Annotated in this window: 47 protein-coding genes, 1 pseudogene and 1 riboswitch; of the genes and pseudogenes, 33 read left to right on the top strand and 15 right to left on the bottom strand. The window is 59.4% G+C overall.

Annotated elements, in window-relative coordinates; genetic code table 11:
- Positions 1-462 precede the first annotated feature (462 nt).
- Together HUU60_10175 and HUU60_10170 are read left to right on the top strand one after the other, a co-directional pair.
- Positions 463-2106, top strand: a complete 1644-nt coding sequence (locus HUU60_10175; GenBank protein ID NUL83075.1) for a formate--tetrahydrofolate ligase — start codon at positions 463-465, stop codon at positions 2104-2106.
- 39 nt (positions 2107-2145) lie between these two features.
- Positions 2146-2892: a CAP domain-containing protein gene (locus HUU60_10170; GenBank protein NUL83074.1), complete on the top strand. Its 747-nt coding sequence runs from the start codon at positions 2146-2148 to the stop codon at positions 2890-2892.
- Between the two features lie 9 nt (positions 2893-2901).
- On the opposite strand, the gene HUU60_10165 is transcribed toward HUU60_10170, so the two are convergent.
- The gene (locus tag HUU60_10165; protein ID NUL83073.1) at positions 2902-3366 is read right to left on the bottom strand and encodes a PaaI family thioesterase; all 465 of its coding nucleotides are present in this window, start codon (positions 3364-3366) and stop codon (positions 2902-2904) included.
- A gap of 34 nt (positions 3367-3400) precedes the next feature.
- Between HUU60_10165 and HUU60_10160 the strand changes: the two genes are divergently transcribed.
- Genes HUU60_10160 through HUU60_10130 form a run of 7 tightly spaced genes read left to right on the top strand, consistent with a single transcriptional unit; the run spans position 3401 to position 10614 of the window.
- A complete protein-coding gene (locus tag HUU60_10160) occupies positions 3401-4207 on the top strand; it encodes a helix-turn-helix transcriptional regulator (protein ID NUL83072.1) in 807 nt (268 codons plus the stop codon).
- Between the two features lie 24 nt (positions 4208-4231).
- Positions 4232-4657, top strand: coding sequence for a dCMP deaminase (locus tag HUU60_10155; GenBank protein NUL83071.1), 426 nt, complete (start codon positions 4232-4234; stop codon positions 4655-4657).
- A complete protein-coding gene (locus HUU60_10150) occupies positions 4654-5676 on the top strand; it encodes an undecaprenyl/decaprenyl-phosphate alpha-N-acetylglucosaminyl 1-phosphate transferase (protein NUL83070.1) in 1023 nt (340 codons plus the stop codon). Before HUU60_10155 ends, HUU60_10150 begins: the two co-directional genes overlap by 4 nt.
- A 48-nt stretch (positions 5677-5724) precedes the next feature.
- Positions 5725-6777, top strand: coding sequence for a UDP-N-acetylglucosamine 2-epimerase (non-hydrolyzing) (wecB, locus tag HUU60_10145; GenBank protein ID NUL83069.1), 1053 nt, complete (start codon positions 5725-5727; stop codon positions 6775-6777).
- A gap of 38 nt (positions 6778-6815) precedes the next feature.
- Positions 6816-7889 (top strand): isocitrate/isopropylmalate dehydrogenase family protein, encoded by a 1074-nt coding sequence (locus HUU60_10140; GenBank protein ID NUL83068.1) that lies wholly within the window; start codon positions 6816-6818, stop codon positions 7887-7889.
- Positions 7889-10396, top strand: a complete 2508-nt coding sequence (locus HUU60_10135; protein NUL83067.1) for a hypothetical protein — start codon at positions 7889-7891, stop codon at positions 10394-10396. The genes HUU60_10140 and HUU60_10135 overlap by 1 nt, the downstream gene beginning before the upstream one ends.
- A complete protein-coding gene (locus HUU60_10130) occupies positions 10393-10614 on the top strand; it encodes a hypothetical protein (protein ID NUL83066.1) in 222 nt (73 codons plus the stop codon). Before HUU60_10135 ends, HUU60_10130 begins: the two co-directional genes overlap by 4 nt.
- Before the next feature lie 578 nt (positions 10615-11192).
- On the opposite strand, the gene HUU60_10125 is transcribed toward HUU60_10130, so the two are convergent.
- On the bottom strand, positions 11193-12794 hold the full coding sequence (locus tag HUU60_10125) for a methylcrotonoyl-CoA carboxylase (protein NUL83065.1): 1602 nt from the start codon (positions 12792-12794) through the stop codon (positions 11193-11195).
- A gap of 5 nt (positions 12795-12799) precedes the next feature.
- Here HUU60_10125 and HUU60_10120 point away from each other — a divergent pair, with 5 nt between their 5' ends.
- Positions 12800-14224, top strand: a complete 1425-nt coding sequence (locus HUU60_10120; GenBank protein NUL83064.1) for a hypothetical protein — start codon at positions 12800-12802, stop codon at positions 14222-14224.
- Here the strand turns inward: HUU60_10120 and nuoF are convergent.
- From nuoF to HUU60_10105, 3 genes and pseudogenes are all read right to left on the bottom strand, one after another.
- Positions 14190-15569, bottom strand: a complete 1380-nt coding sequence (gene nuoF / locus HUU60_10115; protein ID NUL83063.1) for an NADH-quinone oxidoreductase subunit NuoF — start codon at positions 15567-15569, stop codon at positions 14190-14192. The two genes, HUU60_10120 and nuoF, sit on opposite strands and share 35 nt — an antisense overlap.
- Positions 15570-15630: 61 nt before the next feature.
- Entirely contained in the window at positions 15631-15876 is a 246-nt protein-coding gene (locus HUU60_10110) for a hypothetical protein (GenBank protein NUL83062.1), read from the bottom strand.
- Positions 15877-16686: 810 nt separating this feature from the next.
- Positions 16687-16800 (bottom strand): annotated as a pseudogene (locus HUU60_10105) (prepilin-type N-terminal cleavage/methylation domain-containing protein).
- A gap of 110 nt (positions 16801-16910) precedes the next feature.
- On the opposite strand from HUU60_10105, the gene HUU60_10100 reads away from it, so the two are divergent.
- From HUU60_10100 to HUU60_10075, 6 genes are all read left to right on the top strand, one after another.
- Positions 16911-17492, top strand: a complete 582-nt coding sequence (locus HUU60_10100) for a MarR family transcriptional regulator (protein NUL83061.1) — start codon at positions 16911-16913, stop codon at positions 17490-17492.
- 7 nt (positions 17493-17499) lie between these two features.
- Positions 17500-18633: a cysteine desulfurase gene (locus HUU60_10095; protein NUL83060.1), complete on the top strand. Its 1134-nt coding sequence runs from the start codon at positions 17500-17502 to the stop codon at positions 18631-18633.
- Positions 18634-18739: 106 nt separating this feature from the next.
- Positions 18740-19291, top strand: coding sequence for a transposase (locus HUU60_10090; GenBank protein NUL83059.1), 552 nt, complete (start codon positions 18740-18742; stop codon positions 19289-19291).
- A gap of 74 nt (positions 19292-19365) precedes the next feature.
- Positions 19366-21552 (top strand): UvrD-helicase domain-containing protein, encoded by a 2187-nt coding sequence (locus HUU60_10085; GenBank protein ID NUL83058.1) that lies wholly within the window; start codon positions 19366-19368, stop codon positions 21550-21552.
- A 7-nt stretch (positions 21553-21559) separates the two neighbouring features.
- Positions 21560-22156: a YceI family protein gene (locus HUU60_10080; GenBank protein ID NUL83057.1), complete on the top strand. Its 597-nt coding sequence runs from the start codon at positions 21560-21562 to the stop codon at positions 22154-22156.
- A gap of 4 nt (positions 22157-22160) precedes the next feature.
- Positions 22161-22589 carry a hypothetical protein gene (locus HUU60_10075; protein NUL83056.1) on the top strand — a complete coding sequence of 143 codons (429 nt, stop codon included), beginning with the start codon at positions 22161-22163 and terminating at the stop codon, positions 22587-22589.
- On the opposite strand, the gene HUU60_10070 is transcribed toward HUU60_10075, so the two are convergent.
- Together HUU60_10070 and HUU60_10065 are read right to left on the bottom strand one after the other, a co-directional pair.
- Entirely contained in the window at positions 22548-23762 is a 1215-nt protein-coding gene (locus tag HUU60_10070; protein ID NUL83055.1) for a serpin family protein, read from the bottom strand. The two genes, HUU60_10075 and HUU60_10070, sit on opposite strands and share 42 nt — an antisense overlap.
- A 13-nt stretch (positions 23763-23775) precedes the next feature.
- The gene (locus HUU60_10065; GenBank protein NUL83054.1) at positions 23776-25329 is read right to left on the bottom strand and encodes a hydantoinase B/oxoprolinase family protein; all 1554 of its coding nucleotides are present in this window, start codon (positions 25327-25329) and stop codon (positions 23776-23778) included.
- A 94-nt stretch (positions 25330-25423) separates the two neighbouring features.
- Here HUU60_10065 and fliD point away from each other — a divergent pair, with 94 nt between their 5' ends.
- The 7 genes from fliD to tdh are packed head-to-tail and all read left to right on the top strand — an operon-like array spanning position 25424 to position 33688.
- The gene (fliD, locus tag HUU60_10060) at positions 25424-27694 is read left to right on the top strand and encodes a flagellar filament capping protein FliD (protein ID NUL83053.1); all 2271 of its coding nucleotides are present in this window, start codon (positions 25424-25426) and stop codon (positions 27692-27694) included.
- 4 nt (positions 27695-27698) lie between these two features.
- Positions 27699-28133 (top strand): flagellar export chaperone FliS, encoded by a 435-nt coding sequence (gene fliS / locus HUU60_10055; protein ID NUL83052.1) that lies wholly within the window; start codon positions 27699-27701, stop codon positions 28131-28133.
- The gene (locus HUU60_10050; GenBank protein ID NUL83051.1) at positions 28126-28470 is read left to right on the top strand and encodes a hypothetical protein; all 345 of its coding nucleotides are present in this window, start codon (positions 28126-28128) and stop codon (positions 28468-28470) included. The genes fliS and HUU60_10050 overlap by 8 nt, the downstream gene beginning before the upstream one ends.
- Before the next feature lie 60 nt (positions 28471-28530).
- Positions 28531-29370 carry an amidinotransferase gene (locus tag HUU60_10045; protein ID NUL83050.1) on the top strand — a complete coding sequence of 280 codons (840 nt, stop codon included), beginning with the start codon at positions 28531-28533 and terminating at the stop codon, positions 29368-29370.
- Between the two features lie 36 nt (positions 29371-29406).
- A complete protein-coding gene (locus tag HUU60_10040) occupies positions 29407-31536 on the top strand; it encodes a hypothetical protein (protein NUL83049.1) in 2130 nt (709 codons plus the stop codon).
- 38 nt (positions 31537-31574) lie between these two features.
- Positions 31575-32660 carry a M42 family metallopeptidase gene (locus HUU60_10035; protein ID NUL83048.1) on the top strand — a complete coding sequence of 362 codons (1086 nt, stop codon included), beginning with the start codon at positions 31575-31577 and terminating at the stop codon, positions 32658-32660.
- Positions 32660-33688: an L-threonine 3-dehydrogenase gene (gene tdh, locus HUU60_10030; protein NUL83047.1), complete on the top strand. Its 1029-nt coding sequence runs from the start codon at positions 32660-32662 to the stop codon at positions 33686-33688. Before HUU60_10035 ends, tdh begins: the two co-directional genes overlap by 1 nt.
- Here tdh and HUU60_10025 read toward each other — a convergent pair.
- Complete coding sequence (locus HUU60_10025) at positions 33685-35586, bottom strand: PEP-CTERM sorting domain-containing protein (GenBank protein NUL83046.1); 1902 nt, start codon at positions 35584-35586, stop codon at positions 33685-33687. The genes tdh and HUU60_10025 overlap by 4 nt on opposite strands.
- Before the next feature lie 111 nt (positions 35587-35697).
- A riboswitch (cobalamin riboswitch) is annotated at positions 35698-35827 on the bottom strand.
- Between the two features lie 71 nt (positions 35828-35898).
- On the opposite strand from HUU60_10025, the gene ubiE reads away from it, so the two are divergent.
- From ubiE to HUU60_10010, 3 genes are read left to right on the top strand one after another with little or no spacing between them, the layout of a single operon-like run.
- Positions 35899-36642: a bifunctional demethylmenaquinone methyltransferase/2-methoxy-6-polyprenyl-1,4-benzoquinol methylase UbiE gene (gene ubiE, locus HUU60_10020; protein ID NUL83045.1), complete on the top strand. Its 744-nt coding sequence runs from the start codon at positions 35899-35901 to the stop codon at positions 36640-36642.
- Complete coding sequence (locus tag HUU60_10015; GenBank protein NUL83044.1) at positions 36639-37604, top strand: polyprenyl synthetase family protein; 966 nt, start codon at positions 36639-36641, stop codon at positions 37602-37604. Before ubiE ends, HUU60_10015 begins: the two co-directional genes overlap by 4 nt.
- The gene (locus HUU60_10010) at positions 37604-38359 is read left to right on the top strand and encodes an HAD-IIA family hydrolase (protein ID NUL83043.1); all 756 of its coding nucleotides are present in this window, start codon (positions 37604-37606) and stop codon (positions 38357-38359) included. The genes HUU60_10015 and HUU60_10010 overlap by 1 nt, the downstream gene beginning before the upstream one ends.
- Positions 38360-38444: 85 nt before the next feature.
- Here HUU60_10010 and HUU60_10005 read toward each other — a convergent pair whose 3' ends face one another.
- The 5 genes from HUU60_10005 to HUU60_09985 all read right to left on the bottom strand — a co-directional run bounded on the left by HUU60_10005 (position 38445) and on the right by HUU60_09985 (position 43535).
- Entirely contained in the window at positions 38445-38849 is a 405-nt protein-coding gene (locus HUU60_10005) for a glyoxalase (GenBank protein ID NUL83042.1), read from the bottom strand.
- Between the two features lie 199 nt (positions 38850-39048).
- Entirely contained in the window at positions 39049-39783 is a 735-nt protein-coding gene (locus HUU60_10000) for an ATP-binding cassette domain-containing protein (GenBank protein NUL83041.1), read from the bottom strand.
- Complete coding sequence (locus tag HUU60_09995; protein NUL83040.1) at positions 39780-40889, bottom strand: SUMF1/EgtB/PvdO family nonheme iron enzyme; 1110 nt, start codon at positions 40887-40889, stop codon at positions 39780-39782. Before HUU60_09995 ends, HUU60_10000 begins: the two co-directional genes overlap by 4 nt.
- Positions 40886-41851 carry an L-histidine N(alpha)-methyltransferase gene (gene egtD / locus HUU60_09990; protein NUL83039.1) on the bottom strand — a complete coding sequence of 322 codons (966 nt, stop codon included), beginning with the start codon at positions 41849-41851 and terminating at the stop codon, positions 40886-40888. Before egtD ends, HUU60_09995 begins: the two co-directional genes overlap by 4 nt.
- 37 nt (positions 41852-41888) lie before the next feature.
- Positions 41889-43535, bottom strand: a complete 1647-nt coding sequence (locus tag HUU60_09985; protein NUL83038.1) for an AAA family ATPase — start codon at positions 43533-43535, stop codon at positions 41889-41891.
- Between the two features lie 60 nt (positions 43536-43595).
- Here HUU60_09985 and meaB point away from each other — a divergent pair, with 60 nt between their 5' ends.
- From meaB to HUU60_09965, 4 genes are read left to right on the top strand one after another with little or no spacing between them, the layout of a single operon-like run.
- The gene (gene meaB, locus HUU60_09980; protein NUL83037.1) at positions 43596-44546 is read left to right on the top strand and encodes a methylmalonyl Co-A mutase-associated GTPase MeaB; all 951 of its coding nucleotides are present in this window, start codon (positions 43596-43598) and stop codon (positions 44544-44546) included.
- Between the two features lie 16 nt (positions 44547-44562).
- A complete protein-coding gene (locus tag HUU60_09975) occupies positions 44563-46899 on the top strand; it encodes a penicillin acylase family protein (protein ID NUL83036.1) in 2337 nt (778 codons plus the stop codon).
- Positions 46896-47297, top strand: coding sequence for an arsenate reductase ArsC (locus HUU60_09970; protein ID NUL83035.1), 402 nt, complete (start codon positions 46896-46898; stop codon positions 47295-47297). Before HUU60_09975 ends, HUU60_09970 begins: the two co-directional genes overlap by 4 nt.
- The gene (locus tag HUU60_09965) at positions 47294-47629 is read left to right on the top strand and encodes a hypothetical protein (GenBank protein NUL83034.1); all 336 of its coding nucleotides are present in this window, start codon (positions 47294-47296) and stop codon (positions 47627-47629) included. The genes HUU60_09970 and HUU60_09965 overlap by 4 nt, the downstream gene beginning before the upstream one ends.
- Positions 47630-48104: 475 nt before the next feature.
- Here HUU60_09965 and polA read toward each other — a convergent pair whose 3' ends face one another.
- On the bottom strand, positions 48105-50852 hold the full coding sequence (polA, locus tag HUU60_09960; protein ID NUL83033.1) for a DNA polymerase I: 2748 nt from the start codon (positions 50850-50852) through the stop codon (positions 48105-48107).
- Between the two features lie 54 nt (positions 50853-50906).
- Between polA and hisF the strand changes: the two genes are divergently transcribed.
- The 3 genes from hisF (at position 50907) to HUU60_09945 (ending at position 53427) form a co-directional block, all read left to right on the top strand.
- The gene (gene hisF / locus HUU60_09955; GenBank protein ID NUL83032.1) at positions 50907-51683 is read left to right on the top strand and encodes an imidazole glycerol phosphate synthase subunit HisF; all 777 of its coding nucleotides are present in this window, start codon (positions 50907-50909) and stop codon (positions 51681-51683) included.
- A gap of 104 nt (positions 51684-51787) precedes the next feature.
- The gene (locus HUU60_09950; protein ID NUL83031.1) at positions 51788-52699 is read left to right on the top strand and encodes a hypothetical protein; all 912 of its coding nucleotides are present in this window, start codon (positions 51788-51790) and stop codon (positions 52697-52699) included.
- Positions 52696-53427, top strand: a complete 732-nt coding sequence (locus tag HUU60_09945) for an SIS domain-containing protein (GenBank protein ID NUL83030.1) — start codon at positions 52696-52698, stop codon at positions 53425-53427. Before HUU60_09950 ends, HUU60_09945 begins: the two co-directional genes overlap by 4 nt.
- Positions 53428-53429: 2 nt before the next feature.
- On the opposite strand, the gene crcB is transcribed toward HUU60_09945, so the two are convergent.
- On the bottom strand, positions 53430-53801 hold the full coding sequence (gene crcB / locus HUU60_09940; GenBank protein NUL83029.1) for a fluoride efflux transporter CrcB: 372 nt from the start codon (positions 53799-53801) through the stop codon (positions 53430-53432).
- Positions 53802-54223 lie beyond the last annotated feature (422 nt).

The following is a 54223-nucleotide window of genomic DNA, read 5'->3' as shown; positions in this document are numbered from 1 at the left end:
GAACCTTCCGCCCGGCCCGGTCTTTCGCCTCGCGGGGACGCTCGGCCTCCCGGATCTTTGGCCTCGCCGTCAAAGTACCGCCGGCGTCCCGCCGGCCCCTGGAACCTTCCGCCTGGCCCAACCCGCCGCAAAACCCCACTCTCGGCGACGATACGACGACAACTCTATTATACGCCGCTTTGCCCAAAGAGCCCTGCTTTTGTGTAAGTTTCAGAAACTGAAAGAATTCTGATCCCTCCGCACCCGCAGGCGTGGAGGGATAGGAAGGAAGGAGATTCGTACTCAATTTTGTGCTACATTTTCGAAGTTTCCCGTTCGTTTTTGGCGCTATTCGGAACGCCAGGCTTCTGCCTGGCAAAACTCCAGGAACCGCAAGGTGAACGGGAAACTTCGAAAATGTAGCACAAAACCGAGTACGAATCGGCAAAGGAAACCCAGAGCCGCGCGGCGAAACCAACAGCAATGACCAACCTGGAGATCGCCCAAGCCGCAACGCTCCTTCCCATCGACCAAATCGCCGACAACGCTGGCCTACAGCCAGACGATTACGAACCTTTAGGGCGCTACAAGGCCAAACTGACCTACCAAGCCATGGAGCGTCTGGCCGCTGACCCCAAAGGCAAGCTGATCCTGATTACAGCCATCACGCCAACCCCTGCCGGCGAAGGCAAAACCACAACCTGCGTGGGCCTTGCACAGGGCTTGCAAAAGATTGGCCGCTCGGCCATTCCCGCCATCCGCGAACCGGCCATGGGACCGATCTTTGGCGTTAAGGGCGGCGCTTGCGGCGGCGGATACAGCCAGGTCTTGCCCATGGAGGAGATCAACCTTAGCTTCACGGGCGACTTTCCCGCCATCACCGCCGCGCACAATCTTCTCTCAGCCATGCTCGATGCTTCGGTCTATCACGGCAACCCGCTCAACATCGATGTCCGCAGCCTATGGTGGCCCAGGGCGGTCGATATGAACGACCGAGCCTTGCGAGAAATCGTGATCGGCCTGGGCGGCAAGACCAACGGCTATCCGCGCCAAGATCGCGTCGTCATCACCCCCGCCAGCGAAGTGATGGCCGCTCTTTGCCTCTCTAACACTATTGCCGAACTGCGAGAGCGCCTTGGTCGCATCATCGTCGCCCTAACGCCCGATAATAAAGCCGTTACCGCCGCCGATCTTAAAGCGCACGGCGCCATGGCCGCCATCCTGCGAGACGCGATCCGGCCCAACTTAGTGCAAACCATAGAGCACGGCCCTGCGCTGGTGCACGGCGGGCCGTTCGCCAATATCGCGCACGGCTGTTCTTCCGTCATAGCAACGCGATGCGGCTTGGCGCTGGCCGACTATCTGATTACCGAAGCCGGCTTTGCCGCGGATTTGGGCGCCGAGAAGTTCATGAACATCGTCTCGCGCTCCCTAGGCCGAGGACCGGACGCGGTCGTGCTGGTCTGCACCGTTCGAGCGCTCAAGCATCATGGCCAAGGAGACGATCTAACCGCAATCAAGTCGGGCATGGACAATCTCCTGCGCCATGCGTCGCATCTTCAGAGATACGGTCGCCCGGTCATAGTCGCCGTCAACCGATTCCCTTCAGACACCGAAGGCGAACTGACCGCGATTCGCTCGGTCGCCGCCGAATCGGGTCTAAGCGTTGTCGTCGCGGATCCATGGAACCAGGGAGGCGAAGGATGCGTCGATCTCGCGGAAGCCGTTGCAAAAGCCGCCGACGAGCCGGGCGAGTTTCAGCATCTCTATTCATTGGAAGACGACGAAGCGACCAAACTGGACTCCATCGCCCGCTTGGCCTACGGCGCCGAGGGGGTCGAACTGACGCCCACCGCCCGGCGCTCCATCCGCTGGGCGGTCGATAACGGCTACCCGAATCGGCCCATCTGCGTGGCCAAAACGCAATACAGCTTCTCGGACGATCCCAAAAAGCTCAATGCGCCAATGGGCTTTCGCATCACCGTACGAGATGTCAAACTGGCGGCCGGCGCGGGCTTCCTCATCGCATTGGCGGGCGACATCATGCTGATGCCGGGCCTCGGCGCAACCCCTTCGGCGCAGAAAATCGACGTGGACGAGCGCGGAACCATCACCGGACTGTTCTAAATCGTTCAAATCTGGGCTATACTATGGCGTCTCGCTTTGGTGGCCGACAATATTGCTGTGGCCGCCGAGCTTATTTTGCCTATGGCATTGCGCACTCTTCTCGCATGGGCGCTAACGCCCACATTGCTGGTTGGGGCCGGCACGACGCCGGCCGCGCCCGTTGCTCTCTCTCCTGCCCACGAGGTAGCGCTCAGCGTCAACCAGGCGCGCCGAGAGTTCGGCCTTCCGCCGCTCAAAATCGAACCGCGATTAGCTTTGGCAGCCCAATCCCATGCGGACGATATGGCTGCCCGAGGCTATTTTGATCACTGCGCTCCAGAAGGCCATGGACCCAGCGAGCGAGCTGCCGAGAGCGGATACCCCGCCGCAATATGGGAGAACTGCGCCCTAGGACACGAAGACGCTCGCGACGCGGTGAAAGCATGGCTGGAAAGCGAGGGACATCGAGCCACCTTGCTCAGCCCGAGTCTGCGCGAGATGGGCGCCGGACGATCTGGGCGATATTGGGTGCTGGACTGCGGCGCCCGCAGCGGCGTCTACCCGATCGTCATCGAAAACGACTCGCCGATAGTCCGTTCGCGCCGGGTAGCGCTCTATCTGCACGGCCAAAACCGCGTCAATTGGGTCCGCCTGAGCAACGATGGCAAAAACTACTCGCCCTGGATGCCCTATCAGCCAGAAATGGAATGGGAACTGAGCGAAGGCGCCGGACCGAAGACCGTTTACTACCAAGCCTACGATGGCAAAATCCGCACCATGGTCGATGAAGTCTACCTATCGCGATAGATCCGTTGTTTACCAGCGATAGTAGGCCGGATGGCCGGGTTTGACCGCTACAAAGACCCCGCGACAGGTCGCGCACACTTTACCGCCAGCGATCAATTCAGCATCGACCGTCGCTCGCTCGTCGCTCGACTCTGCGATCCGTGCGGTCAGATGAACAGACCCATCCGTCGGCGTCGGGCGGGTCAGTTTTACATGAAACTCGGCCGTAACCGTGCAAAGAGGGTGATCGGCGCCCGTCCGCACCATCAGATGGTGTGCCGCCGCCCAGTTCGAGTGGCAGTCCAAAAGCGCGCCGATGATCCCGCCGTTCAGCACCCCAGGAAACGCCTCGTGATGCTTCTCCGGCGTCCAATCGGAGACATACTCGCCGTCCGCCAAAAAGGAGCGGATGTGCAGGCCTTTTTCGTTGGCGGGGCCGCATCCAAAGCAGATGCTGGTAGGGGCGTAGGTCTCTTGCAGGCTCATAGAGTTCATGCCGATATTCTACTCCGCCGGGTAGAATCGGAGCGTGGAAGAGGCGATTCTGATTCCCGGCTCGCGCCTCATCGCGCAGGACGACGGCTTTGTCATCTATGAGAGGCGGTTTTCCTCGGACGATCCGTTGCGCGCGACCGATCTATCGCCCTCGCCCGACTGGATCGAGATCTGTATCAGTCTCCGGCGGCCCGACCCCGATATGCCGGTCTGCCCGCGAGCGCGCGCCGAAGCCGGGCTGACCTATTTTCACCATCACCTTATCGTTTCGATCGATCCCCAACTGTTGCAACGACTGGCTGAGGCCGACCGCGCCAAACTGTGCCCGACCGTAGCGGAACTTCTTGAGCGCAGCGATGACGAAAGGTCTGCGCTTAACATCGACGGCGCCGCTCTAAAGCCGATTGTGGATCAGATTTTGGAGCCTCCGGACGTCGGTGGGATGGCTCTCTTCTATCAGGCCAAATTGAGAGAGATTCTCTCCTTTATCTGCTTCGAGCGCAAACCGATCGATGAGAGGATCGATCGCGCGGTCGCCTTTCTGCACCAGCACCTAGACAATCCGAACGCTTCCAAAAGTTTGGCGCAGGCGATCTGCCTCAGCCCTCGCCAAACCCAAAGGCTGTTTCGCGTGGTTCTGGGCCGTTCGCCGTCGGAGTATCTCGCAGAGATCCGGCTCCAAAAGGCCGCGTCGTTGCTTGCATCGGGCCGAGCGACGGTCTCCGAATCGGCGATCGAGGTCGGCTACGTCAGTCTCAGCCACTTTTCTAAGGCCTTTCGTGCCAAGTTCGGCCTTAGTCCCAGCGAGTTCAAGGCGGCGCGCCAACGGCGCGCGGGATAAAGCCTCCTGGTAGAATCACCATCGATGCCCCGACCGTCGTGGGACGCTTACTTTATGCAGATCGCCAAGGTGGTCGCCACCCGTGCCACTTGCCCCCGCCGCAGCGTCGGCGCCGTGATCGTGTTGGACAAGCGCATTCTGACCACCGGATACAACGGCGCGCCGCACGGATTGCCGCACTGTAGCGAAATCGGCTGCCATCTGGTGGACGGGCACTGCCTGCGCGCGCTCCACGCCGAGCAAAACGCGATTTTGCAGGGCGCGCTGAACGGCGTATCGACCAAAGGCGCGACCGTCTACGTTACCTGCCAGCCGTGCAACCATTGCGCCAAGATGATCATCAACGCGGGGATACGCCGCGTCGTGTTCGAGGGCGATTACCCGGACGATTTCGCGCTCGAACTTTTTGGACAGGCGCAAGTTGAGTTAGTTCGCTTTCTCGACGCATGAAAACCATCTTCGCGGTCTTTCTTATCGCGCTCGTCTCGACCTATTGGCTGACTCCCTGGGCGCGAGAACTGGCCAGACGCAAAGGCGTCTTGGCGATCCCCGACCCCCGCCGAGTGCACAAATCGCCCACGCCTTTGTGGGGCGGCATTGCCATCTATCTCGGAGCGCTGATCGCCATCGCGTTTGGGTTGGGGCGGCTGTCGCTGTTGGCGCCTTCGCTGGTCGTCTTCTTGGATCGCGCTCTGCCCGTTATCGGCATCGTTGCGGTCGGCGGCCTTGTCTTGGCAATGGGACTGCTGGACGACCGCGCCAACCTCTCGCCCAAGGTGCAGGCGGGCTTTCTGCTCCTTGCCGGACTTTTAGTCCAGATTTTTGGCGTTCAAATCGTCGGCTTTACCAACCCGTTCGCCCAATCGACCTCGGGCGGATTTGACGCCAGTCGCTATGTTCCCTTGGGCTGGCTGGCCGTGCCCGTTACTGCCATCTGGATCTTCGTCGTCAGCAAGACGATGGACACGATCGACGGCATCGACGGATTGGCGGCAGGCGTGGGCGCCATTGCCGGCATGACCCTTGCGCTGTTGGCGCTTCAGACGGCCAACGCCACCAATCAGCCCTATCCCCATTGGCTGATCGCGATCGCGGCGGCGGCGATCACCGGATCGGCAGCCGGCTTTCTGCGCCACAATTTCAATCCAGCGACCGTCTTTATGGGCACGGGCGGCGCGCAATTCTTGGGTTTCATGCTGGCCAGCCTCTCCATATTGGGCGCGTTCAAAGCAGCAGCGGCCTTCTCTATCCTGGTGCCGGTGCTTGTCTTCGGGCTGCCCCTCTTGGATGCGGCGGTCGTCGTGGTGCGAAGGGCCTTGAGCGGCCAGCCGATAGCACAGGCCGACAAGCGGCACATCCACCATCAATTGTTGGAACGCGGCCTCAACCAGCGCCAAGCCGTGATCGTGCTTTACGCCGTCGCAGCGGCATTTGGCGCTTTGGCGCTGCTGCTGACGAGGAGAGGATAGTTCGTGAAGGTTTTGGCTGTCTTCGGCACTCGTCCCGACGCGATCAAAATGGCGCCGGTCATCCTCGAACTCCAATCGCGCCCAGGCGTTCAGACCATTTGCCTCTCCACCGGACAGCACCGCGAAATGCTCGACCAGGTGATGACGATGTTCCGCATAAAGCCCGACATCGACCTGAACATCATGCAGCACGGTCAGACGCTCGCCCAAACCGCCTGCCGCGCCTTGGAGGGAATCGATCAAGCCATCGCCGAACACCAGCCGGACATCGTGCTGGCTCAAGGAGACACGACCACCACTTTTGCGGCTTCCCTCGCCGCTTTCTATCGCCAAACGACCTTTGGCCACGTAGAAGCCGGACTGCGCACAGGCAATAAGCGCGACCCGTTCCCCGAAGAGATGAACCGACTGATGACCGGTCTGACCGCCGATCTGCACTTTGCGCCAACCCGATTGGCGCGACAAAATCTGCTGAACGAGGGCGTTAACGACGACCAGATTTGGGTAACGGGCAACACGGGTATCGACGCTGCCCTCTGGATTGCTCGGCAACCCTGCAAGATGGACGACGAGCAGAACCGCGCCATCGATTGGCCGGGGCGTCTGTTATTGGTAACCGCCCACCGGCGAGAAAACTGGGGCGAACCGATGGCGAGAATCGCGGACGCTGTAGCACAACTTTCAACACAGTTCGACGACCTGCTCGTCTTTGTCCCGATGCATCGCAACCCGACCGTGCGCGAGGCGCTTAAAAGTCGACTGGAAGGCATGGATCGTGTCGTCCTGACAGAACCCGCAGAATACGCTCCTTTTACCCAAATTATGAAACGCGCCGACCTCATCCTGACAGACAGCGGCGGCGTGCAAGAAGAAGCGCCCAGTTTCGGCGTGCCCGTTCTCGTAATGCGCGAGACGACCGAACGCCCAGAAGGCGTAGAGGCGGGCGTGGCCAAGTTGGTCGGAACCGACACCGAACGGATCGTCCAGGAGGCAAAGCGCTTGCTGACTGACAGCGACGCCTATGCCGCCATGGCCCGGGCCGTCAATCCCTATGGCGACGGGCAGGCGGCCAAACGCATCGCCGATACCGTCCTCAGGTAGAATCCCTAACCGCAATTCACCTTCACGGAGGCGCAATTTTGAGCTATCAGGCAACGTTGATCACAGGGGACGGCACCGGGCCAGAAATCGTCGAAGCGACCAAAAGAGTGATGGCCGCCACCGGCGTCGATATAGAATGGGACGAGGTCGAAGCGGGCGAGGACGCCATGGCCAAATACGGCACGCCGTTGCCGCCCCGCGTTTTAGAATCGATCCGCGAGCGCAAGGTCGCGCTCAAAGGCCCCATCACCACCCCCATCGGCTCGGGATTCCGCTCCGTCAACGTCGCGCTTCGCCAAGAACTTGGACTGTTTGCCTGCTTGCGGCCCTGCAAAAGCTACCCAGGAGTACGGAGCCGATACAGCGACGTGGACCTGGTCATCGTCCGCGAAAACACCGAGGACCTCTACGCCGGGGTTGAGTTCGACCGCAATACGCCCGAAGCCGATCAGATCGTTGCGATGGGCAAGGGCAAGATTCGAGAAGGCGCCGCCATCTCCATCAAGCCAATCTCCTACGAGGGTGCCTATCGCATCGTCAAGTTCGCCTTTGATTATGCTGTTGCCAACAATCGACGCAAGGTAACCGCAGTCTCCAAGGCCAACATCATGAAGTTTACGGACGGCCTCTTCTTCCAGGCCGCTCGCGACGCCGCCGAGGCTTACAAAGGCCAGATCGAGTACGAAGAGCGACTGATCGACGCGATCTGTATGCAATTGGTGATGCGCCCCGAAGAGTTCGACGTGATCGCCCTGCCCAACCTCTATGGCGATATTCTCTCCGACCTTTGCGCCGGGCTGGTGGGTGGATTGGGCGTCGCGCCTGGAGCAAACTTTGGCGACGACACAGCGCTCTTTGAGGCCGTGCACGGCTCGGCGCCCAAATATAAAGGCCAGAACAAGGTCAACCCGACCGCCGTCATCCTCTCTGGAATGTTGATGCTGAAACACCTAGGCGAAGAGAGCGCCGCCAATCGCCTCGAATCTGCCGTCGCCCAAGTCATCCGCGAGGGCAAGCGCGTAACATACGATATGAAGGCCGATCGAAACGATCCGACTGCCGTGGGCACCAGCGAGATGGCCGACGAGATCATCCGCGTCCTGCAGTCGTAATGGCCTCGCTGTCGGCGGTCGTGTCCCATGCGGCCGACCAGACGGCGGACCCCGAGCGCGCTCTGGCAAACTTCAACGCCTGGGTTGACGCGTTCCAATCCCCGTCGCCCTACTTAAGGAGCATCGAGGAGCATCCCGATGCCATAAAGCCGCTCATGGCGATCTTCGCCGCCAGTCAAAGCCTGTCGAACGTCCTGCGAACGGAGCCGGAATTGGCGGGCATCCTGCTTGAATCGGGATTCGACCGCAGACCGAACTATCAAGAAGAGGCCGACCGCGCTTGGCAGGGGGCGCCGACGTTAGAGGCCGCGCTGGATCGCTTGCGCTGGATGAAGAGGCGAGACTTCCTCGCCATCGCTGCGCTGGATTGCCTGGATCGCATCGAACTGACCGACACGGTCGAGCGGCTGTCCGATCTGGCCGACGCCGTTGTCCAAGCCGCTTTGGACATCGCGCACAACTTTGTAGCGCCAAGCCAGGTCTGCATAATCGCCTTTGGCAAGTTGGGCGGCCGCGAGCTGAACTACAGTTCGGACATCGACTTGGTGATGCTGACTAAAGACGAACCGGCGCCGAACGACTTAAAGGTCGCCGAAGCGCTGATCCGAGCGCTGTCGGGCCAGATGCGGCGCGGCATTCTCTACCGCACCGACATGCGACTGCGGCCCGAGGGGCGTTTCGGACGACTGGTGCGAAGCCTTGGGGCGACTCGAAGCTACTACGAGCATTGGGCCGAGCCTTGGGAGCGACAAGCGCTGATCAAGGCGAGACGATGCGCAGGAAACGCCGAGACCGGGCGCGATTTCGAGCGCTTTGCGCGAGCGTTCGCCTACCGTGCGGGCCTGCAGGAAAAAGAGCTCGAAGCCATAAGAGCGATGAAGAGGCGCGCCGAATCGGAGACCGAGAAAGCGGGCGAAACCGAAACGAACATCAAACTGGGACGCGGCGGCATTCGCGACATCGAATTTGTAGCCCAACTGCTCCAACTGGCGCACGGCGGACGCAATCCTCGGCTCCAAACCCGTTCGACCTTGGCCGCTCTGGCTCGCCTGGCCGAAGCCGGCTTCCTTGAGGCGGATGAAGCAAAAAGCCTTGCCGACGCCTACCGCTTTTTGCGCCATGTGGAGCATCGCCTGCAATTGTTGGAAGAGCATCAGACCCACCTGTTGCCCAACGACGAACGGAAGCGCATCGCTAAGCTTATGGGGGCGCCGGAGACGTTTGAAAAAAGATTGGACGCCTGCCGCCACTCCGCGCGAGAAGCCCTGGAGCGACATTTCTATGGCGGGCAGTCGCTCCAATCTCGCACTGATTCGCTTGACTTGGCAGTCTTCAAAGATCAGAACGGAGCGGAACAAGCCCTTAAATCCATGGGTTCGGAAACCAGTTACGGGGTGCCCTTTCCAGAGGCCGCCGAGACTTTTGCGCAGATCAAATCCGAGCTCGTTGCCGCCTGTGCTCGCTCGGTCGATCCTGATTTGGCGCTCAAAAGTCTCGCATCGTTGGCTGCCTCGACGCCCAACCCTGGACAAATGTTCGCCATGTTTCGCGATAGCCCACAGACGCTTTCGCGATTGGCCGAACTCGCAGCCATCCCGCGCCTCTGGTCGATGCTCATGCGCCGACCGGAATTGATCGACTCGCTCTTTGACGAACAGACAGCCGACACGGAAGCCCGAACCGGATTCGAGATCAAGCCGGGTGCTTGGAGCCGAATCGCCTTCCGAGAACGGCTGCGATCGGGCGCCCGTTTCGTCTGGGGCATCATCGACCGCCGCCAACTGGCTCTCGAACTCACATCCTTCGCCGATGCCGTGCTGTTGACCGCAAAGACCGAGGCCGGTCTCGACAATGAGAGCGCTATTGCGGCGATGGGACGCCTGGGGGCTCGCAGACCAGGCTTGGGCAGCGACTGGGACGTCGTTCTGATCGGCAACAACGGCGCCGCAGCCGAGAAGTTTTTACAACTCTGCAACGAAGCGGTCGAGAAAGGCGAAATCCCACCGATCGATTCCCGCCTCCGGCCCGAAGGCCGTTCGGGCGCCCTCATCCGCTCGATCGACTACTACGAGGAGTATTATGCCCGCCATGCCGAACCGTGGGAACGCCTCGCCGCGGTCAATCTGCGCATCATCGGCGACGATCCGCACGGATACGGCCAACGTCTCCAAAATGCGCTTATGAGCCGCCCTGTCTCGCCCGAGAGCCGTACCGAAATGAACCGACTGCGTCTTCGCATGAAGAGCGAGCGCAAGCAGAAGGGGCTCGACCTTAAGTTTGCCGACGGCGGCATGGCCGACATCGAACTGACCATGCAACTGGCTGTGCTCGAGCGATCCGCCGAGAACCACCGGCTCAGGGCGATCTACGACCAACTGGCCGAAGCGCGCGACTGGCAGTGGCTGACAGAGGGAGCCTTGCCCGCAACGGCGAATCCTATGCGAGAGGCGATGACCGAAGCATCGGCCATCGTCGAGCGCGTCTGGACGAGAGGAGGCTGCAAATGAAGGATCGAATCTGGGTGGTTTTCTTGGCTCTGCTGCTCATCCACATGGGGGCGTCGGCCTATGGCCTGCACATGATGTACCAGTCGCAGTTGGAGATTATCAGGAGCCTTCATCGAATGGAGGCCGAAATGGCGACGACCAACAAGAACCTGTCCGAGACAAAGGACGTGATCGGCGGCCTCGCTCGTTCTGGCTTTTTGCAGAGAATGAACCAGTAGACCTTGGCTCTAAACGGAACGCCAGGCTTCCGCCTGGCAGGGCAGCGCCGAAGGGCGAGGCTTCAACGGCAGATTTCGCGCAAAGGACGCTAAGGAAACGACAGGGAGCAAAGAAAGGAGGAAGCAAAGAAAGGGCCAGGCAGAAGCCTGGCGTGCCGAATTTTTATATCCCTCCACACCCGCAGGTGTGGAGGGATGTTGTCAGACCGAGCGCTAGCCACTGAGTGGCCTTTTGCAAAAATGTAGCACAATTTTGAGTACGAATCAAGCCGGGAGGGCGAGCATCCCCGCGAGCCAAAGCCGCCAAACGGGAGGGCGAGCGTCCCCGCGAGCCCATGCCGTCGGAACGCCAGGCTCCTGCCTGGCCAGGACCCTCCACGTCCGCAGGCGCGGAGGGATGTAAACTCCCTGTTGATTCGGCTCGCGAGGACGCTCGCCCTCCCGGGCGGCTCGCCTTGGCGGTCTTCGCTCCCTTTGCGCGAAACGTGCCGTTGCAATCCCATCCTGCCAGGCAGAAGCCTGGCGTGCCGAAATGAACGGGAATCTGCGCAAATGTAGCACAATTTTGAGTACGAATCTCACATCCGAAACACGCCAAAGGAGGTGTCCAAATCATTGGTCGCCTGCGCCGCCGAAATCCCCAATGCCAGCGTCATTCGAGTATCGACGGGGTCGATCACTCCGTCGTCCCACAGACGCGCCGAACTGTACAGCGCGCTGCTCTCCTCTTCATACTTCTCCAATGTCGGCCGCTTGAACTCTGCCTGCTCCTCGGCAGACATCGTCTGACCCTTGGCGGCCAGCTGCTCCATCTTTACCGTCAGTAGCACGTTGGCAGCCTGCTCGCCGCCCATCACGGAGATGCGCGCGTTCGGCCACATCCAGAGCTGCCGGGGCTGATAGGCCCGTCCGCACATCGCGTAGTTGCCCGCTCCGTACGATCCGCCAATAATTACCGTGAACTTGGGTACGTTGGCCGAGGCGACCGCGGTTACCAGCTTGGCGCCGTGCTTGGCAATCCCCTCGTTCTCGTACTTCTTACCCACCATAAAGCCCGTGATGTTCTGCAGAAAGACGAGCGGCGTTCGTTGCTGACAACAAAGCTGGATAAAATGAGCCCCTTTCTGCGCGCTTTCGGAGAAAAGAATGCCGTTGTTGGCGACGATCCCGACCGGATAGCCGTAGATGCGCGCAAAACCGCAGACCAGCGTCGTGCCAAAGAGCGCTTTGAACTCCAAGAAGCGGCTTCCGTCCACAATGCGGGCAATGATCTCTCGCGCGTCAAAACTCTTTCTTGCGTCGGCGGGGATGATGCCGTAGAGTTCCTTCGGATCGTAAGCAGGCTCCTCGGGCGCGTAAGGCGGATCGATCTGAGCCGATTCGAGCGTTTCCACTATCCCTCTCACAATCTCTATGGCGTGCTCGTCGTCCTCGGCAAAGTAGTCCGCCACGCCGCTGATCCGGCAGTGCGCATCGGCGCCGCCCAGCTCCTCGGCGGTTACCTCTTCGCCCGTCGCGGCCTTCACCAGCGGCGGCCCGCCCAAGAAGATCGTGCCCGTGCCCTTCACAATCACCGCGTGGTCGGACATTGCGGGCACATAGGCGCCGCCCGCCGTGCAAGAGCCCATTACCGAAGCGATCTGGGGGATTCCCAGTGCCGACATTCTCGCCTGATTGTAAAAAATCCGGCCAAAATGATCGCGATCAGGGAAGACCTCGGCCTGCATAGGCAGAAACGCGCCGCCCGAATCGACCAGATAGATGCAGGGCAGGCAATTCTCCAGTGCGATCTCCTGCGCCCTCAGATGCTTTTTGACCGTAATGGGGTAGTACGTTCCGCCCTTGACCGTCGCATCGTTCGCCAAGATCATGCAGAGTCGGCCTTGCACCTGGCCGATGCCGGCCACAACCCCTGCGCTAGCCGCCGCGCCGTCGTACATCCCGTGCGCCGCCAGACGGCCGATTTCTAAGAAGGAGCCGTTCGAATCAACTAGAGTCTCGATTCGCTCCCGCGCCGTCATCTTGCCGCGCGATTTGTGCTTGGCAACGGATTCCGTCCCGCCTCCCGCCATCGCCTTATCGACAGCGGCGCGAAAATCGGCAAGATGCTGATCGTAAGCCGCGCTGTTTTGCTTGAATTCGTCACTGCTAGGATCGATCAGGGATTCGATGACTTCCATGCCTTTTGAGCCGAAAGGGTACCCTATCCGTACTGACTTATATGCAGCCCATTCAGCACCGAATCGAGCCCGGCGGCGCCCGATTGGAAATCGAGACCGGTGCCCCATCCAGGACCATCGATCGGCGCGCGTTGGGGCTCGCATTCCATCGATTGGCCGGTTGGACGGGCCAGCCCTACGACAAGCAGGGGCGCTGGACGCTAAAGCCCGAGATCGAGCGCGGCCTTAAAGAGCTTCGCCTTCCGGCCACGCGCTTCTATGGCGTTGCGGACGAAGCGTTCGATGTCGAGGACGCCTTGGACAAAGTCGCCGAGGTCGTCCGTCGGATCGGCGTGCCCGAAGGCTCCACCTTTCTCACGTTGGAGGATTCGGACGCCAATAAGCTCCTTCCGCTCAATGCATACGAGCGCGCCCTCCGACATTGTCTGCAGAAGGGCTACGGCTTCCGACACTGGGAGGTGGCAAACGAACCCTATATGGCGCTCTTTCCGGGCGAAAAGCGGCGCGGCGCGGCCTATGCGACGCCAGGCCACTATGCCGAACGGTTGGCCGACATCGAGCCGCTCGTTCGACGCCTGCAGCCCAATGCGATGGTCGGCCTGCCCATCCTGCACACCAAGGAAGATTGGGGCGCATCGCTCATGGCGCGGTGCCGAGGCCATTACGACTTCATCGTCGGACACTACTATGGCTTTGCAAGAGCGTATCAGGGAGCCTCGGTGGAGCAGCTGGTCATAACGGAGAACTATCGGCTCTTAGATCACATCGTCAACATGACGAGGCTGGCGGCGAGGCTGAATCCGGGCCGTACGATCCTGCAGATGGATACGGAATGGGGGATGCACAGCCCTGGACCAGACGGCGAACGAGCGGACGACGCGCTGCGCAACGGCAACATCGTAGGGGCGCTGCATCGAGCGGTCCGCCTCATCTGCTACCTGCGCGAAGGCGTCGTTCAGGCAGCGTGCGGCTGGCAGGCGCTCACCAATTCAAAACTGCCGGGCTATTCGTTCTTGCCGACCAACGAGCCGGAGCGTCGAGGCGTGCTCTACTGGCTGCAGCATCGGTTTGCACGCTATGTGGGCGATCAGGCGCTGGAGATAGCCGGGCGCGGTCCTTACTATCTGGCCAAAGGCACTTATGGCCCGACCCATCCCGTGCTGGCGACCCAGAGCGAAGACGCGCTCTACCTGATAACCGTCAATCCTACCCAGAGAACAGTCGAAGCCCGCATTCGAGCCGTCCGAACAGGCGAGGCACAAGCCGAGGCCATGAGCCAACCCAGCCCCGATTCGCCCGCTTGGGCAGACGAGGATCGACTGATCAAGCCGCTAAGAGTCAGGCGAACGAGCGGAGAATACCGGCTGGACCTTCCGCCGCTCTCGATCGTCTTTATCAAGTTCGAGCGAGCCGATGCCCGCCAAATGTAACCTCGTATCGAAACGGGTCGTACCGCTTGTAGCCTTTGTAAGGCATCATCGCCTGGGTTTCCGGCCGGTCGGCCAGCATCGATCGGCCATGCTGGATAAAGTGTTCGTACTCGTGGCGATAATGCTTGATGCTGGCGACCACGGGCCAGGCAGCCGCATCGCCTAGGCCGCAAAAGCTTCGTCCGTCGATCTGTCCGCAGATTTCCAACAGAACGTCGATGTCGTCCGGTCGCCCCTTGCCTTCCAAAATGCGGTCATAAATCTGCGCCATCCAGCGCGTGCCCTCGCGGCACGGCGTGCATTTGCCGCACGATTCGTGCGCGTAAAACTCGGTCGTCCGCCACATAAAGGTTACAATGCAGGTGTGCTCGTTTAAGACCATCATGCCGCCCGAGCCAACCATGCTGCCCTTGTCCCAAAGCTCCTCATAGCCGACGATCGCCTCGGCGCAATTCTCCGCCGGCATGATCTGCACCGAACTCCCGCCCGGGATGATCGCCTTTAGCCCGCCGCCCGTCATGCCGCCCGCCAGTTGCACCAGTTCCAAAAGTGGCGTTCCAAACTCGATCTCGTAGTTGCCGGGCTTGGCCACATGCCCGCTGACGCTAAAGATCTTGGTACCGCGGCTGTTCTTGGTCGATGCGCCCATCTGCGCGTACCACTCGCCGCCGTTCGTTATAATGTGCGGCGCGCAACAAAAGGTCTCGACGTTGTTGATCAGCGTTGGGCTCTCCCAAAGGCCGCTGATGGTGGGAAGGGGCACATGAGGAAACTTGAGACGGGGCATGCCGCGCTCGCCCATCACGCTCGACATCATGGCCGATTCTTCGCCGCACTCGTACGATCCCGCGCCCATGTGGATGTGAAGATCGAAATCGACGCCGCTGTTCAATATGTTCTTGCCCAAATAGCCCGCTTTGTAGGCCTGATCGATGGCGCGGCGCATCGCTTGGGCAGCCTCGACGAACTCGCCGCGAATGTAGACGATGCCCGTCTTAGAGAGCGTCGCATAGCCCGCGATCGCCATGCCTTCGACCAACTGGTGAGGCGTGCGCCGCATCAGTTCCCAATCTTTGAACGTGCCCGGCTCGCCCTCGTCGGCGTTGCACAGCACATAGTGGGGTTTGCTTTCGTCCTTGGGGATGCCGTTCCACTTGATCCAAGTGGGGAAGCCCGCCCCGCCGCGACCTCTCAAACCCGATTTCTTGATCTCTTCGATAATCTCCTGACGGTCGGTCTTGAGCGCTTTTTCGAGGGCTTGATAGCCGCCGTTGGCTTTGTAGAAGTCGATCTCGGTCGATTCGGGATGGTCGGCGTGCTTTAGTAGCAGGCGAAGTTCAGGCATTCGGGCCTCCGTGCGAATGATTGCGGCTCAATTTTATCACACGGAGGCCGGTTTGTTTCTGTTATCGGCCAGATCCCTTGCTCCGAGTACCTGCAGGGTCTTCGGAGGGCACAAGGTTTGAAGGGAGCGAACCCTTGTCGGTGGTACCCAGAGATGGGTCGCCAACCGGGTAGTCTTTCTCGGCCACCGCGCCCGGCCCAACGTCGACCGGAGCGCCAAAGTACTGGTAGCCCATGTAGAGCGCCAGCGCTACAGCCAAGACAGCGATACCGGCGACGACAGGCATCGGGATCTTGTTCTTCTCCATTGTCAGGTCCTCCGATGCTTAATAGTAGTTGTCCATGTCCCACAGATAGGCGTCCGGATCGGTGATGTTGCCCTGACACATCGGCAACGCGTTGCAGCCGACCGTCAGCTGCCTTGGCGTGTATGGCTTTGCGTGGGTATCCACAAACGAGACCATCATCCTCTCGTTCCGATGCCAAGGCCAAGTCCCGCCAAACTCCATCCAGAGATACCAGCCGGTCGCCGTTTGAAGCCGCCAGCAAGCGCTTCCATAGTCGTACCATGCATTGGCGGTAGGGTGGTATAGCTGAGTGAAAGTATCGATGCGGGCTGAAGACCCCGGAGCCTGATAGAAACGGCACGGCGGCATAACGATCCAGTTTCCGCCGCCCTCAGGCAGTCGCGTGAGGGTGTTTCTAAACCAGATGCTGTCCACGAACATTACGGTAGCGCCCGGCTTTACGATTTTCGTTTCGTGGGCAGGGTTGTTCTGCCAAACCGAGCCGTAGCGAACGATCGGACTGAGGTAGGCGTAGTTGTAGCCAAGATCGGTAGTCAACGACCAGCAGTAAAGCTTCTCGTGCAATGAACCAGGGTTCCGATCGTTGCATCGACCTAGGATGTAGTCGGTGGCGTTAGGATCCGAAGGGCAGCGCCATGTGGTCCAGTTCTTGATGTATGGCTGCATCAGCATGGCCAGGATCATGTCCTGAGGGTTGTACTGGCCAGCCCATGCAGCGTAGTATTGGGTCGGGGGGTGGTAGCTGTCGTTGTCTGCCATGTACATAACAAGCGCCCGCCCAGCCTGATAGAATCGGCTTTGGCAGTCGATTTGTCGGGCGCTCTCTCGGGCTGCCGCAAAGACAGGAAAGAGAATCGCGGCCAGGATTGCGATGATGGCAATGACGACAAGCAATTCGATAAGGGTAAATCCACGACGCACCATGATGGTCCTCCTTTGCGACGACTTCCTCGAAGCCCTCGCAATAGATACATTCTCCGCGATGAGCGGCGATTCCTGCTTACCTAAACCCATGGTATACTAATTTAGTTCCAATGCCCGTCGATTCGCCCGCCCAGTTGCGCCTGAAAATGGCGTTGTCCGACGAACTGCTCGCCCGAGCGGAGCGGGCGGCCGCCATCTTTATCCGCGCCATCTACCACACCATGGGCGAGCGAGCGCTCGAGACCCTCTCGCATACCGACATTACTTACTCTCAGCTTCAGGCGCTGCGATTCCTCGGTAGTCATGCCAGCGCCACGGTGGGCGACTTGGCGGAAGGGTTGCACATCAGCTACCCATCGGCGACCAACATGATCAACCGCCTGGAGAAAAAAGGCTATGTGGGGCGCGAGGAGATGCCCGAAGACCGCCGCCAAGTAGGACTCCGGCTCACGGATTCCGGCGCCGAACTCCTGGCCAAACTAGACCAGGACCGGCGCAAGCAATTCGCGACAATCTTGGCCAGGATGGACGACGCCGACCGCGAATCGTTTTTGCACGGGCTGAACGTCTTTATCGAGGCGGGCATCCAGGGCGGGCTGTTGCCGGCCGACCGGCTCTGCCTGCATTGCGGATCGGACAGCGACCCCTGTTGTCCCATCGCCCTGACACAGCCGGACGAGTTTTGCCGATAATCAAGCGATGATCTACCTTGACCACGCTGCCACGACGCCGGTCGACAAGCGCGTTCTGGACGCGATGCTGCCCTACTTTTGCGATTGCTTTGGCAACCCCTCTTCCATCCACTGTTGCGGGCGACAATCGCGCGAGGCGGTCGAAACGGCGCGAGAGCAGATCGCAACGCTGATCGGCGCGGCATCGCCTGCCGAGATCGTCTTCACCAGCGGCGGCACCGAGGCGGACAATCTAGCCATTTTCGGCACGGTCTGCGCCTCTAAAGGCAAAGGGCGGCACATTGTAACCTCCAAAATCGAGCACGGCGCCGTCAAACAAGCCTGCAAGAAGCTCGAGCACGACGGATACGAAGTTACCTACCTGGGGGTTGACGGAGAAGGGCGCGTAAGTCCGAAAGAATTGGAGGCGGCGATAAGGCCGGACACCGTGCTGATTACGATCATGCACGCTAATAACGAGATCGGCACGGTGCAGCCGATTCCAGAATTGGCGCGGATTGCAAAACTGAACGGGATACCGTTCCATACCGACGCGGTGCAGACAGTGGGCAAACTGCCGATCTGCGTCGACGCGCTGAATGTCGATCTGTTGTCGTTGTCTGGGCACAAGATATATGGACCTAAAGGCATTGGGGCGCTCTATGTGCGCAAGGGTTGTCGAATGTTGCCTTTTCAGACGGGCGGAGAGCAGGAGCGCGGACGGCGCGGGGGCACGCACAACGTGCCGGGCATCGTGGGCTTGGGCATGGCGGCGGCATTGGCCGATGCAGAGATGGAGGACGAGGCGCCTCGCCTGGCTCGCCTGCGCGATCGTCTGATAAAGCAAGTATTGGAGCGCGCGCCGACCGCGCAACTGACCGGCTCGATGACGCACAGAACGCCGCACAACGCGCACTTCACATTTGTGGGCGTTCAGGGCGATGCGCTGGTAGCGGCATTGGATCGCCGAGGGGTTTGCGCGTCGGCGGGATCGGCCTGCCATAGCGGCATGGGCGGCGTCAGCGGCGCCGTCGCGGCATTGGGTTTACCGCCCGAACGCCAAGAGGGCAGCCTGCGCCTGACCGTGGGCAAACTGAACGACGAAGCCCAGATCGATCAGGCTGTCGTTGCGCTTTTGGAGAGTTTGAGGGATTTGTTGTAACTCCTTGGAGTGCGCCGGCTTGCCGGCGCTATGCGCCCTCGCGAATAGTACAGACCTTCAGATAAATGGCAGGATTTGAAGCGCATTGCATTGAAACAAGGTGTTTATGGACGCAGAACGCTCAACCCGTGTCATTACTTGGCCGCATCAGCCGCCGCACGTCTTTGAACCGAATCGCCACTACATTGTAACCGGAGCCACATACCAGAAGGCGAGATTGTTCCGGAGCGCAGACGAACGAAACATACTACTCGCCACCTTGCTCGGAGAAGCTGAAGCCCACGAGTGGCGGCTCGAAGCTTGGGCAGTATTTTCAAACCACTATCACTTTGTTGGGATTTCTCCCGAGAAGTGCGACCTGACCGCGTTGATAAGGTCTATCCATTCGAAATCGGCGCGCGAGATAAACCGAATTCACAGCGAACCGGGTTGCCAAGTTTGGTGGCAATACTGGGACACCATCATAGGCTCGGACAAGGCGCTCTATGCAAGGTTGCACTATGTGCATGCTAACCCTGTTCGACATGGTTATCAAAAACATCCGCGGATGTATCGCTGGTGTTCTTATGCGTGGATGGAACAAGGGTATCCCGATTCGTACGTCAAGACGGTTACATCGTTTAAGTACGATTTGATAAGAGTGCCGGACGATTTTTAGCGTCGGCAAGCCGACGCGCTCCAGGGGTCAGAGCAATGCCCCCAAACAGGTAGACTCCTCTCTATCTCCCCGATATGGATTACCTGAACAGCCTCAACGAGCAGCAACGAGCGGCGGTCGAGCACGGCGACGGGCCGTTGCTCGTCTTTGCGGGCGCCGGCAGCGGAAAAACCCGCGTCATCACCTATCGCATCGCCTGTCTCATTCGCGAGCGCAACGTACCGCCCTGGAACATCCTTGCCGTTACCTTTACCAACAAAGCCGCTGCCGAAATGCGACACCGGCTCGAAGCGCTGCTGGGCGCGGAGGTCGAAGGACTCTGGGTCGGCACCTTTCACGCCACCTGCGCACGAATACTGCGCGAATCGGGCGCGGCCATCGGCATACCGGGCAACTTCGTCGTTTACGATGACGGAGAGCAGGTCGATCTGGTCAAAAAGGCGCTGCGACAGCTGAACATCGACGAGAAAGCCCACCCGCCGCGACCGCTTCTCTACGCCATCAGCGCCCAAAAGGAGAAATTGGTCGGCCCGGAGCAGTTCGCCAAGCGCGCATCCGGTTATTATGAAGAACTCCTCTCCCAAGTCTATGCCCGCTATTCGCGGTTGCTCAAAGAATCGAACGCGCTCGACTTTGACGACCTGCTCTGCGCGGCCATCCAACTCTTGGAGGAAAGCCCCGAAGCGCTGGCGCGATACCAAAACAAGTTTCAGCACGTCCTGGTCGACGAATACCAAGACGCGAACTACGTGCAGTACAAACTGGTGCACTTGTTGACCGAGAAGAGCCGAAACCTCTGCGTCGTAGGCGACGACGACCAAAGCATCTATAGCTTCCGCGGGGCGCGAGTAGAACTGATCCTTGAGTTCGAAAGGGACCACCCAGACGCCAAAGTGATCAAGCTCGAGCAGAACTATCGATCGACCCAACGCATTTTGGACGCCGCCCACAGCATCGTCCGCAAAAACACAAGTCGCGCCGCCAAGAAACTCTGGACCGACCGGCAAGGCGGCGCGCCCGTAACCCTCACCCAAGCGGACGACGACGCGACCGAAGCCCGCATGGTTGCCGAATACATCCGCCGGAAGCAGCAAGAAGGCGAGAGAACGGCTAAGGAGTTCGCCGTGCTCTATCGCACAAACGCGCAGAGCCGACAGTTCGAGGAGACCTTCCTGCGATACCGCATCCCGCACCGAGTGGTCGGGGCGCTCCGGTTCTATGAGCGCAAAGTCGTGAAAGACCTGATGGCCTATCTGCGCCTGATCGTCAACCCCGACGATACGCTGGCGTTGGTCCGATGCTTGGCCAACCCGCCCAAAGGCATTGGCGATACATCTGTTCAAAAGCTAGACGCCTACTCGAGAGAACGAGAGATCAGTCTTTGGCAGGCAGCCTGCAGCCGCGAAGGGCAAATGCTGCTGACGGGCAAACCCGCCAGCGCCCTTAGGACTTTCATCGAGAAGATCAAGAACCTTCAAGCCGAGGCGGAACGAAGCCCTGTCAGCCGCGTCTTGCGCCAAGCGATTGTCTCGACAGGCTACGAGGCCTGGCTGGATGCGGACGACAGCCAAGAAGGCGAAGATCGCAAAGAGAACGCGAGAGAGCTCGAAAACGTCGCCGCCCAATTCGAGGAGCAGTCGAACGACAAGTCGACGCTCGCCTTTGTCCAGCAGACCGCGCTGGCGTCCGATTTGGATTCGGTAGACGACGAAGCGGGGCAGGCGCTCTTGATGACGCTGCACACCGCCAAAGGACTGGAGTTCCCAGTAGTGTTCATCGCAGGATTGGAAGAAGGGCTGACGCCCCATATGCGAAGCGAACTCCCGCACGAAATCGAAGAAGAACGGCGGCTGGTCTATGTCGGAATGACCCGGGCGAGGGAAGAACTGCACCTGCTGACGGCCAATTCGAGACGCTTCAACGGCGTGCCGAGATGGTCTAGACCGTCCCGATTTCTGCGCGACCTGCCGCCTGGCGGCACAACGACCCTGCTGAACTTGATGTTCGGGCAATACGTGCCGGATCGATCGCCCGAGCCGACCGAACGACCCCAGCCCGCAAAAGTTGTGGCCGATGTCGGCCTTTACCCTCCCAGTTCGGTGGCCGTCCATCCCAAATATGGCGAGGGTATCGTCACCAAATGCGAGCCTTCGGCCGATGGCGATCTGTACGTAACGTTGGTCTTCCCAGGCGAGATAGGGATCAAGACGGTGCTGGCTTCGGTGGCGAAGTTGGAACCTTTGAGCGGCTCCAGCCGTTAATATTAGCATGAGAAAAATAGTTCCCGCTGTGCTTTTTATAGCGGCAGTTGCTTCTGCCTTCGCCGCTCCCAAAACGTTCGTTTTCGGCAAGGGCTCCGACGCGCAACAGTTGGCGACCGTCGAGAGCCAAGCGCCCTTTGAGACCTTCACCGGACGCAGTTCCAAATTGACAGGCTCCGTCCAATTCGATCCCGATAAACGCACCGGTTCGGGCTCGTTCGAGATCAACGTGGCCTCGATCGACACCGGCATCGCCATGCGAAACGAGCACATGACCGACGTCGGATGGCTCGACGCGGCCAAGCATCCGACCATCAAGTTTGTTAGCACAAACGTTCGTCACAAAAGCGGCGACATCTACGCTGTAACAGGCGATTTCACCCTTAAGGGCGTAACCAAGCGAATTACGATCGATGTTCGCGTCCGCTATATGCCCGCCAGCGATCAGACGCGCGCAGCCCGTTTCAGAGGCGATGTCCTGCACGTTCAGTCAACCTTTAAGGTCAAGTTGGCGGATCACAATATCAAACATGCGTCGATCAACCAGGGCAAGGTGGGCGAAACCGTTACCATTACGATCAGCGCGTTTGGGCAGACCGGATAAGGCTATGAAAATCTTGCGCGGTCTGTTTCAGGTCGTGCTGGTCGCATCGATCGTGGTCGGGATCGGAACCTATCCGATCCTGGCCAACTACACGGCTCGGGCAAAGCTGATCCAGCGAGTAGAGCACGACCCGGCAACCGCTCGACTTATGGGCGAACCGGGCGCGCCGATAGGATCGGCGCACCTTATGATCATCGACGATCCGAAAGCCTTCCTGCCCGAGTTCAAAGAAGAAGGCAGCCCGCACTATGTGAACGAAGCCTATCTGAGAGAGCACGACATCTATCCGTTGCAGCTTCGCACAGTCGAGGAGATTGCCGCGCTGTTGCGATACGGCGCCCTGGGCGGCATTCTGGTCTCGATCGTCGGTCTGACATTGCTCAATCGCCGGTCAAGGCGCGTAAACAATGCCGACAAAAAGGTTGCTGCCTGACTTGAGATCGCGGATGACGAACAGGAAGGGTCGATCGGCCAAGAAATCGAACGGCTGACCGACCGGCGCGCTGGTAACCCCGATGCCGATCTCGGTTACGGCGGCGGCTTCCGATCCTTCCTCGTTCGTCTCTATCACCGCCTTATGCCGCGCTTCCATGATGAAGAGGTCTTTCTGAGATCGAATACGGCTGAAGTCGGCTTCGCCTGCGACGAAGGCCTGCTTTATGCCCAGCGATTTCATGGCCTCGATCAAGTTCGCTTCGTACTCGATCTTGTGGCGCGGAATGCGGACGCGGCCTTGATTCGGGCGCATTCGGGCGTAAAGATCGTCCTCTTCCTTGGCAAAAGCAGAAATTAGCGACCGAGGGTCCCGATCGCCTTTGGGCAGCACAAAGACGGCAACGACCGAACCATCCGCGTAAGGGATCTGCACCATCTGAAGCCGCTCGTTCTCAAAGTAGGGCAATCGGCTCGACCGGCTCATCATCTGCGCTTCAGTCGTCTTGCCATCTAACTTGGTAAAGGGCATGGGGCGCGTGGCGACCGAGTCGAACTTATCCTGCCATGCAGCTTTGAAATAAACGGCGTTGATCAGATAAAGCCCCATCGCGTCCGGGATGCTTTCAATCATCTTCTCGATCTTGTTCTTGGTGGCTTGCGCGATCCAAGCGTTGATCACATTGGGCGCATTGGGATCGCCAAAGTCCAGGTATCGAATTTCAGCGCCGTACTCTTTTTTCGTGCTTTGTAGGTAGCTCTCCAAGACTTGCAAACCGTCGCGGATCCAGATCGAGTTTGCGCTCAACAGTTGAAGGTCCTTGATCGTGCGGTTTCGACTAGCGCCGAGTTCCTTGACCGCCATCGGCCCGTCTTGCGGAAAGACCAACGGCGACATCTCGGCAAGCGTTTTGCCGGACGCTCCAAGGGTGGCCATCCCGAAAGCCTCTGCGATCGAAGAGGGCGACATGAAGAAGTTCTCGCCCGGCGCTTCAGCGGTTAGCGCGGTTGCTACGCGCCATCCAAATCGATTTTGGTGATGTGCAAGTTCCATGGCGCGGTCCGTGAGCGGCTTATCGGGCTGTTTGGTACGGTTGGGCGGGTTTGGGGATGGCGCGGGCGTCCCGCAACCAGCCATTGTTGCCATCGCCGCGATCAATGCCAAAGCCTTCATGGCTCTCCTCCGATTATACCTTTGGGCCATAACCGCCTCCCGAAGGCGTTTCTATGATGAGCAAGTCGCCGGTCTGAACGTCCGCCTCGCCCTTGGCGGGCAGTTCAATCGTCTCGTTGCCTCTTATTAGACGCTGGCCCCCCGGGCTGCCGTTCATTCCGCCCGCCAATCCGTAGGGCGAGGATCGACGCCGGTCGCCAAACAGGGTTACTCGAGCAGGCGCGAGAAACCGGATGCGCTTGATGACGCCGTCGCCGCCTTTGCACTGCCCATCGCCGCCGCTGTCTCGCTTCAGGCGATATTCTTCAACGACTAACGGCAGTTCGGCTTCCAGCGCTTCGGCAGGCGTGTTGCGCGTGTTGGTCATGTGGCAATGGATGCCGGAAGCTCCATTCCAACCAGGGCCCGCGCCGCAACCTCCGCCGATCGTCTCGTAGTAGGCGTAGTCGCGTTGTCTAAACGGGTCCCATCCGCCGATGAGCAAGTTGTTCATCGTTCCTTGCGAGGCTGCCGGGATGCGCCCGGGCGCTGCCTGCGCCAAAGCCCCCAGCACAACGTCGGTCAAGCGTTGCGAGGTTTCGACGTTGCCGCCCGCGACCGCTGCGGGATAGGCCGCGCAGACGACGCTGCCGGGTCGCAGTGCAACCTCCACCGGACGCCAACAGCCTTCGTTCGTGGGCGATTCGGCCGGCATCAGCGCTCGCAAGGCATAGCAACAGACCGACCGTGTAACCGCTTCGGTCGCATTGAGCGATGCAGCCTGGTCGTCGCTGGCCGTAAAGTCAAAAGTAAGCCGGCCGTCATGAATCGTCAGGGTCAGTGCGATGCGGATTCTCTCTCTTCCCGCGCCATCGTCGTCCAAGAAGTCTTCGAACGAATAGACTCCCGGCGCAAGATCGTTCACGACGGCTTCCGCCAGACGCGCAGAGTAATCGAGCAAAACGTCGATCCGCCGGTCGCACTCCGCAATACCGATATGCTCGACTAAGTTTTGGAATCTCCGCACCCCGATCCGATTGGAACCGATCTGTGCCTGAAGATCGCCTAAACGCTCGTCTCGACCGCGGACGTTTGCCAGAATCCAATCCAATATCTCTTGACGGGGCGACCAATCTTCTAACAGCACGGTCGGCGGGATCACCAGCCCCTCTTCGAACAATTCTCGCGAGGGCGCCATAGACCCTGGCGATTTTCCGCCCGTATCGGCATGGTGCGCTCGATTGGCCACAAACCCCACGAGGTCGCCGCTAGCAAACACGGGCGAAAAGAGCGTCCAATCGGGCAGGTGCGTGCCCGCCTGATACGGATCGTTTGTCAGCGCGCCCATGCCCTCTCTCCATTCAAATCGACCGGCCAAATGCCTTGCAAGCAGAGGCATAGCGCCCAGATGCACCGGAATATGGGACGCTTGGGCGATCAGTCGGCCCCGGGCGTCAAAAATCGCGCAGGAGTAGTCGCGCCGCTCTTTGATGTTGGGCGAATAGGCGCTGCGCTCCAACACAGCGCCCATCTCCTCGGGGATCGAGGCAAAAACCTCATCGTAAAGCCCAACCGCGTCGGCGCTCATAGGTCTATTGTATCCCGTCAACTTCGCTGGATAAAGGCCGCTTGGCCATCAACCGATAATTTGAATCCTACTCGGCGAAAGTCGGAGGCGATTCATGGCGATTGGCGGAAGCTTCTCAGGGATAAACTTTGCGGGTTTGGCCTCGGGCCTGGATACAGAGACGATCATCCAGCGCCTGATGCAGATCCAGTCGCGCCCAATTGCGCGCCTGCGTCAGCGACAGGGCCAAATTCAGGCCAAAATGTCCGCCTTCGAACAGTTTAAGGCAGGACTCCAGGCGCTTCAGACCGCGGGCAGCGCGCTCGGTTCGACTTCCGGCTTCAATGTGATGAAGGCCGTTTCGTCCGACACGGCAGTGGCCACTGTAACCGCGTCCACCGATGCCTTGGCCGGCATTTACGAGTTGGCCGTAAGCAAGCTGGCCCAGGCTCAAAAAGTTATCACCGAATCGCATGCTTCCAGTTCGACCGCGCTAGGGTTGGCAGGCAGTTTTTTGATCAATGGCAAACAGATCGACGTCGTCGAAAGCGATACGTTGGCCGCAGTCGCCAGCAAGATCAACCAGGCGAACGCCGGAGTGAACGCTTCGATCATCAACGGCTCCTCGACCGAGACTTTCCTCGTCGTCTCCAGCAAGGAGACCGGTGCAGCCAACACTCTCAGAATCTCCGATCTGGGCAACGGCAATGTGCTGAACGGGCTAAAAATCCAAAACACGACGGTCTCGATCAAACATGCCGTTGCCAACGGCGCCCAGTCCGACCGCTTTACGGCTGCCGACCAAACGATCAAGAGCCTTTTAGGAATCACGGGCAGCCCCAGCGGCACAGTTCAGATCAACGGTACAAATATCGCAATCGACTTCGCGACCGATACCCTAACCTCACTGGCCACCAAGATCAACGAAGCAGGCATTACTGGCGTCAGCGCCTCCGTCGTTACCGAAACCGATGGCGGAACGACCTACTACCGTCTCAAGATTACCGGCGCATCGACGCCGACGTTCACCGACGCCCAAAACCTGCTTAAGAACGTCGGCATCCTGCAAAACGGCTTTCGCAATCAGTTGGTTGCCGCGCAGGACGCCGAGTTTACGCTGGACGGCATCTCGTTCAAGCGGTCGAAGAACTCGATAACGGACGTCATTCAGGGCACGACGGTAACGCTGCTCGCAGCCGATGCGACCACGCCTAAGCGATCGACTCTGACGTTCGAGCGAGATACCGGTTCGATCAAGAAAAACATCACCGATTTTGTCGGCGCGTTCAACCAGGTAGCCGATTTTCTGAAGGCTGTGGCGACTTATGACAAAGAGACCCAGCGTACGGGAATCCTGTTTGGCGATTCGACCGTCCAGTCTGTTCACGACGGCCTTATCCGACGATTTATCGAACCGGTGCAGGGCCTGTCGGGCACGCTGACATCGCTCGCCCAGATCGGTATCACGCTGGACAATCAGGGCAAACTGGTCAGCAACGACACGGCCTTGGACGCTGCTCTGAACGGCGACATCGCCCAAATCGGCCAACTGTTCTATGCCAACGGCCGCTCCGACAGTGCGTTGCTCTCTTTCATATCGTCCACCCACAAGACGCGGCCCTCCACGACGGATGGTTATCTGGTCAACATTACGCAGGCGGCGACGAGGGCGGTTGCCGCTGCCGATGAAGCCCAAACCCAAGCCTCTACCGAGATCGAGCGATTGACGTTTAGCGGCGCGATGTTTGGCGATACGCCCTATACGATCGCGTTGAGCGCCGGGAATACCATTGACGATACGATCAATCAGATCAACAGCGATGCAAAGCTCAAGAACCTGATAACGGCCAGCAAAGATGGCGATGGAAAGCTTGTGTTGACAGCCAAAGAATATGGTTCAAGGCGCAATTTCGAGGTCGTTTCCGACTTGGCCGCCGCTCCTAACACAACGGGATTGGGCATGGACACAGTCGGCGCAGAAGGGCTGGACGTGGCCGGATCGATCAATGGAATTGTGGGCGAGGGCGACGGTCAGTTCTTGGTCGTTCGACAATCGAACACCGATGTAGAAGGCATGCAGATTCGATTTACCGGAGCCACGACCGGCGAGATCGGTCGAGTTTTCTTTTCCAGAGGCTCTGCCGACGCGATTCGCACCTACATCACCAACCTGACCGATTCCATATCGGGCGACCTTACGACCAACAATACATTCTTGACAGAACAAGTCGATTCGATCGAGCGCCAGATAACGCAATTACAGGAACAAGTGGATCGAAAGGCGATCGAACTGAGGAAGCAGTTTTCGCGGCTTGAGGGGCTAATGAGCCAGTTCCAGTCGCAAAGCCAGCGGCTGGCAGCGATGCTCGGCCAAGCCCAGAGATGACGAGGTGAGCGATTTGTATAGTGGAAACGCAATTCAAGAGCGGTACCTAGAGACCTCGGTCGAGACCGCCCATCCAGTTCAACTGATTGTAATGCTCTATGACGGCGCGGTTCGATTTTTGCAACAGGGAATCGAGGCGATCGAAGCCAGGCGGATCGACGATCAAAACCGCTGTCTGGTCAAGACCCAGAACATCCTGGCCGAACTGATGAGCAGCCTGAACTTTGAAGCAGGCGGCGAAATCGCGGCCAATCTGCTCAAACTCTACACCTACATGTACGAAAGCCTCGTGCAGGCGAACCTAGAGGACGATGCCGATAGCGCCAAAAAGGTCTTGACAATGCTGGACGACTTAAGGGATGGCTGGCGCCAGATTGCCGAACAATATGGAGCCGAGGCTGCAAGGCCCCAAGTCCGCGAGGTGAGCCTGCATGGGTAGCCGAAGGGAAATAGCCGCTGCCTTGATCGACGAGTTGTGGCTGCTCAGCCTCTGTTTGAGAAACGTCTTGCAAGAGCAGCTTTGGGACGAGGCGCCAGCGATCCTGGAAAAGCGAGCCAGCATCCTTAGCGCATTGGAGGCGCTGAACCCAGACCCCGAATGGATACCGGGTCTCGAGAAGAGCCTAGAGGCCGACCGCAAAGTTCAGGAACTGCTAGTCGATTTGCGCCGTCAGTTAGCGTTAGATATGGAGGCCGATCAGACGCGACTGCAGGCGGGCGAAGCCTATGCAGCCGCCCAATTGGCCGAAAGCCGCCTGATGGACCAGGACGGCTAAAAGCCGGGTATTATCTCGCCCCGCTATTTGAAGAGCGGTCGTTGAGTAAAGGGGAAAGTAATGGTTCAACAGGCAATGAAGCCTACGCACGATTTCATCGATTGCCGACGGGCGCTGATGTGCAAGCCCACGGCCTATGACCTAAAGTACGAAATCAACGCCTGGATGCACGTTTCGGATCGACCGGACAAGCGGCTTGCTGCCGAACAATGGGCGATGCTGTACGAGACTCTAACCCAGAAAGTGGGCCTCCACATCGAACTGATCGATCAGGCAAAAAACGCTCCCGATATGGTCTTTACGGCCAACGCCGGGCTGTTGCTGCCCGATCGGCGCGTCGTGCTGTCGAGGTTCAGACACCCCGAAAGGCAAGTGGAAGAGGCGCCGTTCGAGCGCTGGTTCATCGACCAAGGCTATCAGGTTGTCAAAATCGATCCCGACTGCCACTTCGAAGGCGAGGGCGATTGCTTTCATATGGGCGATATCTACATTGCCGGATATCGAAAGCGCAGCGACATCTGCTCGCACCGCATCTTGAGCGAACTGACCGGCAAGAACGTGATCAGCGTGGAACTGATGGACGACCGATGGTATCACCTCGACACCTGTTTCTTGCCCTTGACCAACCGATTAGTGGCGTTCTACCCCGAAGCGTTCGACACCTACGGCCGGCGCGTGATCCAGGAGCATTTCAAGGCGATTCCGGTCGCGCAAGACGAGGCTCTGCGCTTCGCGTGCAACTCTGTGGTCGTCGGTAAGCAGGTCGTGCTCCCGGCCAACTGTCCAACTTTGCGGTTTCAACTCGAGGAAGAGGGCTTCTGTACGCACGAAGTCCCCATGAGCGAGTTCCTAAAGTCGGGCGGCGCCTGCAAATGCCTGACGCTCTACCTGCGCCATTAGAGGAAATGGGCGTTTGGCGTCTAACGTCTAAATCGCGTGATCCGGCTCATCCTGCTACTGGCGATCCTGGCCGTCGGATGCCTTGCGTTTGGCCAAAACGACGACTGGATCGAGCAGATCAGCGCGCCCCAGGTGCGCATCGACAAAGACCGCGTTTACGCCGTCGGCCCATTGACTGCCAAATGGAAGGAATTCGTGCTTTCTGGCGGCCGATTGGAAGGATCAAGAGAAACAGGGCTTTACAGGCTGTACGAACGGGCGCGAATCGAGAGCGAATCTCTTACGGGCAGCGGCGCTGAGCTGTTTATCGATGCGCCGAACGAGAGTTGGCGGTTCGTTGACGGACGCGTCGAACTTCGGTCAGAGTTTCTACAAGGTCGGACGGTCTCCAGCGTCTATCTAAGCGGTCAGGCCGTATCGGGCGTTTCGGATCAGGCATCGGCGACCCTGTGCACGGCCACCACGTGCGACCACGACCCTCCCCACTGGCAGATAGAGGCGGGCACAGCGAACGCGATCGCAGACGACCGACTGATCCTTCGAAGGGTCCGCCTGCGCGCGCTGGGCGTTGCTCTCTTTACACTGCCCAGGTTGGTGATTCCGTTGCGTCCAGGCGCTTCGGATCGAGTCATTCTGCCCGAAGTCGGTCAGAACGTTGAGGAAGGGTTCTTTCTCAAGTATGCCGTCGGATATGGAGACAGAGGTTCGGGCTACGGCCAGGCTCGCATCGATCTGATGTCCAAAAAGGGGGTCGGATTCGGCCTGGACCAGCAATTGGGTTCGCTGAAGGCGAACGTCTATGCGCTGCGCGATCAAACGAGAGGCGGCACGACCATCACGGCGCGAGCCCTGCACGAGGCGACTGTCGGCTCGATCCTTGCGCTCTCATCGCTGGAATACAGCCGGAATAGCTTCTTGCAGACATCCAACGCTTTTGGCATGGGCACGGCGCTGACCTGGAAGCACGAAGGGGGAACGGCAAGGCTGTCGGCTCGGCAAAGCGCCAATCAATCCGGCGGATACACCTCCGATTCAACCACAATTTCGCTCACAGAGACGGGAACGGCGAAAGATTGGAGTTGGAACGGCAACATCGATTTTAAGGGGTTCAGCGCAAGGAGCGGGCAGACCGCGCTGAACGACCGGCGCGAGTACGGCGTGGGACTGACCGTCGATCGAACAATGGGTCGGGGCCGTGCTCAGTTCGAAGTTTTGAGGCGCATCCCGGTCGCCAGTTCGGCGCCGTTCTTCGGAGGATTGGAGAAGGCGCCGCAACTCACTTACTTTCTCCCAGCGGTCAAGATCGGCCCAACGACGACATCGTTCCGTGGCTCGATCGGCCATTTGGCAGAAAGAGGTTCGAGATCGGTATCGGGCGAAAGGCTCTATGCCGAAGCAAACGGCTCCTACCTTCCTTATCCCTCGGCCACGCTCGGATACGGCCTGCAACAATCGTTCTACAGCGACGGTACGGCGCAATATGTGCTAAGGAGCGACATGGAGCAACGGATCGGTTCTCGCGGCGAGTTTGCGCTGCGTTGGAACTACCTGCGGCCCTACGGCTACTCGCCCTTTCAATTCGATCGCTCCGGCATCTACAACTCGCTGACCGCCGACCTGCGCGTTCTGAAATTTGGCGATTGGAACCTATCCGCACAGACGGGCTACGACCTCCAAGCCGACAAACTTGGACGAGACGCTTGGCGCACGCTCTGGCTGAACGCGAACTATGAGCCGAGCAACCACCTGCGCTGGCGAACGAACCTGACCTACGACCCGAACCGCGATCGAACGACCGGCATTTTGACCGACGTTATGTGGAATTTCGGCGCATCAAACTTATACTTTAATGCGCGCTTCGATCCTCAGCGCGATCGCTTGGCCAGCGCGAATCTGAGAGTCGAAGCGTTGAATATCGGTCGGACAAAACTCTGGGCCCTGCTCTCTTACAACGGCTATCTAAACCGTTTCGAGAGCCGTCAATTCATGGCGACCTACGATCTGCACTGCGTCGAGTTGGAGTTGCGTTTCATCGACAATCCGTTCGGATTCCGCCGCGATAGAGAGATTTCGATGTTTCTTCGCCTGAAAGCGCTGCCGTCCGAGCCCCGCTTTGGCTACGGCCAATTCGGCCAGCCCGTCGGCGGCATCGGCGAGATATTCTAAGCTCCTGTCAAAGTTGCAATTCGGCCCATCGATTCGGTATGCTCCAAGGTTGCAAGAACTCTGCCTATAAGGAGCGCCCCGAATTGGATTTTTCCCTGCTTAAGAGACTTTGCGAAACCCCCGGAGTGCCTGGCCAAGAGGGCGCGTTACGGTCGGTTGTAACCGAAGCCATGCGTCCTTTGGTCGATAGCATCGAAGTGGACGTGATGGGCAACGTCATAGGCCGCAAATCCGCCGCTGGCCCCAAGGTGATGCTGGCCGCCCATATGGACGAGATCGGCTTCATCGTCAAGCACATCGATGACAAGGGCTTCATCCGACTGCAGCAGTTGGGGGGCTTTGATCCTCGCCAAATGTTCGCTCAGCGCGTGATCGTTCATGGCAAGGGCGGTCAACTTCGCGGCGTATTGACCTATGCGACCAAGCCCAAGCACATGCTCTCGCCCGAGGAAGCGAACAAGCCGCCCAATATTACAGAGTTCTTTGTGGACGTGGGTCAAGCGGCCGACAGGGTCAAGAATTTGGTCGAGATCGGCGACATGGTTACGATGGATCGTACGGTAGAGCAGTGCGGGGACGGCTACATCGGCAAGTCGATGGACGACCGGGTGGGCGTGTTCGTCATGCTGGAAGCGCTTCGGATGTTGCGCTCGCACCAAGCGGACATCTATGCCGTGGCGACGGTGCAGGAGGAAATCGGCTTGAGAGGGGCGCTCACCGCCGCCTATGCTCTAGAGCCGGATATCGGCATCGCGCTCGACATCACCCTGGCCAACGACTTTCCCGGTCCCAGCGAATTCGAGTCGGTTACCAGATTAGGCAGCGGCGCTGCGATCAAGATTATGGACAGTTCGCTGGTCTGCCATCCCAAACTGGTCGATCACTTCCGACAGATCGCTCGCAAAGAGAACATTCCGCACCAGATGGAAATCTTGCCTGCAGGCGGCACCGATGCAGGCGCAATTCAGCGCTCGCGCGGCGGCTCGGTCAGCATCACGCTCAGCATTCCGACCCGATACGTGCACACTGTGAACGAGATGGTGAACGCTTCGGACGTTGAAGCCACGGCGACCCTTTTGGCGCGCTATTTAGAGGTCGCGCACGAGGGCAACTACGCCTACTGATGAAGGCGATCGCCAAAGTACGGCCAGGTCCAGGCGTCGAATTGATCGATGCGCCCGAACCCGAGTTGACGCCCGGAAAAGTTCGAATCAAGGTTCAACGCGCCTCCGTCTGCGGCACCGACGTTCACATCTATCGATGGGACGATTGGGCAGCCGGTCGCATGAAGCCCCCGGTGATCGTCGGGCATGAGTTCTGCGGCGTGATCGAGGAAGTCGGCGAAGGCGTTTCCGGGTTTTCGCCGGGCGACTATATCGCGGGCGAGAGCCACATCATTTGCGGGCACTGCCTGCAATGTCGGCTAGGGCAAGGGCACGTCTGTCAGAACACCAAGATTTTCGGCGTCGATGTGGACGGTTGCTTTGCGCCCTATGTGGTCGCGCCTGCGGCGAACTGCCAAAAGACCGATCTGAGCGTGCCGCCCGAGGTGGCCACTGTTCAGGACCCTTTGGGCAACGCGGTGCATTCGGTCAGCGCAGCGCCCGTCAATGGCGCTATCGTTCTCATCACGGGTTGCGGCCCCATCGGGCTGTTTAGCATTGCGGTCGCAAAGGCGTTGGGCGCCGCAAAGGTGATCGTAACCGAGGTCAGCCCCTTTCGATTGGCGCTGGCAGAGAAAATGGGTGCGGACGTGCTCATAAACCCTTCCAAAGAGAACGCCGCGGGCGCAGTCAACCGAGCGACGGCGGGCATCGGCGCAGACGTGGCGCTAGAGATGTCCGGCCATCCGTCGGCCCTGCCGTTGATCGCCGAAGCGGTGCGGCCAGGCGGCTTCGTCAGCCTGCTGGGAATCTATTCCAATCCCCTCACAACCGATTGGGACCAACTGATTTTCAAGGGCCTAACGCTCTATTGTGTAATCGGTCGGCGGCTGTATGAAACATGGGAGCTGATGCGATCGCTCTTGGCCAACAAGCGCATCGACATAACGCCCGCCATTACGCACCGGCTGCACTACACCGAGGTCGATCAGGCGATGCGACTGATAACCGAGGGCGAGTGCGGCAAAATCGTCTTCGAAGTCGATTAGCAGCCCGCGCCGAACCGCTCCAGCACGATGGCCAGATCGACATCGTCGATCAAACCGTCATGATTCGCGTCCCCCGGCCCCGATCCGCCAAAACTCGCCAAGACGACCGCCAAGTCGTTATCGTCCACACAACCGTCGCCGGTAACGTCGCCCAAAGGTCTCAGTATTGCTACGGCATCAATTTCTGTCGATGAGTTGCCTAACGGTCCAAACGAGGCATTGCCTGCATGAACGATACGGACAAAGTGCGCCACTGTCAGTTCGACTGGCAAGAGCGTCGTTCTATCCACAGCCCAAGAAAGGTCAAACGCGTCGCCTCCTGCCGATGGCGCCTGGAGGCCCGGTTGCCAAGGATCGTCTGGGACCAATGGGTTGCCTCGACCGTCGGTCGGCGTGCAATCAGCATAGCCGACAAAACTGTCCGGACAAACGCCGACGCTTCCAAAGTATATGTTTTGCAGGGGAATATTAAACTCTGGGCGTTGCGGCAGAAGCAAGAACCACTCGTCCGGCTGGCCGTCTCCGTCCAGATCGACGCCCGCTTCCACATAGGCAGGCTCTGCCCATGCGCGGCATTCGTTGCCGACGTAAAAAGCATTGCCGAACACGATGAAGTCAAATCCGTATGGGTTGGCTTGGTCGATGCCGGGCGGAATGTTAAAGATCGGTCGGTCAAAACCCAAGGTAAGATAGCCTCCCCAGCCGAAAGAAACGACTGAGGAGTTATCCGGCACAAAAGGCGTGGCCGCCGCGCTCGGCAATCCGATCGCGGCAGTAGGGTTCTGATAGCCAGATACGCCATTGATCCCGTTGTAATCGACGACTCTCGCGGCAAAGTCGCGGGGGGTTGGATCGTTAGCCGCTGCGAGCGCCGTTAATCCCGCTATCGCGCAAACCGCTAGCGTCCGCCGCCGTCGCAACAGAGCCAGCAGTCCGGCGCCCAGCGCTGCAAGGCTCGTCGGCTCCGGCACGGGCGCGATCGCAAAATAGCCTCCCGCGCCGGTAAACTCCCCGTTCACGATCAACAGGCCGTCTCCATCAAAAGGAAGGAAACGCGAGCCGACAAAAGTCAACCCGGTGGGAAACGGAAACGCGCCATCGAAAACCCCGAACGGCATCGCCGACCCGCCCAACAATCGAGTCAAAGTTGCCCCGCTAGACGCATAGATCGCGCCATGAGGGTCCGTTGCCAGCCCTGCGCAACCGGAACCCAGTCCGCCCGCAAGCGATGCCGCGTCGATCAGATCCATGCCGGTCAAGTCGCCATTCGTGTAGCGAGGCTGAGCCCGCCAAACTTGGCCAGGTAGGCCGGAGAAGTTCGGATCGGCCGTATCGCCAAGAAAAACCTCGCCGCCGAACAGCGCCATCCCGCCGCCATATCCAACGCCAAAAGCGCCCGTCAAATCGAAAGCAGAACCGCTTGCGATGCCATAAACCCGATTTGTGCCCGGGCCGCCATTGGCAAACACGATCGGAGCGCCGTTGATCAGCGCGATCTCTCCCGCATCGGGGATCGAGCCGACCGGCGAGAGTTCGACAGGCGGGGGATTGCCGGGAGTCCAGCTGAACGCCGTATCCAGGTCGCCATTCTCGGTAAAAACCAAAGTCGAATCGTCTCGCCAAGCAATGCCGCCAAAGAATCGATACTCATCGCGAACGAGCGAATGCAGCAGCGTGCGACCGTTTGGGTCGATTCGATCATAAACGTCGATCCGACCGCCTCCACCAAAGCTCCCGACTCCCACTGCTACCTTGCCAGAGGGAGAAACGGCCAACACGGAACCGGTCAAATAAAGCGGAACGGCGTGATAGCCCTCGGCAGGCGTAAAACCGTTCACCTGAGCGAAAAGCGCTGGCGATAAAAGTGCCAACGCAGTAACGACCAAACCGCGATTCATCTGTACTGCCTCCTTTTTGGATGTCGGCGCATGCATTCCAATAAGGAGCAGAGGGGATTGTGCGTCGGACTGCGCCCCTTTGCTCGAAGGGTACGTAAGCCTGCCAAACAACGGCATGGATCGGTCAAGAGCGGGCATTCGGACTCGCCTGTCGCCAGACATTACCGCTGCGGCACAGTCCCGGAATCGCACCGGAGTTCCCCCGCCATGGCTGTTCCGAACCCAAGGATCGGACAAGACCGAAGGACGGACGGCTTGCGCCTCTGGCTTCAATATACCCAAAGATGTCAAGGGGTATACTCAAAATCGATTGTGAAACTTAGTACAAAGTTGCCAGAGCCGAAGGTTTGGGAGCGGCGCGATGAGGTCCGACGCGACTATGTGTGCCAAATGTTCGACCGCATCGCTGGCCGATACGATCTCCTCAACTCTATCATGAGCATGGGCCAGCACCATCGTTGGCGGCGCATTGCGGTCGGGATGGCCGGCCTCAAACCGGGCGGAGCGGCCCTGGACGTCTGCTGCGGCACGGGCGATTTTGCGATAGAACTCTCGCGCGTCGTCGGAGAAGCAGGCCGAGTGGTCGCTGCCGACTTTAGCCCGGAAATGTTAAAGATCTGCTCATCTAAAGCTATCGATAGAGGAGCCCGCATCGAAACCCTGGCCGCCGATGCGCTGAGCCTCCCGTTTGATAACGAGACCTTTGACGCCGTTACCGTAGGCTTTGGCGTTCGCAATCTGATCGACCCGACAGCGGGATTTAGAGAGATGGCAAGGGTCGTCAAACCGGGCGGCAGAGTGGTCTGCCTGGAATGCAGCCGTCCGCGCAATCGCATTGTCCGCGCTCTGTTCGATTTTGCCTCGGTTCGCCTCTTGCCGCGACTTGGGGCTTTGCTCAGCCGTCGAGACGCCTACGAATATCTGCCCAACTCGATCCAAAACTTCGAAGAGCGCGACGAACTGGCCGACAAGATGCGAGAAGCCGGATTGACCGATGTCAAATGGCGCGATCTCAACCTCGGAGTCGTCTGTATCCACGTTGGAGCGAAACGGTGAGCGCCACTGCCGCCCATCCTTTGGCGCTGGTAGAAGACGAGCTTCGATTAGTCGAGGACTACATCCAAAGTCAACTGCAATCCCCAGTCCGTCGCTTGGCCGATCTGGGGGGCCATGTGCTCCATTCGGGCGGCAAGAGACTGCGGCCCGCGCTGACTTTGATGGCTCACCGAGCGGCGGGCGGGCGAGAAGTCGAACGCGCGGTCGCCATCGCCTCGGCCATGGAGTTGGTGCATATGGCGACCCTTGTGCACGACGACGTGGTGGATGGCACCGAAACTCGGCGCGGCTCTCCCACAGCCGGCGTTGCTTTTGGCAACGCGGCCACCGTGTTGTCGGGCGACTTTATGCTATCCCGCGCCATGCGAATTCTGGCGGAAGACGGCGATCTAGCGATCATCCGCTGCGTGGCCAACGTAACCTGCCAGATGAGCGAGGGCGAGGTCGATCAAGTTTTTCTTCGAGGCCAATGGGACGTGCCCGAGAGCCGCTACTATCAAGTCATCGAACGCAAGACGGCGGCCTTTCTTTCGGGCTGCGCTCGCGCCGGCGGGCTGTTGGCAGGCAATTATTCAGACGCGCTGGCCGACTACGGCTATCACCTTGGCATGGCGTTTCAGATGGCGGACGACCTGTTGGACTATCAGGGCGCCCAGGCCGAAACCGGCAAGGCGCTGGGCACAGATTTCAAAGACGGCTCGGCAACGCTGCCTCTGATTCACTGGATTCATCACGACCCCGAGGCTGGGCGCTGGCGGTCGGCTTTCGGCACAGGCCAGCTCCCCTCAGATTGGGATTCGATGGTGGACAAGATGTCGGCAGCGGGCAGTTTGGCCTATGTCCGAGATTGCGCGACCGAACATGCCGAGCGTGCGAAACAAGCTTTGCAACGCCTGCCCGAATCGGATGCGTTGCTCGCATTGCTGGCAGCGGCCGACTTTGTAGCGGCGCGAAACCACTGATGCGCCGCTATTCCACCTACCTGTTCGATCTGGACGGCGTCGTCTACCGCGGATCTGAACCGATATCCGGCGCCATCGAGACTCTAAATGCCCTGCGCGACGCGGACATCGTGTTCGTAACGAACAACTCTTCTCTGACACGGACGGAATATGCTCGGAAACTAAGAACAATGGGGTTTGAATGCGAGCCGTCTCAGTTCTACACTTCAGCGTCGGCCACCGCGACCTGGATCGCGAACGAGATGCCGAACGCTACGGCCTACGTCGTTGGCAGCCCAGGTCTTATCGCAGAACTGGAACAGGCAGGGATTAGGATCGGCGAGGATAGCGACTTTGTGGTCGTCGGCATCGATCGAGACTTCACGTACGATAAGTTGGACGCCGCTCAGAGCGCCATCCGCAAGGGCGCTCGTTTCATCGCCACCAATCTCGATTCCACCTATCCTGCTGACGGAGGTCGCATCCAGCCCGGAGCCGGATCGCTCGTCGCGGCGGTTGCCGCAGCCTCGGGCCAATCGCCTATAGGTATGGGGAAACCCGAAACTCGAATCGTGCAGTCGCTGATCGACCGGGCCGATTGGAGTCCGCATGACTGCCTGGTCGTTGGGGACCGAATGGATACCGACATCGAGTTGGCCTATCGATTAGGCTGCGATTCGGCGCTGGTCTTGACGGGCGTCAGCAACGGACTAGGCCTGGACCCCCATCCAACCTATGTCATAGATCGCTTGCAAAAACTTCTACAATTTGACTAATGCCCGCATCGGCCGTTCTTGTGGCTGCGCCTCTTGGCGCCCGGGGTCATGGCGAAGAACTCGCGAATCATAAAGACCGGCCTCATCAGAAATCCTGCGCGGGCGCCAAGGCACGGGCGAACGCCAGCACGTGGCCGTCAGGGTCCAGGCTGTATGCGGCCGCGTCCCCCCAGTCCCGTGCCAGCATCGGGCTCAGTTCTCGCGCCCCGGCCTCCAACGCCCGCGCGTGGTATGCCTCGGCCGCCGGGTGAAACAGGTACAGTTCGGCCCGCGGCACGCCGCTCGCCAAGGCCGGGTCGGGCAGGCTGTCTCCGAGCAGCCGCCGAATCCCCGCGATCGGCATCAGCCCAAGGACGGCTCCGCCCGGCAGGTCGAATTCGGTCATCCCCGGCACGTCGAGCCGCGGATGGCAGTCCAAGACTGCGGCATAGAACTCCGCGCTCCGCCGTTGGTCGGCTACATATAGAATCAGGTGAGCCGCTGCTCTCATGCGCCGACGCTCCCTCCCGTCGAACAATCATTGGACAGATTGTATAATCCGGTGAAGCCAGCCTGTCCGCCTCCGCCTAACCTCGGCGGGACCAACGGTCGCGCCTTCTTCGGTCTGAATGTAGCCTGGCATATCGCTTCTTGGCGGCGCGCAGCTTCTATTCCGCAGGGTTTGAGGGATTCCTGGCTGCGAAAAACCTCTACAATTCAACCAGACTTCTCTGAGCCGCGATGAACTCCGATACGAAAGGCGATGCGGGATTAGCGGCCAAAACCGAGAATGCCCCTTGCTGAATCACACGGCCCTCCCGCATCAGCACGATCTCATCGGCCAGGTAGGCCGCCTCGGCCAAGTCGTGCGTTACCATCAATGTCGTCTTGCCCAATGCCGCAAAAATCTGCTTAAGGTCTTGCTGAAGCGCAACCCTCACCATCGGGTCTAGCGCGCCCAATGGTTCGTCCAGCAAGAGCACATCGGGGTCGTGCATCAGCGCGCGCATCAGGCTCACCCGCTGTCTCTGACCGCCAGAAAGTTCGGTCGGATAGCGCGGCAACAGGTCGGCAGGAAAGCGCGTCAGTTCGCACAGTTCGGTCAATCGCTTGCGCCACCCGTCTCGCAGCCTCGGTTGCCGACGGGCAAAGATCGCCGCGTTCTGTTCGGCGGTCAAATGCGGAAACAGCCCGCCGTCCTGAATCACGTAGCCCATTTTGTGGCGCAACTGCAGCGCGGTCTCCGGCGAAACGACCGTGCCCATCACCCGCGTTTCGCCCGTATCGGGATAGATCAGGCCGATGGCCAGCCGCAGCAACGTCGACTTGCCGCAACCGCTGGGGCCGATCAGCGCCGTGCATCCGCCAGCCCGCGCGCTCAACGTAGTGGAATACAGCGCAACCGCTTCGCCATATCGCTTCGAGACGCCATCAAACTCGATCATCGCGCAAGCCTCAAGCCCAAAAAGCCCTGGCGATAGGTCGGCACGTACCAGTTGCGAAAACTGCATCGCAAAATCGGCCTTGCGGTCGCCCACGATCCGCCCCGACACACATAGCACGAACCGTCCATATGCTCCTTCGAATAGCCGTCGTAAGGATAGGCCACGAAGCCTTCATAAGGCAGAAACTTGGACGATGTCCATTCCCATGCGCCGCCCGCTCCTTCTAACAGCCCAAACGCAGACGCGGGCTCGTTGTCAGCCCCGTGCGCCGCTCGCTCCCACTCAAACTCTGTTGGCAATCGCGCGCTGGCCCAACGAGCATAGGCCTCCGCATCGTACCAAGAAATGCCCATAACAGGTTCGTCGGGATGCAAAGGCCGCGGGCCGGAAGGCGAATAGGCGAACCAACCGTCCCCATCGAGCCAGTATTCAGGACGCCGATGTCCGCTGTCCGCCATAAACAGAGTCCAGTCGTAGTTCGTAACGGGCAACCGCGAAATCTGAAACTCGTCAATCCGGGCAACGAACGCAGGCCGCTCGTTGTCGTACGCAAACGAATCGCGCGAGCCGAACTCCGTCTCCCCTTCCGGCACAGTGATCCAAGAATGCTCGACGCCCGATCGCCACTCCATACCCGGCTCGCTGCACGGTGCCCCAATCGCCTGATGGATCAGACAGAGAAGCTCTAAGATGCTTTCCTGATGCTGCATCTCGTGCTGAAGAGCAAACTCCCAGGCATATCCGTCGCGCAACAGTGGCTGTGCATCGTCCAGCCGCGCATCGGCTAACAGGCTTAGGCTGCGCTCCCGCGTCTGGCGCAGATACTCGACAATCGCCGCACGATCGGGAATTTGGGTTCGGTCGTCCTTTGGGTTCTCGGGAAGGTTGGCGAATCTGAAAGAAAGCGCTTCGTCCATAGGCGCCTGACCCATCGCACGAACCACCGTCCAATGCTCCTCGGTCATGCCTATATGCCCAAAATGCCAACCGACCGGGCTATAGAAGTCGTGCACGCGCTGACGAAGAAACTCATCCGGCACAAGATCCAAAAGATCAAGCGTCCGCTTGCGAGCGATCGCCATGCGTTCGGCGATCCGCTCTTTCATTTCGGCCTCGCCATCGCATCGGTAAACCACGCCCTTTCATCGCTCCACCGATCGGTCTCGATGAGGCCGGCGGCGCTCAGGATGCGCTCGATGGCCTCATCGCTGTACTTATGGCTCACTTCGGTCAAAATCGTCTCGCCCTCGACAAAGCTAAACTCCATGCCCAGCGCCGCTGCGAGCGCGGTCTGGTTTCGGCGGCTTATCAATCGCATCTCTATGCGGCTCTCTTCTTCCAACCACGGCGCCTGGTGATCGAACTCGTCCAGCATAAACGTCCCGCCCAGTTCGCGATTGATCCTCGCTAACAGATTCTTGTTGAACGCCGCCGTGATCCCTTGCGAATCGTTGTAGGCCGCCCGGATTGTCTCGCGCTCCTTCAACCGATCAAATCCGATCAGCAACCGGTCGTCCGAGTCCATGTTCGCGGCAATCCGACCCAAAAAATCGATCGCCTCCATCTCGGTAAAATTGCCGATGTTGCTGCCCATAAACACGATCAACCTAGGCGCCGGAAAGTCGCGCAATAGGCTCATCGCGTCGTTGTATTCGGCAGCCAGCGCCCGCACGCTCAGCCAATCAAGCTCGGACGTCAGCGCCTCGGCCGTCAGCCGAAGAAACTCGGCCGAAATGTCGATCGGGCAATAAACTTCGGGTCGAACGGTCCGCAACAAGGTTCGCGTTTTGGCCGAACTTCCGCTGCCAAACTCGATCAGCGTGGCCGTCTCGCCGCCGGCACGGGCAATATCGGCGGCATGCCGGTCAAAGATGGCCTGCTCGGTGCGCGTCAGGTAATACTCGGGCAACCGCGTAATCTGTTCGAACAGGGCAGAGCCGTGCGCATCGTAAAAGTGTCGGCTGGACAGTCGCTTCGGCGTGCTGGATAGCCCTTCCGCCACATCCTGCCCAAAATCCTGAATAGAAGGCGAAATCTCATCAACAATGGGGAAAGTCGGCTGGCGCATCCGTGGCTCCGAACGCTAAGGATACCCTAACGGAGCGCTATACAATATTCCTCGCCTTAGGGGTGGCGGAGGGGCGGATGGGGCGAACGCTGGCCACGGCCTCTGGCTCGTAGTCCAGCAACTTCAGCCAATCCTCCATCACGTCCGATTTAGGGAAGATTTCGTTCTCTCGATACTCCAGCCGCACCGCCTCGCGCAGGTCGTCCGCCGAGAGACCGTGCTCGCCCTGCGGGTCGTCGATGGCGCGGTGGATGGCCAGTTCCTTCGCCCGATCGACCACCGACTTGATCAGCGCGCCGCTGGCCAGGTCCTTCCAATGGAGCGTCTCGATGCCGCCGTTGCGCAGATAGACCTGCACAAATTCGGTTTCGGCGCTCTTTCGCCACAAAAAGTCGGTCGCAACGTCCAAGAGTTCCTCTCGGCCGGCGCCTTTTTCCAAGGGCAGCGCGGGTGTCAGATAGATGCCGAAGATGTCTCGCGCGGCGGCTTTGTCAGGCCGCTTGATCTTCACTTTGCGATCGATGCGTCCGGGTCGCAAGATGGCCGGATCGATATAGTCGGGACGGTTGGAGGTCAGCATCACCACGGTGTTTTCCAGCGATACCAAGCCGTCCATCTCGGCACAAAATTGGGGGACGACCGTGTTAGAGATGTTGAGCCATCGGCCCGAACTTCGCGTGCGCAGGATCGATTCGGCCTCGTCGATAAAGATGAAAACGAGGAAGCCCTCTTTGGCTCGGTCGCGGGCGATGCTAAAGATTTCGCGCACCATGCGCTCCGTCTCGCCCAGCCACATGTTTAAGATTTTGGGGCCATTGATATACATAAAGTACTCTTTCACGTCTTGGCCGGTGCGCTCTCGGTACTGCTGGGTCAGGTTGTAGGCGGTCGCCTTGCCGATCAGTGTCTTGCCGCAACCGGGCGGACCGTAGAGCAGAATGCCGCGCACGGGCTGCATGTCGAACTTCTTGTACAGGTCGGCGTGTAACATCGGCAGTTCGATAGTGTCTTTGATCAGTTGGATCGCCTCGTCCTGTCCGCCGACCTGATCCCAGGTCAGAGCCGGAATCTCCTCAAAATAGTAATCTCGCGCGCCCTGTCTGGGGATGTGCTCGACCGCCACGCGCCCGTTGGGCTCGATGCGCACCTCGTCGCCCGGTTCGATTTTGACGGCTTCCAAAGCGCCCGAACGGAAAGCCAGACGGCCCGCGGCGCCCGTCGGATCGCTGGCCACGCGCAAACGACCGTCCTCTAAGGCTTCGGTTACCTTGACCACGGCGCCGCCGGGGTGCGGGCCCAGACTCCCGATGACGGCATAGGCCTCGTTCACCTTCACGCGGTCGCCGGTCTTTAGCGCGTCAGGGTCGATTTTAGGATCGACGCTGGCCAAAAACTCCGAATCGCCGACCGCGATGATAGCAAGTTTCTCGTCTGTCCAACTGAGAAAGACGCCGATGCGGTTGGACGGCGAAGTGAGTTTCTGATAGATTTCCTCGTATTCTCGAGTAACTTCTCGCGCTTCTTTCAGTTCGCGCTGATCGCGCTCGAGCTGTCGGCGGAGCGCAAAGAGGGTCTTGCGAAGGTTTTTGTCTTCGGGCGCGGCTTGGCGCAGAGCGTCTTCCGTCAATTCGACGGCGTCTTGCGATTCGTCCTCGAATGGCAGGTCGTCTTTCTCTTTCGGCATCCCGTCGTTCCCTCTATGCGATTATACCTTTGCGACCCTCGGGTATCCTTGCGGCGAGTCATGCAGGACCTGGACGCCCTCATCCCGCGCCTTGCCAAACGAGAAATCCGCGCCATCGCCCGCGCCATCAGTCTGGCCGAAACCCCCGGCCGCGCAAGGCTCGAACTCCTCCACCGACTTTTCCCCTATTCGGGCGGCGCGTTCAAGATCGGCATCACCGGAGCCCCCGGAGCGGGGAAGAGCACCCTCACCACCCACTTGCTCTCAAAACTCCAAGCCGCGGGCCGCAAACCCGCCGCGCTTGCCGTCGATCCCACCAGCCCCTTTAGCGGCGGCGCCATCTTGGGCGATCGAATCCGAATGCAAGCAGCGACGGAGCTAGAAGGCGTCTATGTCCGCAGCATGGCCAGTCGAGGCAGCCTGGGCGGTCTGTCTCGCGGCGTGGCCGGCGCCATCCGCGTGCTAGAGGCCGCCGGTTTCGACGCCATCGTCATCGAAACGGTCGGCTCCGGACAGCTTCAAGTCGATGTCCGCTACGTGGCCGATGTGGTCGCTCTAACGCTGGTGCCCGAGGCAGGCGACGTTATCCAAGCGATGAAGGCTGGCATCATCGAAATCGCCGACATCTACGTCATCAACAAGGCCGACCGAGAGGGCGCCCAACGCATGAAAACCGATCTGCGCTCCGCTTTGGAGTTGGGCGGTCGATCGATGGAATGGATCCCTCCCATCGTGCTGACCAACGGCCTTACGGGCGACGGTCTAGACGACCTGTTCGGCTTTATTCAAGAGCGACAGGAAGCCCTGAGCAACGACGGCCTCACCGAGCGTCGCAAGGAGCAGTTAGAATGGGAACTCCGCGCTCTCGCCGTCGAAGCCATGGAAAGCCAAGCGAAGACCGCGCTAAAGGAACTCTTCGAGCCAAGCGCGATCGAGCAAGTCCTAACCAAGCAGCGCGACCCGTTTGTCGAGCTGATGCAACTGTGGGACGGCAGGAAGCCAAGCGTCTAAAGCGTATTAAACGGCCATGAGCAAACGAATCCTCCTCAGCCTTTTGGCCCTTTTGCCGTTGCTTGCTTTCGCCCAATCCCGCCTCGAACTGACCGCGAAAGGCGAAAAGGTAACGATCGTCCGCGACGAGTTTGGCGTGCCTCACGTAATGGCCGATACGATCTATGCGCTGTTCTATGGCAACGGCTATGCGGTGGCGCAGGATCGCTTGTGGCAGATGGAGCGCAATCGCCGGGTAGCCCGCGGCGATGCGGCCGAACTGTTCGGTCAATCCGCCGTCGCCCAAGATCAGGCGACGCGATTGGAAGGCTACACCGAGGCAGAGATGGAAGCCATGGCGCGCCGCCTCACGGACGAGGGCCAAACCATTCTACAGGCCTTTGCCGACGGCATCAACGCCTACATCAAGGAGGCGACCGACCAGAAAAAACTTCCCAAGGGCTATGCCGACGCAGGCGCCAGCCCACGACCATGGAAAGTAACCGATACCGTCGCGATCGGCATTATGATGATGCGTCGTTTTGGCTCGGTGGCGGCCGGCGGCGGCGAAATGCGCAACATGGGTCTGCTCGCCTATCTGCGCATGAGGAACAAGGACACGGCCGACCTCTTGCTCAACGAATTGGCTTGGCGCAACGATCCCACATCGCCGGTAACCGTGCCGCCCGAAGAAGATCCTCGCCGACCGGCCAAAGTCGACCCCAAGAAGGACTTAGAGCGGCTTTGCGCGCAGCTGGCTACCATGCCCAACATCGGCCTAGACGTGCTAATGCGAACCATCCGTGTGCTGAACCAAGACGACCAGCGCGAGTTCGCATTGGCCAACGGTCTCTTTACTCAATTTGGCAGTTATGCTCTGGTCGTCGCGCCCTCCAAGTCGGCCTCGGGCAATCCCATCTTAATGGGCGCGCCGCAAATGGGCTTTGGCACGCCCCATATCGCGCACGAAATGCACCTGATGGGCGCAGGCATCAACGCGATGGGCATGGGATTCGCGGGCGTGCCCGGCATCCTCATCGGACATACGGACAAAATCGCCTGGACCTTCACATCGGGCGTGGCCGACCAGGCGGACGTCTATCTAGAGAAGATCAACCCGGCCAATCCAGACGAGTATTGGCACAAAGGACAGTGGCTCAAGTTCGAAAAACGCACGGAGCGCATCGCCGTCAAAGGCGGGCAGCCTGTTACGATGGAGGTACTGCGCAGCGTGCACGGCCCTGTTTTGGCGGTCGATAAGGCGAACAACGTCGCCCTTGCGAAGAAGTCGTCCATGTGGCTGCAAGAGACCGATTCCCTCCGAGCCTATACCGGCTTCTTGAGGGCCAACAACCTACAGGAGTTTGGCGCAGCGGCCAAGTGGTACGTCGGATCGTTTAACTGCTTTGCGGCCTCCCGAGACGGCGACATCGGCTACTGGTTCTGCGGTCGCCAGCCTATTCGGCCGGAAGGCCTCGACCCTCGCCTGCCGGTGTGGGGCACGGGCGAATACGAATGGCTGGGCATCATGCCGTTCGAGGCCATGCCGAGGATGATGAACCCTAAACAAGGCTTTATCGTCAATTGGAACAACAAGCCTGCTGTCTGGTGGGACAATGCCGACACCCCCGTCTGGGGCGCGATCTTCCGCATGCACCGCATGATCCCGCTGGTCAAGAACAAGGCCAAACTGACCGTGGACGACGTCAAGCGTGTCGCGGTCGATATCTCCACCTACGACCTGAACTACGACTATCTGCGCCCCATTCTATTGGACGCCGCCAAAAAGCAGCCGGGAGCGCTGAGCGCGGATGCCAAACAGGCTATGCGACTGATCGAGGCATGGAACGGCTATGGGTACGAAGGCAGCGTGCCCAAGGCGATCTTCGACCAATGGATCAACTCCCTGCGCGAGAAGATATTCCTGGACGATTACGGCAATCTGTTCGATCAAAACCTCTTTAGAACCGCGCTCCAGCCCAGTTTCATCTACTACGCGCTCAAAGGCCGCTCGTCCGCTGTGCCGCGCATCCACGACTTCCTCAACGGCAAGAAACCGGAGGAAGTCGCCATCGACGCGCTGAACGATGCCTGCACGAAATTGGCCCGTCAGCATGGGCCCGCTATGGCCGACTGGCGCTACCGGGCAGGGCGGATGAACCTGGCTCCGCTCGGCGCCGTGCCCTACGATGAGCGAGGCTCCTACATTCAGGTGATCGAGGTTGGAAAGGATCGGATGTACAGCGAGAACATACTGCCGCCCGGTCAATCGGAAGACCCAAGCTCCAAGCATTATTCCGACCAGCGCGAGCTGTCCGGATGGTGGATGTTCAAACCCATGCGGTTCTATCGAGAACAGTTCGACAAACCATGAAGCGGGTTCTCTTCATCTGCGTGGGCAACTCGTGCCGCAGCCAAATCGCCGAAGGGTATGGCAACCATTTCGGCGGCGAGACAGTGATCTGCGACAGCGCGGGCGTGGCGCATTCGGGCGTCGTGCATCCCACAGCGATACAGGTGATGGCCGAGGACGGCATCGATATCAGCCGCCACCGATCGAAGGGCATCGACGCGATGAACCTAGAAGAATACGACGCAATAATCAGCGTCTGCAGCGTCGATACGGACAGCGTCTGCCCGGCCGGATTCATGGGCGTTACCGAGCGTTGGGACATTCCCGATCCGGTATATGGCGATTTGGACGCCTTTCGCCGCGTGCGCGATATGCTGAAGCCAAAAGTCAAAGCGCTGATCGAACGGCTTGCTTCATGAAAGCGGCGATAGTGGACAACGATCTGCTGTTGGCCGGCAAGCTGGCGGCGGGCTTGCGCGCATTGGGGCACGAGGTAAGAATCGTCGGTTCGTTCGATCAAGTCGGCTCGGCCGATATCGCATTTGTGAACTTGGGCAATCGAAAACTGGGTGCTTTGGAAGGCTTGGCCGACTTTCGGGCATTGTTTTCGGGCAAGATTGTGGGTTATGCGGGGCATCGCGAGAAGGAGATTCACGCTCGCGGACGGGAATTGGGCTGCGATCTGACGGCCACTAACCGCGAGATCGTTTCTCGATTGGGACCGTTGATCTCAAGAACCTTTCGGGTCTGATCGCCCTCCCGGGCGGTTGGCCCTTGATAAACATTTTGGGAGGGCGAGCGTCCCCGCGAGCCAAACGGGAATCTGTGCAAATGTAGCACAATTTTGAGTACGAATCAGACCCTGCGCAGGCAATAGGCGGCCTGTGCAGAGAGCATCAACAGATTCTCTCAAAATACCGCCGCCGTCCCGGCGGTCCGAACATCCGCCAGCGAGGACGCTGGCGGTACATTGACAGACTTCAATCCCTCCGCACCCGCCGTTTGGTGTGGAGGGTTTAGCAGGTTGAAGGTTGACCAGCCCGCTCTCACACGTCCTTTCAAGGGGAAGGCGCCGAAAGCAGGAATCTTGGCGTAAGGCAGATAATAGATTGAGAGATGACAACAAGAGAAGAAGGAGGCATTGAATACAAACCGGCTCGAATTTGGTGGCCGAGGTTCGAGACGGCACCAAGCCAGGCAGAAGCCTGGCGTTCCAATGCACCCCCCTACTTCGCCGAAAGCCAGTCTTTGCCGAGGCCGGCCTCGGCCTTTAGGGGCGCGCGAAGCTCAAGCGCGCGCTCCATCTCAGCCCGCACAATCTCCGCCATAGCAGACGCCTTCTCGTCCGGCGCCTCGAAGATCAGCTCGTCGTGAATCTGTAGCAAGAGTCGCATGGGAAGCCCCTCATGCACCACGCGCCGCCAGAGATTGACCATCGCCACCTTGATCAAATCCGCCGCGCTGCCTTGCACAACGGTGTTAATAGCCAGCCGCTCGCCCAATGCGCGGGTGTTCCGGTTGGGCGACACAATCTCGGGTATGGCTCTGCGCCGCCCCAAGATCGTTGAGACATAGCCGTGCTGTAGCGCCTGTTGGATACACTCCTCCATAAAGGTCGCAATGCCCGAGAACTTGGCCTTATAGTCGTCGATCAGTTTGGCCGCATCGCTTACTTCCAGGCCTTCGATCCGGCGCGACAGGCCATAAGGAGTCACGCCGTAGATGATGCCAAAGTTGATCGTTTTGGCGCGGTCTCGCTGCTGACGGCTGACGCTGTCGAGCGGCACATTGAACACCTGCGAAGCCACCGCCGCATGGATATCCTCGTCGCGCTTAAAGGCCTCTAACAGTGCCTCGTCCTGGCTAAAGTGCGCCAGAACCCGAAGCTCGATCTGAGAGTAGTCCGCGCAAATCAGCGACCACCCGGGAGGCGCCACAAAGGCCTTTCGAATCTGACGGCCCACATCGGTGCGCACGGGGATGTTTTGAAGATTCGGGTTTTGTGAGGCCAACCGGCCCGTCGCAGCCACCAATTGATGAAACGTGCTGTGAATGCGCCCGTCTTTAGGGTCGATCGCATCGCGCAGATTGCCCAGATAGGTGCTGATCAGCTTCTGCAACTGGCGATACTCGATCAGCAATCGCGGCACGGCCGATTTCGGATCGCCCTTGTCTTCTTGAGCGGCTAAAGTTTCCAAAACTTCAATGTCGGTGCTGCGTCCGGTCTTGGTGTTCTTAACCGACTTGAACCCGAGTTTGTCGAAGAGCACCTCGGCCAACTGCCGGGTCGATTCGATAGAGAACTCCTCGCCGACTGCGTCGAACACTTGCTGTTTGAGCTCGGCGGCGCGGGCTTCCAAAATCTTGCCCTGTTGGAGCAGTTCGTCCGGATCGCACAGTATGCCCGTGTGCTCCATCTCTGCGATAGCGACCGAAAGGGGCGATTCGACTTCCTCCAACAGCCGCGCCATCTCCATTGCCTCTATCTGGGGCTTTAGGCGGGCGCGCAGGCGCAGGGCGATGTCGGCGTCCTCGGCGGCATAGACGGCGATCTTGTCCAAGGGCACATCGGCCATCGAGCCTTGCTCTTTGCCCGCGCCGATCAGATCGGTGATGGGGATCATCTTGTAGCCCAACAGCATGTCTGCCAGATGATCCAACTTCTGCGAGCTTTGCGCCGGATCGATGAGAATGCCCGCCAGCATCGTATCGAATTGGGCGCCCATGGTTCGAATGCCGTGCTTTAGCAGTTGCCGAGCGTCGAATTTGATGTTGTGGCCGCACTTGGATACGGCTTCGTTTTCTAGGAACGGTTTGACTTTATCCAACACAGCCTGCGGGTCTAGGTGCTTGCTCGGCTCGGGCGAGAGCATGGGGATATAGGCACCGCGCCCTTCCTCCCAACTGAGGCTGATCCCGCACAGTTCGGCATCCTTTTCCAGGCCGGTCGTTTCGGTGTCGAAGGCGACGATGGGGCAGTTTGCCAAGCGATCCAGCAGATCGGTCAGTTCTTTCTCCGTGCTAATGGTCTGATACTCGCCGCGCTCTTGGGTTACAACGGGCGGCTCCAGATCGAGCAGCGATTGCTGAGGCTGGGCCGGTCCGCCCAGCTTCTTAACCTCGTCCTGATAGCGGTTAAAGCCCAATTCTTTGAACAGCGGCAACAGTTTGGACAAATCGGGCGTCTTGGCGCGGGCGGCCTCCAGATCGAACTCGAACGGACCGTTCCGTTCTAATGTAACCAATCGCCGGGACATCTCGATATGGGCTTTGGCCTCTTCGAAGGCCTCTCGCTTTTTGGGCGTCAGTTTGTCCAGGTTCTGATAGATGCCGTCCAGCGAGCCGAACTCCTGGATCAACTGCGCTGCGGTCTTAACGCCGATGCCCGCCACGCCCGGCACGTTGTCGCTGCTGTCGCCGGTCATGGTCAGCAGGTCGATCACCTGGTCGGGCGAAATGCCCTTCTTTTCCCTCAGCCCGTCGACATCTAGAACTTCGTCGGTATGAATGTCGAACATCGCGACGCGATCGCACAGCAGTTGCTCAAGGTCTTTGTCTTTAGAAACGAGGCGGATGTGGACATCGCTTAGATTCGGATCGGACAGCACGCGGTTGACGATGGTGGCGATCACATCGTCCGCCTCCAAGCCTGGCGATCCGATCACTGGCAGCCCGAAGCCGGCAAAGATGTCAAAAATGCGCGGGATTTGGGTAATCAGATCATCCGGCGTCTTTTCGCGAGTGCCTTTGTAGTCTTCGTACATTTCATCGCGAAACGTCTCGCCCGGCATATCGATGGCAACGACGGCAAAGTCCGGCTTTAGTTGTCCCATCAATTTGATCATCATGCCAGTGATGCCAAACGCCGCATGCGTCGGCTCGCCGGTGATCGGGCTGCGCATACCGCCCCGAATCGCATAGTAAGCGCGAAAGATTTGGGCGTAGGCGTCGATCAGATAGAGCGTGCGGGCCATAGGCTATTCAATTCACGCTGTGGTACCTTGCTCCTGCGAAGGTAGAATGGCGGAATGCTGGCCAAGCGCATCATTCCGTGCCTGGATGTGAACAACGGCCGTGTGGTCAAAGGCGTCCAATTCGTCAATCTGCGCGACAGCGGCGATCCGGTCGAGTTGGCCGAGCGATATGATCGAGAAGGCGCCGATGAGCTCGTTTTCCTGGACATTACCGCCAGCCATGAGAGGCGAGAGACAGCGTCGCAGTTGGCGGCACGGGTGGCCGAACGCCTCTTTATCCCATTCACGGTTGGCGGCGGGATTCGCACGGTTGAAGACTTCCGAGCAATCTTGCGAGAGGGAGCGGACAAGATCAGTGCGAACACGGCGGCGATCGAGCGGCCTGAACTGATAACGGAGGCCAGCGAGCGATTTGGCGCTCAATGCGTCGTGCTGGCGATCGATGCGAAGCGCGTCGGCAATCGCTGGAAGGTCTATTCTCATGGCGGGCGGCACGAGACCGATCTGGATGCGATCGAGTGGGCGGTCAAGGGTCAAGACTTGGGCGCGGGGGAGATTCTGCTGACCAGCATGGATCGGGACGGGGGCCAGGTCGGATATGATTTGGCGCTGACGCGAGCGGTGGCGGACGCGGTCTCGATTCCGGTCATCGCGTCCGGCGGCGCTGGCAGTCCGCAGCATGTGTTGGAGGCCTTTACCGACGGCAGGGCCTCGGCCGCGCTTTTGGCTTCGACACTGCATGACGGGGTCCTCAGCATCAAGCGAATCAAGCAATACCTGGCAGAAAACGGCGTTTTCGTCCGTTCTGTCGAATCGAAAGAAGGAATCTGACGAAGCCGCATCGAACTAGTCCCACATCGCTTGCTTTTATTGTCTCTTTGGCCGCGCCCTTTATCGTTGATTAGGATTGCTCTGGGTAGGAGGCATATTATCGAATGTCTTATCAACCGAATAGGTTGTTTACGGATCCGCTTAGCCGTACGATAGTTGAATCGGTTCGTCCTTTTAACGATCTGACGCTGTTGCTGAGGCCGTCTCGGCGGTTTCTGTTCTACGCTCAGTACCAGCCGCGCGAGTTCGTGCCGGAGTTTAACAAGCCGTGCTTTGGCGCGCTGGCGTTTAAGAACGACCCGGATAAGAAGCCTCAGATTGTGATCGAAACAGAGCCGATCAGCGATTCGTTGCGTCGGAGCTATTTGGACAACGAGATTCTCTGGATCGAGGTGTTCGAGGAGCCGGGCGGACTGGCCATGGTCAGCGAGCATTGCGGGGTGCGCATGTCGGTCAACGGCGCGGCGCACAAGCTGAGCAAGATGGTGGCGGCGCCGCTCTCTTGGGTGCGCGAGCGAATGGCGCAGCCGTTGGGCCGCTTGGTCCAAAGCTACCATGAGCGCTTGTTGCGCGACGCTGTCGAAACGCTGGCGCACGACCACCATGTCGAATGCCATCACCAGGTGCCGTTCGGTTTTGCCACCGGCTATCGTAAGGATATGCCCAAGCCTATAGCCCGCGCCGCAATGGACGTGGTGATCACAATCAGTTATGAGACCGATCCGGACGGCATCGTGCTGTTGCCAGTTAAGATCGACCTGCACAATTGCCATCAAGACGACCCGATAACGATGGATCGCGATCGAATGTTGGCCGAGTATGCTGGGCAGATCGAAATGCCGATGCTGATCGTGCGCGCGGGCGCAGAGCCCGAAGAGTATATCTTCGATTGTCCGTCGCTAGGGGTGTCGCCTGGCTTTGTGCGCGGCCGCGATCGGGCGGATTGGGGCAGAGCGCTGTCGCCCTATGTTTGCGAGGCGATGCGCTATATCGGTCGCCCCGTCGCTCTGGTATGAACACCGACTATCTGGGCACGGCGATCGCGCTGTTGAGCGAACTGCGGGAGACGCAAAAGGATCGGCTGGAGACCGGCGCGGAGTGGATCGCCCAAGCGGTGGAGGCGGACAAACTGGTATGGGCGTTCGGCGCGGCGCACGCCGCGATTATCACAGAGGAACTGTTCTATCGAGCGGGCGGGCTGGCGTGCGTTTCGCCCCTGCTATTGCCCGGTTTGACGTGCGCCTCGCGTCCGATTACGCTGACATCGCTGGAGCGTCAGGATGGCGTTGTCGAGACCTATCTGAGGGACATTCCGATTGAAAAGGGCGATGTGATGATCGTGCACTCTGTATCGGGCCGAAACGCCGCACCGGTAGAGATGGCGATTGGGGCGAAGGAGAAGGGCGCCAAGGTAATCGGGCTGACCTCGGTGCGATTTAGTCTTTCGACGGAGTCTCGAAATCGACATGGGAAGCGGCTGTTGGAGGTCGCCGATCTGACGATCGATAACGGCGCGCCGCCTGGGGATGCTCTGGTGAAGATCGAAGGCTTCCCTCAGCCGGTTTCGCCGATATCGACGGTAACCGGAGCCGCGCTGATGAACGCGATGATGGCCGAAGCCTGCTTCTTGCTGAAGCAACGGGGCATCGATCCGCCCGTGTTCAAGTCGGCCAACATGGAAGGTGGAGACGAGTGGAATCGCGCTTTGTTGGAACGGTATCGCGGACGGGTTTGGTACTTGTAGCGCTAGACGATTCTGGCGGCCTGTTCGCCCATCCAGATAGCGAGGATGCCGACGAACAGATGTCCAAAGGTGTAGAGCGCGGCGCGTCCCCACATGCCGGAGTTCATCAGACCCAAGGTTTCGTAGCCGAACGTTGAGTAAGTCGTGTAGCCGCCCAATAGTCCGACGGCCAACAACAGCCGCCAAGCCTCGCCGCCTTCGCGCTTGAGGATAAGGCCCATGACCAGACCGATGAGAAACGTTCCGGTCATGTTGACGAAGAAGGTGCCCCAGGGGAAGTCGTGGCCTAACTTAGCCTGCACCCAGCGTCCGAGCCAAAATCGAGCGTTGGCGCCTGCCGCCGCCCCGATGCCGATGTAAGCCGCCTTGGCCAGTGGATGCACTGCGGTAAGGATACCTGGGTCGCGATTCGTACTCAAAATTGTGCTACATTTTCGCAGATTCCCGTTCGTTTCTAGCGCCTTCGGGAGGCCGAGCGTCCCCGCGAGGCGACGGCCGGAACGCCAGGCTTCTGCCTGGCCGTCTCATCCACCGCTTTACGATCTCTCCACGCCCATAGGTGTGGAGGTGTGGAGAGATCTGCGCTGGACTGGCGTCCGTTTTTGCAACTGAAACATAAGCCGGGCTCTTTGGGCAAAGCGGCGTATAATAGATTTGTCGTCGTATCGTCGCCGAGAGTGGGGTTTTGCGGCGGGTTGGGCCGGGCGGAAGGTTCCAGGGGGCCGGCGGGACGCCGGCGGTACTTTGACGGCGAGGCCAAAGATCCGGGAGGCCGAGCGTCCCCGCGAGGCGAAAG

Source organism: Armatimonadota bacterium, from assembly GCA_013359125.1.
Taxonomy (GTDB): Bacteria; Armatimonadota; Fimbriimonadia; order Fimbriimonadales; family GBS-DC; genus JABWCR01.
This window is presented reverse-complemented; position numbering and strand designations above follow the sequence as displayed.

What these genes read in the sequence shown, in the direction of transcription:
- HUU60_10175 (NUL83075.1), top strand. Translation starts at nt 463, where the DNA reads ATGACCAACCTGGAGATCGCCCAAGCCGCAACGCTCCTTCCCATCGAC.
- HUU60_10165 (NUL83073.1), bottom strand. Translation starts at nt 3,366, where the DNA reads ATGAACTCTATGAGCCTGCAAGAGACCTACGCCCCTACCAGCATCTGC.
- HUU60_10155 (NUL83071.1), top strand. Translation starts at nt 4,232, where the DNA reads ATGCCCCGACCGTCGTGGGACGCTTACTTTATGCAGATCGCCAAGGTG.
- HUU60_10150 (NUL83070.1), top strand. Translation starts at nt 4,654, where the DNA reads ATGAAAACCATCTTCGCGGTCTTTCTTATCGCGCTCGTCTCGACCTAT.
- wecB (NUL83069.1), top strand. Translation starts at nt 5,725, where the DNA reads ATGGCGCCGGTCATCCTCGAACTCCAATCGCGCCCAGGCGTTCAGACC.
- HUU60_10135 (NUL83067.1), top strand. Translation starts at nt 7,889, where the DNA reads ATGGCCTCGCTGTCGGCGGTCGTGTCCCATGCGGCCGACCAGACGGCG.
- HUU60_10130 (NUL83066.1), top strand. Translation starts at nt 10,393, where the DNA reads ATGAAGGATCGAATCTGGGTGGTTTTCTTGGCTCTGCTGCTCATCCAC.
- HUU60_10125 (NUL83065.1), bottom strand. Translation starts at nt 12,794, where the DNA reads ATGGAAGTCATCGAATCCCTGATCGATCCTAGCAGTGACGAATTCAAG.
- nuoF (NUL83063.1), bottom strand. Translation starts at nt 15,569, where the DNA reads ATGCCTGAACTTCGCCTGCTACTAAAGCACGCCGACCATCCCGAATCG.
- HUU60_10110 (NUL83062.1), bottom strand. Translation starts at nt 15,876, where the DNA reads ATGGAGAAGAACAAGATCCCGATGCCTGTCGTCGCCGGTATCGCTGTC.
- HUU60_10100 (NUL83061.1), top strand. Translation starts at nt 16,911, where the DNA reads ATGCCCGTCGATTCGCCCGCCCAGTTGCGCCTGAAAATGGCGTTGTCC.
- HUU60_10095 (NUL83060.1), top strand. Translation starts at nt 17,500, where the DNA reads ATGATCTACCTTGACCACGCTGCCACGACGCCGGTCGACAAGCGCGTT.
- HUU60_10090 (NUL83059.1), top strand. Translation starts at nt 18,740, where the DNA reads ATGGACGCAGAACGCTCAACCCGTGTCATTACTTGGCCGCATCAGCCG.
- HUU60_10085 (NUL83058.1), top strand. Translation starts at nt 19,366, where the DNA reads ATGGATTACCTGAACAGCCTCAACGAGCAGCAACGAGCGGCGGTCGAG.
- HUU60_10080 (NUL83057.1), top strand. Translation starts at nt 21,560, where the DNA reads ATGAGAAAAATAGTTCCCGCTGTGCTTTTTATAGCGGCAGTTGCTTCT.
- HUU60_10075 (NUL83056.1), top strand. Translation starts at nt 22,161, where the DNA reads ATGAAAATCTTGCGCGGTCTGTTTCAGGTCGTGCTGGTCGCATCGATC.
- HUU60_10070 (NUL83055.1), bottom strand. Translation starts at nt 23,762, where the DNA reads ATGAAGGCTTTGGCATTGATCGCGGCGATGGCAACAATGGCTGGTTGC.
- HUU60_10065 (NUL83054.1), bottom strand. Translation starts at nt 25,329, where the DNA reads ATGAGCGCCGACGCGGTTGGGCTTTACGATGAGGTTTTTGCCTCGATC.
- fliD (NUL83053.1), top strand. Translation starts at nt 25,424, where the DNA reads ATGGCGATTGGCGGAAGCTTCTCAGGGATAAACTTTGCGGGTTTGGCC.
- HUU60_10050 (NUL83051.1), top strand. Translation starts at nt 28,126, where the DNA reads ATGGGTAGCCGAAGGGAAATAGCCGCTGCCTTGATCGACGAGTTGTGG.
- HUU60_10045 (NUL83050.1), top strand. Translation starts at nt 28,531, where the DNA reads ATGGTTCAACAGGCAATGAAGCCTACGCACGATTTCATCGATTGCCGA.
- HUU60_10035 (NUL83048.1), top strand. Translation starts at nt 31,575, where the DNA reads ATGCTCCAAGGTTGCAAGAACTCTGCCTATAAGGAGCGCCCCGAATTG.
- tdh (NUL83047.1), top strand. Translation starts at nt 32,660, where the DNA reads ATGAAGGCGATCGCCAAAGTACGGCCAGGTCCAGGCGTCGAATTGATC.
- HUU60_10025 (NUL83046.1), bottom strand. Translation starts at nt 35,586, where the DNA reads ATGAATCGCGGTTTGGTCGTTACTGCGTTGGCACTTTTATCGCCAGCG.
- HUU60_10010 (NUL83043.1), top strand. Translation starts at nt 37,604, where the DNA reads ATGCGCCGCTATTCCACCTACCTGTTCGATCTGGACGGCGTCGTCTAC.
- HUU60_10005 (NUL83042.1), bottom strand. Translation starts at nt 38,849, where the DNA reads ATGAGAGCAGCGGCTCACCTGATTCTATATGTAGCCGACCAACGGCGG.
- HUU60_10000 (NUL83041.1), bottom strand. Translation starts at nt 39,783, where the DNA reads ATGATCGAGTTTGATGGCGTCTCGAAGCGATATGGCGAAGCGGTTGCG.
- HUU60_09995 (NUL83040.1), bottom strand. Translation starts at nt 40,889, where the DNA reads ATGAAAGAGCGGATCGCCGAACGCATGGCGATCGCTCGCAAGCGGACG.
- egtD (NUL83039.1), bottom strand. Translation starts at nt 41,851, where the DNA reads ATGCGCCAGCCGACTTTCCCCATTGTTGATGAGATTTCGCCTTCTATT.
- HUU60_09985 (NUL83038.1), bottom strand. Translation starts at nt 43,535, where the DNA reads ATGCCGAAAGAGAAAGACGACCTGCCATTCGAGGACGAATCGCAAGAC.
- meaB (NUL83037.1), top strand. Translation starts at nt 43,596, where the DNA reads ATGCAGGACCTGGACGCCCTCATCCCGCGCCTTGCCAAACGAGAAATC.
- HUU60_09975 (NUL83036.1), top strand. Translation starts at nt 44,563, where the DNA reads ATGAGCAAACGAATCCTCCTCAGCCTTTTGGCCCTTTTGCCGTTGCTT.
- HUU60_09970 (NUL83035.1), top strand. Translation starts at nt 46,896, where the DNA reads ATGAAGCGGGTTCTCTTCATCTGCGTGGGCAACTCGTGCCGCAGCCAA.
- HUU60_09965 (NUL83034.1), top strand. Translation starts at nt 47,294, where the DNA reads ATGAAAGCGGCGATAGTGGACAACGATCTGCTGTTGGCCGGCAAGCTG.
- polA (NUL83033.1), bottom strand. Translation starts at nt 50,852, where the DNA reads ATGGCCCGCACGCTCTATCTGATCGACGCCTACGCCCAAATCTTTCGC.
- hisF (NUL83032.1), top strand. Translation starts at nt 50,907, where the DNA reads ATGCTGGCCAAGCGCATCATTCCGTGCCTGGATGTGAACAACGGCCGT.
- HUU60_09950 (NUL83031.1), top strand. Translation starts at nt 51,788, where the DNA reads ATGTCTTATCAACCGAATAGGTTGTTTACGGATCCGCTTAGCCGTACG.
- HUU60_09945 (NUL83030.1), top strand. Translation starts at nt 52,696, where the DNA reads ATGAACACCGACTATCTGGGCACGGCGATCGCGCTGTTGAGCGAACTG.